This is a genomic window from Sphingorhabdus sp., assembly GCF_035329025.1.
In the GTDB taxonomy this organism is placed as follows: domain Bacteria; phylum Pseudomonadota; class Alphaproteobacteria; order Sphingomonadales; family Sphingomonadaceae; genus Sphingorhabdus_B.
Genome location: NZ_DAOLHN010000028.1, coordinates 1 through 45,927, shown reverse-complemented (window position 1 = coordinate 45,927; position 45,927 = coordinate 1). Strand labels below are relative to the sequence as shown.

The window sequence follows — 45,927 nt, the reverse complement described above, 5'->3', positions numbered from 1 at the left end:
CGGGGCGGATGCCGCGATATTGCTCGCGGATCAGCGCTTCGTTGGTCAGCTGCTCTTCGGGGGCGTATCCCCATAGTTCCTTGCGGACATGTTCGTGCATCCGCTCGGCAAAGGCTTCGGCCAGACGGTCGGCGAGCGCCTTCAGCATGATGTCCGAATAATCGTCGATATGGGCCTTGAACTCGGCGAGCTTGGTGCCGATGCCATGGCCGGTGGTGACAGCAAAACCGCCGATCCAGTCGCCATCGGGGCTGATGAAATCGGCGAGGCACATATTGGCGCGGCCTTCGCGCTTGGCCACTTGCTGGCGCAGGAAGGGCAGGCGGACATGCTCTTCGTTGTCGAGATAGATGACAACATCGTCGCCTTCACGTGCACAAGGCCATAGCCCCGCGACGCCCTTTGCGCGCAACCATTTTTCCGAAACGATCTTGTCGAGCATCGCCTGTGCGTCGGCGAACAATTGCCGTGCGCTTTCGCCGACCACTTCGTCTTCGAGGATTGCGGGGTAATTGCCGTGCAATTCCCAGGCGCGGAAGAAGGGCGTCCAGTCGATATAGTCGCGCAGATCGGAGAGCGGCCAGTCGTCATAAACATGCACCCCGGGTTGCAGCGGTGCACCGGGTTTCAGGCTTTCGTCGATTTCAAAGGCATTGGCGCGCGCCTCTTCGAGCGTTGCCAGCGGCTTGGCGGTCTTGCCCGAGCGCGCGTCGCGGATATGGCCATATTCGGAGCGGGTATCCGCCACAAATTTCTCGGCAAGTGTATCGCTGACCAAGGTGGAGGCCACACCCACCGCGCGGCTGGCGTCGAGCACATGTACCGTCGGCCCCGAATAGACCGGCTCGATGCGCAGCGCTGTGTGCGTTTTTGACGTCGTGGCCCCGCCGATCAGCAGCGGCATCGTCATGCCAGCCCGCTGCATTTCTTCAGCCACCGTAACCATTTCATCAAGGCTGGGGGTGATCAGGCCGGACAGGCCAATCATATCGGCGTCATTTTCGACCGCGCTTTTGAGGATTTCCTGCCATGGCACCATGACGCCAAGGTCGATGACTTCAAAGCCGTTGCACTGCAGCACCACGCCGACGATATTTTTGCCGATATCGTGGACGTCGCCCTTGACCGTGGCCATGATGATCCGGCCCTTGCCCTTGGAGTTTTCGTCTTTCTCGGCCTCGATATAGGGGAAGAGGTGGGCAACGGCCTTTTTCATCACGCGCGCGGATTTGACCACCTGCGGCAGGAACATCTTGCCGCTGCCGAACAGGTCGCCGACGACATTCATGCCGTCCATCAGCGGGCCTTCGATCACTTCGATCGGGCGACCGCCGCGTTCCTTGATCGCGAGGCGCGCTTCCTCGGTATCCTCGACGACATGCGCGTCGATTCCCTTGACCAGCGCATGTTCGATGCGGCGTTCAACCGACCAGCCGCGCCATTCGGCGGCGGCCTTTTCCTGTGCGGCATCGGTGCCCTTATAGCGTTCGGCGAGGGCGATCAGCCGCTCGGTCGCGTCAGGGTCCTTGTTCAGGATTACATCTTCGCAGGCGGTGCGCAGTTCGGGATCGATCGTGTCATAAACATCGAGCTGCCCGGCATTGACGATCGCCATGTCGAGTCCGGCGGGGATCGCATGGTAGAGGAAGATGCTGTGCATCGCGCGGCGGACGGGTTCGTTGCCACGGAAACTGAAAGACAGGTTCGAAAGACCGCCCGAATAATGCGCATGCGGACACAGTACGCGCAGTTCCTTGACCGCCTCGATAAAGTCGACGCCGTAATTATTATGCTCTTCGATCCCCGTCGCGATCGCGAAGATATTGGGATCGAAGATGATGTCCTCGGGCGGGAAGCCGATGCCGACCAGCAGGTCATAAGCGCGCTTGCAGATCGAAACCTTGCGCTCCTTGGTGTCCGCCTGCCCGGTTTCGTCGAAGGCCATTACGACCACGGCCGCGCCATAGGCCATGCACAGGCGTGCGTGGTGCAGGAAGGCCTCTTCGCCCTCTTTCATCGAGATAGAATTGACCACCGGTTTGCCCGAAACGCATTTCAGCCCCGCCTCGATGACGCTCCATTTGGAACTGTCGATCATCACCGGCACGCGCGCGATATCGGGCTCGGCGGCTATGCGTTTGAGGAAGGTGGTCATCGCCAGCTCGGCGTCGAGCAGGCCTTCGTCCATGTTGACGTCGATGATCTGCGCGCCATTTTCGACCTGATCACGCGCGACCTCAACCGCGGCTTCATAATCCCCGGCGAGGATCAGCTTCTTGAACTTGGCCGATCCGGTGACGTTGGTGCGTTCGCCGATGTTGACGAAGGAGGAGCCGGTGGGGCGGGCGGTATTGGCGGTCTGGTTCATTTTGTTCTTACTCGTCGCCCCGGCGAAGGCCGGGGCCGTTGGAGGTTTTCTCAATGGGTGCAGGCTAAACCTGTCGCGGCCCCGGCCTTCGCCGGGGCGACGCTTCGCTAAGCCGCCATCACAAAGGGCTCCAGCCCGGCGAGCCGCGTTACCACTGGCGCGGTTGGCACCTGTCTTGGAGCACGGTCGGCGACGGCTTTGGCAATCGCGGCGATATGTGCGGGCGTGGTGCCGCAGCATCCGCCGACGACATTCACCAGCCCCTCGTCGAGCCATTGCTCGATCAGCTTTGCGGTCTGCTCGGGCAGTTCGTCATATTGGCCAAGCTCATTGGGCAGCCCCGCATTGGGATAGGCCATCACCAGCGCGTCGGAATTTTTGGCAAGTTCCGAGAGATAAGGCCGCAACAGATCCGCGCCGAACGAGCAGTTGAGGCCGATAGTAAGCGGCTTCACATGGCGGATGGTGTTCCAGAAACCCTGTACCGTGTGGCCGGACAGGTTGCGGCCCGCCATGTCGGTGATCGTCATGCTGATCATCAGCGGCACATCGCGGCCCGAGGCCGCCGCCGCCTCCTGCGCTGCCATCGCCGCGCATTTGGCGTTGAGCGTGTCGAAGATCGTTTCGATCAGCAGAAAGTCGACCCCGCCTTCAATCAGCGCATCGCATTGCTCGCGATAGTCGGCCTTCAGCGTGTCGAAATCGACCTCGCGATAGCCGGGATCGTTGACATCGGGCGAGAGGGAAAGCGTCTTGTTGGTCGGGCCGATGGAGCCTGCGACGAAACGCTTTAGCCCATCCTTCGCCTCGGCCCTGTCGGCACAGGCGCGGGCGAGCTTGGCGCTTTCGACATTGATCTGCCGAACCAGATGCTCACAGCCATAATCGGCCATCGCCACGCGGGTGGAGCTGAAAGTGTTGGTTTCGATCATGTCCGCGCCCGCGTCCAGATAGGCATCGTGGATCGCGCCGATGATGTCGGGCCGGGTGATAGAGAGCAGATCGTTATTGCCCTTCTGGTCCTTCGCGAGATCAAGATCGCCGCGATAATCGGCTTCCTCCAGTCTGTAGCGCTGGATTGAAGTGCCGTATCCGCCGTCGAACACAAGGATGCGTTCTTTGCAGCGGGCAGTGAAGTCTTCGCGGGCGCTCATATTGCGGCTTCCTTCGCGGTTTCGACCGGGCGCTTGCCGAGCAGGTGGCAAATGGCATAGCTGAGCTCTGCACGGTTCAAGGTATAGAAATGGAACTGGCGGACACCGCCTGCATATAGCCTGCGGCACATTTCGGCGGAGATTGTGGCAGCAACCAGTTGCCGCGCAGACGGATGATCGTCGAGCCCTTCAAACAGATGCGCCATCCATTCGGGGATTGCAGTTCCCGTCATTTTGGACATGCGCTGGATCGCGGCGAAGTTGGAAACAGGCATGATACCGGGCACGATCTCGGCTTCGATACCCGCTGAGGCCACGGCATCGCGAAAGCGGAAGAAGGTTTCGGGTTCGAAAAAGAATTGCGTGATCGCGCGGCTGGCACCTGCATCCAATTTGCGTTTGAGGAAATCGATATCCGATTGCGCGGTCGCCGCTTCGGGGTGGGTTTCGGGATAAGCGCTCACCGAAATCTCGAACGGGCGCAGCTTGCGCAGGCCTTCGACCAGTTCGGCTGCGCTCGCATAGCCTTGCGGGTGCGGCTCAAACTGCCCGCCCGCATTGGGCGGATCGCCGCGTAGCGCGACGATATGGCGCACGCCTGCTTCCCAATAGGCGTTGGCGACCTCTGCAATCTCCTCACGCGTGGCATCGACGCAGGTGAGGTGCGCCGCAGCGGGGATGCTGGTTTCCTTGGCAATGCGTGCGACCGTATTGTGCGTCCGTTCGCGCGTCGATCCGCCCGCACCATAGGTCACCGAAACGAAGCGAGGGGCCAGCGGAGCGAGCGTCACGATCGAATCCCACAATTGCTCTTCCATCTTCTCGGTCTTGGGCGGGAAGAATTCGAAGCTGATCTCTGCATCGCCAGGCAGCCCCGCGAATAGCGAGCTGGCAAGCGCACGGCGCGATTCGGCCATCTGGTCGAGTGATAAGATCATGCAACATTCCTAAGAATTGGGGGCCTGAGTTTGGGAGATTCGCTTGCGGTCTGACCGCGTTGGCCCAGCCATATCTTTACCGCAAGCTTGCCGCCCGCAAGCGTTTCGGTGCGTGCGGGCACCAGCCCGGCGCTGGCAAATGCGCGTGCCATGCTCTCGTCGGTGAAGCCGAGGCGGGCATGGGCGTGGACGCTGCGCAGTTCTTCGAGATCATGGGCGGCGAAATCGACGACCAGTAATCGTCCTTCCGGGGCCAATACGCGTGCGGCCTCTGCAATAGCCCGTTCGGGATGCTGGGCATAATGCAGCACCTGGTGGAACAGGATGGTGTCAAAGCTGCCATCGGCGAAGGGCAGGGTGTTGAAATCGCCGAGCACGATTTCCGTGTGCGCCTGCACCGCTGCGGCATCTTCCATCCCGCCCAGCTTGGCGCGGGCAAGCCGCAACATCTCCACACTGTTATCAAGGGCGACGAAGCGTTGGGCATCGCGCGCGAACAATTCGATCATGCGCCCGGTGCCGGTACCGATGTCGAGCACGCGGCCAACCGGAGCTTCACCCAGCAGTGCGCGCATGGCCGCCTCCACTTCGGCCTCGGCGATGTGCAGCGAGCGGATCTGATCCCATTGTTCGGCATGGGCATTAAAATAGGTGGCCGCCATTTCGGTGCGCGCCGAGCGAACCTCCTCCAGGCGCGCCAGATCACGCAATACCGGGCGTGAATCCTCTGTGCCCGGCAAGCTGAACAAGGGTTCGATTGCATGGTGCGACAACATTGGACCGGGGCGCAGGAAGACCCATGCCCCTTCACGGCGGCGCTCCGCGATACCTGCTTCGTCCAAAATCTTGATGTGGCGCGATACGCGCGGCTGGCTTTGCCCCAAAATCTGTACGACCTCGCTGACGGAAAGCTCCAATTGCCGTATCAACAGCGTGATTCGCATCCGCGTCGGATCGGCAAGCGCGCGCATTATGTTGAGCAAGGGTGTCATTGGCATGGCATATAAAGAATTCTTTATATCGTGTCAATTGGCGCAATTGTGACATATTTTTGAACCGCTGGTCGCCAAATGGGAGCGAACAGACGCACTCTACGCATTTTGTAGAAAAAAGCCGATTGCGTTGAATGTTTGAAGCCGCTAGTGGAGGCGCCGCAAGCCAAGCTATGCACATCGCATGCTGCTTGTCTGGTTTTTTGAAGTTCTTTGTTAGGGGGATTTCCCACATGAAAAAGATTGCTGTTTCTCTCGTTCTCGCTTCTGCAATGGCTCTGGCTGCTTGCTCGGGCGCTGAAGAAGCCACCACCGAAGCCGCTGAAGGCGCTGAAGCTGCTGCTGATGCAGCTGCTGAAGGTGCAGAAGCTGCTACCGACGCTGCCGCCGCCGCTGGCGACGCTGCTGAAGCTGCAACCGGCGAAGCCGCTGCTGCTGCTACCGACGCTGCTGCAGCTGGTAAAGAAGCTGCTGCCGCTGCTGGCGACGCAGCTGCTGCTGCTGGCGATGCCGCTAAGGCTGCTGGCGACGCTGCAAAAGAAGCAACCAAGTAATAGCTTCTTAGCTTCTAGCTAAATTCGAAAGGGGCTGTCCTGCATTGCAGGGCAGCCTTTTTCTTTGCCTCCGCCAACGGCCAAATGTAACAGCGCAGTCATGCGCACATGCCTTCCACTGATCCTATTGCTCTCGGCATGCGGCCCGGCGCCTACCGATCCGGGCCCAGGCGGCGTTTCCGTCGAAGATGCCAAAGCGCTGGACGAAGCCGCAGCACGGCTCGAGGAAGAGCAGGCTGATCCGCCCACTCTTGCCGATCAGGTCAACCAATAGCGATCAGCGATGGTTCGCGGCGACAGCCCGTGAAACCGCCTGCATCATCGCCATGCGCGACGGAATGCCCGAAGTCGTACTTGCGATCATCACCACTACAGCATAGCGGGTGCCATCTGGCGCGGTCATGATTCCGATGTCGTTATAACCGGTTGAAACCGGATCCAGTTCCTGTCCGGTGCCGGTTTTGTGACCGAAACGCCAGCCGGGCGGGACACCTGCTTTCAAACGGTTCGGTCCGCTCTTGGTGCGTTCCATCATCGCCAGCAACAAGCGTGTTGAAGCGGGTGAAAGCAATTCACCTTTGGCCAGGCGGGCCAGCGCGCTGGCAATCGCATCAGGTGCAGCGCCATCTACCGGATCAGCCAGATAGGCATCCAGCGCCGCTTTGCGCCGTTCCAGCGGAATCGCGGAGCGCGCCGTGTAGAAACGCCGGCCAATTGAATAATCCTGCTGCCAACTCATCCCCGCAATCTGGCTCTGCAAAAGCCGCTCACCGGGGCCGAAACGGATTTTGCCCAGCCGCTTGCGTTCGATGAAGTTGCGCACAGCTTCAGGCCCGCCTGCGGTGCGTAGCAGGCTGTCATTCGCGGTATTGTCGCTGGCCGTTATCGCCTGCTCCAAGAGGCTCAGAACCGTCTCCTCAATCTCTCCATTGGCGAGCACGCGATCCCGGATCGGTTGGTGGAAAACGGCGAGGTCCGATGCTGTGATGCGCACTTTCTGGTCAAGGCGAACGCGGCCGCTGTCGATCTGGTCGAGGATCGTCATTGCCACCCACATTTTGGAGACGCTTTGCTGCGGGAACAGCTCGCCCAACCGCTTTCCTGTTACCCAATCACCGTCAATCCTCTGCACCGCGATACCGGTGCGTCCGGGAAACTGCCGCCAAGCCGTATCAATTTCGGCGATCAGCTGCTCAGGTACCGTTACGCGAACCAACTTTGCCGGCTCTGCCGGGCGATGTGTCGGCTTTTGCACGGGCGGGGGTGCCGGCTGGGTTACGATGACACGCGGTTTGGACTGGGCCTGTGGTGGGACTTTCGCAGGTGCCGAAACGCAGCCGCCAAGGCCCGCAAGCAGCAACAATATCAAAGCTGTTCTAGCAAACATCCACACACCATAATCCACGAAATTTTACAAAACATGACTAGCGGGCAAAGCATCCGCGGAAAAGCGCTCCAATCAAGCTTTGCGGCCAGTTGACTCAACGCATCCGACAAAGCGTTGCCGCATAAATCCAAGGTTATAGGAGTTGATATTACTTGACCTGAACGGGTTGGCGTAGTTGTCCTTATGCAATCGAAATCATTCGCGGGAGCATGTTCAATGTCCGAAGAAGGCCTTTTTATCGGTTCGACAGCCGAAGGCGCACGTCAGGCTATCAACTGGAAAAGAGCCAACCGGCACGGACTGATTGCAGGCGCAACCGGCACCGGTAAAACCATCACGCTACAGGTGATGGCAGAAGGTTTTTCGCGCAATGGCGTTCCCGTCTTTGTCTCCGACGTGAAGGGCGACCTTGCCGGCATGGCGATGGCGGGTGCCGCCACGCAGAAGAACCACGAAAATTTCGTTAACCGCGCAAAAGAGATCGGCGACAGCGAATGGGTCTATTCGGACAATCCTGTGCAATTCTGGGATCTGTTCGGCGAAAATGGCCATCCGGTGCGGACCACGGTTTCCGAAATGGGTCCGCTGATGCTTTCGCGGCTGATGGATCTGAACGAGGTTCAGGAAGGCGTGCTGACCATCGCCTTTCATGTTGCCGACAAGGAAGGTCTGCTCTTGCTCGACCTCGACGATTTGCAGGCCATGCTGGTCAACATCGCCGAGCGTGCTGAAGAAATGACCACCACTTATGGTAACGTGTCCAAGCAGAGCGTCGGCTCTATCCAGCGTTCACTTCTGCAATTGCGGTCGCAAGGGGGCGACCGGTTCTTCGGCGAGCCCGCACTCGATCTGGACGACTTTATCGCCTGCGATGACAAGGGGCGCGGGATTATCAACATCCTGTCGGCTGAAAAGCTGATGCAGAGCCCCAAGCTCTATTCAACCTTCCTGCTCTGGCTGCTTTCCGAACTTTTTGAAACGCTTCCAGAAATCGGCGATCCCGACAAGCCCAAGCTGGTTTTCTTTTTCGACGAGGCGCATCTTCTGTTCAGTGACGCACCGAAAGCGCTGGTCGAGAAGATCGAACAGGTTGTGCGCCTGATCCGCTCAAAAGGCGTCGGCGTCTATTTCATTACGCAGAACCCGATCGACATTCCCGACACCGTGGCAGGTCAGTTGAACAACCGGGTTCAGCACAAATTAAATGCCTTCACCCCACGTGATCAGGCAGCGGTTAAATCGGCGGCGGAGACCTTCCGCGCCAATCCTGGCGTCGATGTGACCACCGCGATCACCGAATTGAAGGTTGGTGAAGCCCTTGTCTCGGTGCTGCAAGCCGATGGTTCGCCGACGCCGGTCGAACGCACGCTGATCAAGCCTCCGGCATCGCGCACAGGCCCGCTCGACGCCAAGGAGCGGGGCGTCATGATCGCGACCGACGCGATTGGCGACAAATATGACGATCTGATCGACCGCGAATCCGCCGAGGAGATTCTGCTGGCCAAGGGTGCGCAAGCTGCCGCTGCCGCAGAGGCGGCAGAAGCCGCCGAAGAACAGGCCAAGCTCGACGCAATCGCCGCCAAGGAAAAAGCCAAGGCAGAAGCAGCAGCTGCCAAAGAGGCTGCCCGCGAAGCCGCGCGTCAGGCGCGTGAGGCGGCGAAGCCCAGCATGGCGGAAAAGATGGTGCAATCGGCCGCACGGTCAGCGGCGACCTCGGTCGGGCGCCAGCTGGCAGGCAGTTTCGGCAAATCCTTGGTGCGCGGAATTTTGGGCAGCCTGTTCAAATAGGCAGGCCCGGAACGAAAAAGTGCGGCCGTGTTTTTAGGCACGACCGCACGGGTGTCCGTCGAATGCAGATGGGTCGCTATTGCAGGTCTTCGACGGACACCCACCCCCGGGTTCCAAAATTATCGGTCATTTCCACAAACAGGCCTTCGCGGTTGCCTGTGGGATTGAGGCTGGTTCCGGCCCGCAGTGCGCGCAGGACAGCGCTTTCCTTGTTTGCGGCTGCGTACATGCTTGTGTCGACGGCTGCGGTCGCACCTGCCCCGGCTTTTGGTGACGGTGCGGCTTGCGACAGGATTGATGCCTGCCTGCTGACGGCGTTAAAGGCTTTCATAAAGGCTTCGGCGAGCATTTTACCGTCCTTGCTCGAGCCATAGCCCGCGGCATTTACGCCGCTTTCCCAAGCGGAAGCCCCGGCAAAGGTAAGAGCGGATTTCTTGACTTCACCACTGCCGCTGACCAAGGTCAGGCCGTTGGCCGGGCTGACGACACGAATGCCGGCTGCAACGGTCTTTTTCTTGCCACCCAAGCCGCCAAACATTCCCAGCAACGGTCCTGCGAGCGGCACGCCGCCAACCAGACCCCCGACTGCCCCCGAACGAACCAGCCCCTCGGTAACCGCCGCCTTCGCAAGGTCGATGCTCTTGTCGACCTCTTCCTTGTCGCCCGCGATCACATTCATCAAATAATTGGCGGGTTCGCCGCTTGCCGGATTGTGCGGCGTAAAGCAGCCCGACTCGAGTGCAAACGCATTGACCAGCTCGCGTGGGCTCCCCAAGCCAAATTTGGTCCAGCCCTGTGTATCGCCATCGACAACTGCGATGGTGCCATAGTTGGTTTCGCATTTTGACAAACTCAGCGCAGGCTCTTCGTCCTTCGCACTTGCCCCCGCAGACAGCGCGATAAGCGCAGCAAAGCCAATCAACTTTCGCATATTTTCCTAGCCCCCTCGGATCATGCTTAGTGCAGCCTAGATATACCGGAGGTCGGGCGAATAATTGTAAGAACGCAACAAGCGCTATTGGTTGCATCACATGAAAAAATCGCTGAACAGGCATTGCAATCCTCGGTTTAATCGCGCAATTAAACCGCGAGAGAGGAATCACTTATGAGCATGCCCGCCGCCCAAGAACTCGCCGATTTCGAGGCGCAATGCGACGCGTGGTTCCGCGAGCATACCGTCGCCGATCCGGGCTTCATGCTGCCATTGACCTTCATGGAGGTTTCGACCGACCAGCAGTTTGATTTCCTGCAGAAATGGCAGAATCAGGTCTATGAGGCTGGCTATATCGGGATGAGCTGGCCCGCCGAATATGGTGGTCGGGGCATGCATCCGGAGTTTCAGCGGATCGCCACCCGGATCATGAAGAAATATGATTCGCCGATCATGCTCAACGCGATCGGCAATGGCTGGGCCGGGCCGCTGATCCTCGACATTGGCAGCGAGGAACAGAAGAAGCGCTATATCAAACCGATGCTGGCGGCTGAGGAAATCTGGTGCCAGGGCTTTTCGGAACCAGAGAATGGCTCCGACCTCGGCAATGCGCAAACGCGCGCTGTGCGCGATGGCGACGACTATGTTGTCAACGGCTCCAAAATCTGGACCTCGCTTGGCGACCGCGCGCATATGATGATACTGCTCGCGCGCACCAATCCGGATGCGCCGAACAAATATGCCGGGCTCAGTTTCTTTCTTTCACCGATGCGCATTCCGGGCATTGAAACCCGGCGGATCAAGAAGCTCACCGGCGAATATGGCTTCGTGCAGACCTTTTTCGACAATGCCCGCATTCCCGCCAGTGACATGATGGGCGAGGAAGGCCAGGGTTGGCTGGTCGCGATGAAGACGCTTGAATATGAGCGGGGCGCGAAGGTCAATCTGGCGGGCGGTTCCTTTGCCAAGGAAATGGACGTCATGGAAATCCTCGATCTGGCGCGCAATGCACAGCGTGGAGGCAAGCCATTGCTCGATGACCCCGTGATGCGTGACAGACTGGTCGAATTCCTGATCGATGCGCAGGCGCTCAACCTCAACAATGCCCGCAGACGGATGGCACCGCTCAATCAGGATCGCCCGATGGGGCTTTCGCTGATGAATAAGCTGGCGCGGACCGAGCTGGTGCGCGAGCTGACGCAATTTGCCCTGCAGTTTCAGGGAACCAAAGCGGGCTATTATGTGGGGGATGAAAATGCCGTCGATGGCGGCTTCTGGCACCGCAGTTATCTCAACAGCTTCTCCGCCACGATCGGCGGCGGCACCAGCGAAATTCAACGCAATATCATCGGCGAGCATGTGCTCGGCCTTCCGAAAACCAAGTAAAGAGAGGATAATCCATGAGCGACGCATTGGTCGAAGCCCGCGACGGCATACTGATCATCACGATCAACCGCCCCGACGCGAAGAACGCGATGAACAAGGAGGCGTCGGAACTGATAGCCGCAGCCCTCGACCGGCTCGATGCCGAAAACGACCTGCGCGTCGGCATTGTGACCGGTGCAGGCGGAACCTTTTGTTCGGGCATGGACCTCAAGGGCTTCCTGCGCGGCGAAACGCCCTTCGTTGCGGGGCGCGGCTTTGGCGGCATCACGCAGAAATCACCAGCCAAGCCGCTGATCGCGGCGGTCGATGGCTATGCGCTGGCAGGTGGCCTTGAAGTAGCCATTGCCTGCGACATGATTGTCGCCAACGAAAATGCCAAATTCGGTATCCCCGAAGTGAAGCGCGGATTGGCCGCTGCTGCAGGCGGCCTGATGCGCCTACCGAAGAAAATCCCGCCGCACATTGCGATGGAACTGGCGCTGACGGGTGATTTTGTTGATGCCAAGCGCGCTTATGAACTGGGCCTCGTCAATCGCCTGACTTCCGGCCCGGCACTTGATGCAGCCATTGAACTGGCCCGCAGCATTGCCGACAACGGCCCGCTTGCCGTGAAAAAGTCGAAACAGGTGATCGTCGAATCGGGCGAATGGAGCGAAGCCGAAATGTGGCAAAAGCAGACCGAAACGCTCGGCAACCTCTTCGCTACCAACGATGCCCGCGAGGGTGCAGCGGCCTTTGCCGAAAAGCGCAAGCCCAATTGGACGGGAACGTGATTCTTGCAATTGGCTCGATCTTTATCGTTCGTCATTCCCGCGAAGGCGGGAATTCATCTCCGGCGCGCTAAATTTAAGCCACAGGTGATGGACCCCCGCCTTCGCGGGGGTGACGAATTTTGACTTTGTAAGATCGCGCTGCAGAAAACAGACAAAACGCTGTGACGGAGAGAGAGTGATGCACCCCAAGATTCATGCCACGGTTAACCCCGATAAACCCGCCGTCATCATGGCCGGGTCCGGACAGGTTGTGACCTATGCCCAGCTTGAAGCCAATTCGAACCGGGTGGCCCAACTGCTGCGTTCGCTCGGGCTTGGCCATGGCGATACGATTGCCATGTGCATGGAAAACCGGGCCGAGTTTTTCGATCTCGCATGGGGTGCGCAGCGCGCCGGTCTGGTCTTTGTGGCGATCAGCAACCGGCTGACTGCTTCGGAGATCGATTACATCCTGCAGGATAGCGGTTCGCAGGCGTTGTTTACCTCCAACTATCTGGGCGACACGCTTGACCAGATCGAAACGCCGGTGAAGCGCTATATCGTCGGTGGCGAACGTGCGGGATGGACGCCGCTCGCATCCGAACTGGCCAAAATGCCGACAGACCCGGTCGCGGATGAACGTGCAGGCACCGACATGCTTTACAGTTCCGGCACCACGGGTAGGCCCAAGGGCGTGCGCCTGCCGCTTCCTGAAGACTCCGACATCGCAGCGGTCAACCCGCTGGCGATGATTGCTGCCGGTGCCTTCGGCTTCACCGGCGACAGCATCTATCTGTCACCCGCCCCGCTTTATCACGCCGCCCCGCTGCGCTGGTGCATGGCGGTGCATCGCCTTGGCGGTACCGTGGTGGTGATGGAAAAATATGATCCCGAAGAGGCACTGGCCGCGATCGAGAAATACAAGATTACCGACAGCCAGTGGGTGCCAACACATTTCGTGCGAATGCTGAAGCTGCCTGAAGAGGTGCGCGCGAAATACGATGTCTCGTCGCTGAAATGCGCCGTCCATGCCGCAGCCCCCTGCCCGGTTCCGGTGAAGGAGGCGATGATCGCTTGGTGGGGTCCGGTGCTGCGCGAATATTATGCGGGTACCGAAGGCAATGGCTTTACCTTCATCAACAGCGAAGACTGGCTGGCGCACAAGGGCTCGGTCGGTAAGGCACTCAACGCCATCATCCACATTTGTGGCGAGGATGGCGAGGAAGTGCCGGTGGGCGAGGAAGGCGTCGTTTATTTCGAGAGCGAATCGCAGTTCAGCTATCATAATGATCCGGTGAAAACCGCCGAAAGCCGCCACCCGAAACATGCCAATTGGTCGATGCTCGGCGATGTCGGCAAGGTTGATGAAGAGGGCTTCCTCTATCTGACCGATCGCAAGAGCTTCATGATCATTTCGGGCGGTGTGAATATCTATCCGCAAGAGATCGAAAATCTGCTCGTGCACCATCCCAAGGTTGCCGACGCCGCCGTTATTGGTGCGCCCGACGACGATATGGGCGAACGTGTGGTCGCCATCGTCCAGCCGCTCGACTGGGCCAATGCGGGCGACGAACTGGCCGACGAACTCAAGGCCTATCTGCGCCCCAGCCTGTCGGGCGTGAAAATGCCGCGGCAGATAGACTTCCGCGAAGAGCTGCCCCGTCATGCGACCGGTAAGCTCTACAAGAGGCTGCTGCGCGACGAATATTGGGGAAACAAAGACAGCCGGATCGTTTGAGGAGTTTGAGGACATGAACGCACCCGTCGCAAAGCCCGAAACCGCCATCGCGGTGATCGATCCCAAATCCTATGCGGCTTGGGATCCGCTGCTCGACCTGTTCGACGAGATCCGGGCGGAAACCCCGGTGCTGCGCATCGAAAGCCCAACCGACGAGCATGAACCCTTTTGGCTGATTACGCGCCACGAAGATGTGATGCGGATCAGCAAGGACAATGCGACTTTCCTCAATTCACCCCGCCCGACGGTTTTGACCAACAAGGTCGGCGAAGCATTAGCGCGCGAAATCACAGGCGGATCACCCAATCTGGTCCAGTCGCTGGTTGCGCTCGATGCCCCCAAGCATCCGAAGCTGCGGCGGCTGACTCAGGAATGGTTCATGCCCAAGAACCTGAAGCTGATCGAAGCTGATATCCGGGACCTAGCCAAGCGCACGGTTGACCGGCTGATCGCCGCCGGTCCTGAGGCGGATTTCGTGCCGCTGGTTTCTGCACCCTATCCGCTGCATGTGGTGATGCAGATATTGGGTGTGCCCGAAGAAGACGAGCCGCGCATGTTGTTCCTGACGCAGCAGATGTTCGGTGGGCAGGATGAGGATCTGAACAAGACCGGCATGGCCAATCTGTCGCCCGAACAGATCACGCAGATCGTGCTGGGTGCAGTGCAGGACTTTACAGCCTATTTCGAGAAACTGGCCGAGGAACGTCGCCAAAACCCTGGCAAGGATGTGGCGACGATATTGGCCAATGGAACGATAGACGGACAGCCGCTCGATCCGCTTGATCTGGCGGGCTATTATATCATCGTCGCCGCAGCCGGGCATGATACGACTTCGGCAAGCACTGCCGGGGCCATGCTGGCGCTAGCCAAAGATCCTGACCAATTCGCCAAGGTGAAAGCGGACCGCAGTCTGGTTGCTGGTATCGTCGAGGAAGCGATCCGCTGGACCACGCCGGTGCAGCATTTCATGCGGATGGCGAATGAGGATGTCGAAATATCTGGCGTGAAAATCGCCAAGGGCGACTGGCTGATGATCAACTATGTTGCTGCCAACCACGACCCCGCCCAGTTTGACGAACCGCGTAAATTCGATGCCACCCGGGACCAGAACCGGCACATCGCTTTTGGCGCAGGCGCGCACCAGTGCCTCGGGCTGCATCTCGCCCGGCTGGAAATGCGGATATTGTTTGAGGAATTGCTCGACCGGCTGGACTCAGTCGAGCTGGCGGGCGCACCCAAGCGTGCGAACTCGACCTTTGTCGGCGGGCTCAAGACCTTGCCGTTGCGTTTCAAGGCTTCGTAGAGAATCGGCGTTCGGATAAGCCTTTGCTTCGTCATTCCCGCGGAAGTGGGAATCCATCACCTGCCGTCGAATTTCAAATACCGGAGATGGATCCCCGCCTTCGCGGGGATGACGAAAGTTGAGTTAAGAATAAACGCCTACCTACAGCGATAGCGGTCACGATCAATTTGCCGGCCAAGGATCGCGCCCCCGGCGGCACCCAGGATCGTGCCAAGCGCGCGGTCGCCGCGGGTGTCGATGGCACGACCGATCAACGCACCGCCTGCGGCACCGATGATCATGCCCGTGGTGCCATCGCTTCGGCGGCAATAATAGCGATCATCGTCGCCACGCCACACGCGGGTGTCGCGATAGATCGGCTCGGCATTACGTTGCTTTTTCTTGTAATATCCATGTGCCGGGGCATGGCGCGGTGGATCTGCAAGCGCTACGCCTGGCAGCGCGAGGGCAAATGCGGCTGTGGTTGCGATCAGCTTCTTCACGATCTTCTCCTTATTGGTTGCAGCCAATGCGCCGATTTTAGATGAACGAAATCTAGACGGAAGCGAATTTGTTGGTCGAACGGTTTCGTGCGAGCGTCGAAGCGTGGCGCTGACTATGCTTGCCAAGCGAGCATACGATGCCTAGTCTTCGACATATGGCAAACATCATAGCATTCATCCTCGGCCTGATCGCACTGGTATTGGCTATTCCCGCATTCTTCCCGTTGCTGGGCTGGCTCAACTGGCTGATCATCGTCATTGCGGGCGCAGGGGTCGCCTTTGGTTTTGCGTCCGAAAAGAATGCAGGCCGCAACTTCTGCCTCGTCGTCGTCGCTATTTGCGCCATTCGGCTGTGGCTGGGCGGCGGGATTATTTGATCCGAACCAAACAGACATGACCACCGCCAACCAGCAGACGCCGCAAGGCGGTGGGCTTCCCTACGCCTTTTCAGCCTATCTGATCTGGGGATTCCTGCCGGTCTATTTCAAGCTGCTGGCGAGGGTACCGGCGCTCGACATATTGGCGTTCCGCATCGTCTGGTCGGTGCCCGTCGTTTTCATCATTCTCTATTTCCGCAGCCAATGGGGCGAATTTACCGCTGCCATTGCCAATCCCAAGGCTCGCCGTGCGATGATGCTGTCGGCGGTGCTGATTGCGATCAACTGGCTGGTCTATGTCTGGGCGATTACCACCGACCGCGTGCTGGCGACGAGCATCGGCTATTATCTCAACCCACTGGTCAACGTGCTGCTGGGGCGGTTGTTTCTTGGCGAACGCCTGACCAAGCGGCAGGGCTGGGCGGTCGCCGTGGCTGGAATGGGCGTGGCAATTTTGCTCGCCGGTTCGCTCGAAACCGTTTGGATCAGCCTGACTTTGGCTTTCAGCTTTGGCACTTACGGCCTCGTCCGCAAGACCGCGCCGACGGGTTCGGTTCCGGGCCTCGCGGTCGAGATGTGCCTGCTCGGTCCGATTGCGCTGGCCGTTTGCATCTGGAGTGTTTCGCAAGCTGGAGGTTTTCGTGACATCGGAACCGAGGCTTTGCTCGCGGCTGGCGGGGCGATCACCGTTATCCCGCTGCTGCTCTTTGCGACAGCCGCGCGGCGGATGAGATATACCGCGCTGGGGTTCGTGCAATATCTGGCCCCGACGATCGTCTTCTTCCTCGGCGCCTTTGCCTATGATGAACCGCTCGATGCGACCAAGCTGGCCTGCTTCGCGCTGATCTGGACCGCGATTGCCTTGTTCAGCATCGACGCTTTTCGCCGGATGCGATCAGGCGGATAACAGTTTCCAGCCGATGGTTTCGCCCGCGTGGAAGGGTGAAACCGGCGTACCATTGGCATCGACCGACAGTGGTACTTCTACCGGGGCCTGTTCCAGCGTGACCATCTCGTCATTGAGCGGCAGGCCGTAAAAACGGGGGCCGAATTCGGAAGCAAAGCCTTCCAGCTTTTCCAACGCCCCTTCCTCTTCAAACACCGTCGCATAGCTTTCAATCGCATAAGGCGCGTTGAAAATGCCTGCACAACCGCAGGCTGATTCCTTGGCCGATACTGCATGCGGGGCGCTATCGGTGCCGAGGAAGAATTTGGGGTTGCCCCAAACTGCCGCCTTGCGCAGCGCCAGCCGGTGCTTCTCGCGCTTGGCGACGGGCAGGCAATAAGCGTGCGGGCGGATACCACCGACGAACATGGCATTGCGGTTGATATGCAGATGTTGTGGTGTGATGGTTGCACCGATATTCGGGCCAGAAGCGGTCACGAAATCGACCGCTTCAGCCGTGGTGATATGTTCGAAGACGATCCGCAAATCCGGAAAGTCACGGACGATATGGTTCAGCGTGCGCTCGATAAATACCGCCTCGCGGTCAAAGATATCGACCTCATGGTCGGTGACCTCGCCATGGATCAAAAGCGGCATGCCGATCGCCTGCATGCGTTCGAGCACCGGATAGATGTTGGCGACATCGGTTACACCGTGCGCGCTGCCGGTTGTTGCGTGCGCGGGATAGAGTTTGGCGGCGGTGAACACCCCCTCTGCATGGCCGCGGGCGACCTCCTCAGGCGACAGCGTATCGGTGAGGTAACAGGTCATCAGCGGTTCGAACGCCATCCCTTCGGGTAAGGCCGCAAGGATGCGATCGCGATAGGCACGTCCGGCCTCGGTCGTCGTAACCGGTGGCGACAGGTTCGGCATCACGATGGCGCGGGCGAATTGGCGCGCGGTATAGGGCAGCACGCCTTTCAGCATCTCCCCATCGCGCAGATGTACATGCCAGTCGTCGGGGCGGCGGATCGTCAGAGTCGTCACGGTCATGGCTTCCCTTTAGTCGCGTGCCTCCCTATCTGTCACCCATGTCTGCACCCCGATTGTTCGATCGCGCCATTATTCGCCTGTCTCCTCAGGAAGAGGGGGAGGATGTTCGTGCGTTCCTTCAAGGCCTGGTGACCAACGATACGCAAGCGGAACTGCCGCTGTGGGCCGGTCTGCTGACGCCGCAAGGCAAAGCTTTGTTTGATTTCTTTTTATGGGCCGATCCTTCGACAAGCTCAGGACAGTCGGATGTGCTGATCGATTGCGAAACGGCGCAAGCGGAGGCACTCGCTCGCCGCTTGTCGATCTACCGCTTGCGAAGGAAAATCGCGATATCCGTTGATCTGGCGCTGGGTGTATATTGGGCCGCAGCGGCACCCGACCGCCCCTCCGATCCGCGCCTGCCCGAACTGGGGGTACGCTGGATCGCGCCGGTTGCCGATGATGATGTCGATATCAGCGCCTTCTACCGCGCACACCGCCTGTCGCTTGGCGTTCCGGAAGGGCTTGCCGAACTGGGCAGCGATGCGACGCTGTGGCTGGAAACCAATGCCGCCGAACTGAACGGCGTGTCGTTCACCAAGGGTTGTTATGTCGGGCAGGAAAATACCGCGCGGATGAACTGGCGGCAAAAGGTCAACCGGCGGCTGGTGGTCGTACCGATAGCCGATGCTGATCCGGCGAAGGCGCGTGCCCGCTATCCCGAACTGGGCCTTGCGGTCGAACTGCGCAGGGTTGAGAATATGGCCGATATGAAGCTTCCCGCATGGCAGGCGGCCGCCATCGCTGCCGATTGACAAGCCGTCTGCAATCTCGCACCGACCAGATCGCAATAAACTGAAAGGAATATCGATGGCAGCAACGCTGCTCCTGATCGCTGCGCTTGCTGCTGCCGAACCGGCACCTGCTGAACAGCCCGCCGACGTGGCAACCGACCAGAAGGCGAACGATGCTGCACTGTTTGATGCCGCCACCGGTTGCGCAGCATATCATGTCTATACAGCGTCATTGGCTACACCGGGCAGTGAAGAGGCGAAATTCGGTGAACAAAAGGCCATCCTGTTCCTGCTCGCATCCTATGCAAAATTTCCCGAAGACAATCCGGATGCTGCCGAAGCCAAGATCGAGGAAACGGTCGAGGGACTGTATGAGGATTCAGTCTCCGTTGAGCCAGAGCAGCACAAGCGCGAAATGGAAGAATTGAAGCAGGTCTGCATCCAGTTTGAACCAGCCGCGGCGGCCATCGTCGACGAAGCCGGTCTAGCACCCGAGCCCCAATGAACCTGTTTGTTCAGCGAACGGTCATGACTTTGGGTTAAGTAGGACCGATGCTCATCTTGCCTTTCCTCCTGCTTGCGCAGCCCGCCGATGCGGAAACTTACGACGCGTTGCTTCGTTGCGCGGCGTTCCACACAATTGAAGGCGAACGTCTGGACAGGGACGAGGGCGAAGCCGCAGGTGATTCCCAAAAGGCGGTAGCCGCCGATTTTGCCGCAACGGCACGAGCCATGCTGTCAGACGACAATGATGCCAATGCAGTCGAAACAGATCTCGGCCAGCGTAAAGCCGAATATCTGGAAACGCTGGCGGCTGGAGAGCTGCGCGATACGGCCAAACAATGGACGGCACTCGAACTGGCTTGCAAGGAATTATATCCGATGCTTGCCAGGCTGGACAGCAGCCGTTCAGGCGAAATCACCGGGCGGTAGTCGGTAGAATATCGTCCAGCAAAAATTCTGCTTCAGGGACCAACGCAGTCGTTCCGTCAATCTGCCATTGGATACGGTTCAATCCCGCCGCTTCACCATTCTCGCTCTCGAACTGTTTGTCGCCTTCGATCACGAACGTGCCTGCTATCCAATAGCGTGGGTCGGATGCCTTACTTTCGGGATCATCCGATTGCGCTATAATATCGCTGTTTCGCACAAAGATCGGTAATCCTGAACCTGCCAGCCCCGTTGCTTTGATTTCGACTTCATTGTCGGTTCGACGGCGTAGCGAGACAAAAGGATAGTTGATCTGAACGCCTGGAATGGTCGGGAAAATGAAATCACGGTCCGTCTTTCCGGTGATGGCATATTCGACATCAAATATACCTCGCCCGCGATATCGGACCTGTTTCCAGCCATCATAACGCATCAGTTTCTCGGCGATTGCATGATTGTCCGCATCGTTGAACGGATTGAAGCCGAGCAGATTGACGACCATCGCCTCCTCTTCGCGTTGCTCCTGATGTTTGCGCTCCCATTCCAATTTGCGCTCGGCAACTTTCTCGGGCGTGCAGGAAGGATCGATCTGGCCTGCTTTGTCTCGAACTGTCTGAAGATTGCCCTTTTCGTCATAACAATAGGCCATCATGTCGGACCAGGTTGCGTTGTCCGCAGCGTTCCTTTTGCCCACACCTGCGGGTGCAAATCTTATCTGGCCGCTATATTGGAATTCAAACTGTCCGTTGCGCGATATCCGCAGCAGGCTCTCATATTGGCCCGGAAGATAGAGGCATGACGAAAGCGCCATCGCAGCGATGACCAGCGCCATTAGCCGGACTATCTGAGATTTAAGGACAACGACAACCACTCTGCCAACCTAAGGCAGCCAGTTTCAATCTCCAGCCTTACTATGCACCAGTGCGAATGCGCCTTATACGTCCAGATTGGCGACGTTGAGCGCATTATCCTGAATGAATTCGCGGCGCGGTTCGACCACATCGCCCATCAGCTTCTCGAAAATCTCGCCCTCTTCCTGGCTGTCTTCGATCGTCACCTGCAGCAGCGAACGGGCCGTCGGGTCGAGTGTGGTTTCCCAAAGCTGTTCGGCATTCATCTCGCCCAGCCCTTTATAGCGCGCAATCGACAGGCCCTTTCGGCCAGCCGCCAGCACCGCTTCGAGCAATTCGGATGGGCGGGTGATCGCCTTGTCGGCCGATGCCTTGCGTGCGGCGGGGCTTTGCACCTCTTCGCTGTCCGCGGCTTCAACTTCGGCTTCAGGCTCGGCTGCGGCCGCCCCCGATTTGACCAGTCGGGCGGGCGTCAGATAGCTTTCGGCCTCTTCCATCGCCAGCCGGTGCAGCTTGCGGGCCTCGGCACTGATCAGGAAGCTGCGCTCGATGATGTGGTGGTCGGATACACCGCGCCAGCGACGCTCGAAATGATAGCCGCCTTCTTCGGCGACACGCCCGGTCCAGACGCTTTCAACGTCCTGCGCATCCATCCAGGCAGCTGCCTTGGCGACCGCGGCTTCGCGTTCTGCACCTTCCAGCTCGGGGGCCAAGGCGCCGTTGAGCGCCAGTCCTTCGATGATGGTTGGGTCATAGCGCCGCGGTACATAGGCCATCAGGCTGCGCATCCGCCGCGCATGTTCGACCAAAGCAGCCAGATCATTGCCGCTGCGCTGTCCCTGCGCGCTTTCGAGCAGCACGCCGCCCAACCCCGCATCAACCAGATAATTGTCGAGCGCTGCATCGTCCTTCAGGTAAAGTTCGCTGCGTCCTTTGGCGACTTTGTAGAGCGGCGGCTGGGCGATGTAGAGATGCCCTGCCTCGATGATCGGTTTCATCTGCCGGTAGAAGAAGGTGAGCAAAAGCGTGCGGATATGGCTGCCATCGACATCAGCGTCGGTCATGATCACAATCTTGTGATAGCGCAGCTTTTCAAGGTTGAAATCATCGCGGATGCCGGTGCCCATCGCCTGAATCAGCGTGCCGACTTCCTTGGATGAAATCACCCGGTCAAAGCGTGCGCGCTCGACGTTCAGGATCTTGCCCTTTAGCGGCAAAATCGCCTGATAGTGGCGGTCGCGGCCCTGTTTGGCAGATCCGCCTGCCGAGTCACCTTCGACCAGAAACAGTTCGGATTTGGCTGGATCGCGCTCCTGACAGTCGGCTAGTTTGCCCGGCAGCGAGGCGATATCCATCGCACCCTTTCGCCGGGTCAGTTCGCGGGCTTTGCGGGCGGCTTCGCGGGCGGCGGCGGCGTCGACGATCTTGCTAATCAGCGTTTTGGCATGCGCCGGATTTTCCTCAAGCCATTCCGCCATCTTGTCGGCCATCAGGCTTTCGAGCGGCTGGCGCACTTCGGAGGAAACCAGCTTGTCCTTGGTCTGCGAGCTGAATTTTGGGTCGGGCAATTTGACCGACACGATCGCGGTCAGGCCTTCGCGCATATCCTCACCGGTCAGCGAGACTTTCTCTTTTTTCAGGATACCCGATTTCTCGCCATAATTGTTGATCGTGCGGGTCAGCGCGGCGCGGAAGGCGGCCAAGTGCGTGCCACCGTCGCGCTGCGGGATGTTGTTGGTGAAGCAGAGGACATTTTCATAATAGCTGTCGTTCCATTCGAGCGACACATCGATGCCAATGCCATCGCGTTCGGAAGAGATCGCAATCGGATCGGGCATGATTGGCTGTTTGTTGCGGTCGAGATATTTGACGAACGCCGCGATGCCGCCTTCATAATAGAGGTCATGCTCAAGCACATCGGCATGGCGCTTGTCACGCAACAGGATGCGCACACCTGAATTGAGGAAGGCAAGCTCGCGATAGCGATGCTCGAGCTTGTCGAAATCGAACTCGGTGACATTTTTGAAGGTGTCGGTCGACGCCATGAAGGTCACGCGGGTGCCCTTTTTGGGCTTTCCATCGACCACCGGCGCATCGCCCGTAACTTTGAGCGGGGCAACCGCATCACCATGCTCGAAGCGCATCCAATGCTCTTTGCCCTCACGCCAGATGGTGAGCTCGAGGAATTCGGACAGTGCATTGACCACCGAAACACCCACGCCATGCAGGCCACCCGACACCTTATAGGCATTGTCGTCCGAAGTATTCTCGAACTTACCGCCCGCATGCAGCTGGGTCATGATCACTTCGGCGGCGGAAACGCCCTCTTCCTTGTGCATGCCTGTCGGTATGCCGCGGCCATTGTCCTCGACCGAGACCGAACCATCGGGATTGAGCTCGATCAGCACCAGATCGCAATGCCCGGCCAGCGCTTCGTCGATCGCATTGTCCGAAACTTCGAACACCATATGGTGCAAGCCAGAGCCATCGTCGGTGTCGCCGATATACATGCCGGGCCGCTTGCGCACGGCATCAAGGCCCTTCAGCACCTTGATGCTGTCTGCGCCATATTCATTCTTGTTCGGATTGGCAGCGCTGTCGCCGCTGGGGGTGTTTTCACTCATCGCCGGACTATAGGGGAACGGGTGCGGAATCCCAAGGAAAAGCCGTTCTTTTCCACAAGGATTTGGGCTTTCCTTTTATCGATTCGTCAGCTTAAGCAATCCGGGAAACAAGGAGAGAGATGAGATGACATTCGACCCGGCGGCCGAACTGGAAAAACCCTTTGGAGATTATAGCGGCCTGATCGCCGCTTATGGGCAACAGCGACCGGACCGCGTTGCGCTTGATGATGGAATCGAGAGCCTGACCTGGAGCGAAGTCGCCGCGCTGGTCGAGCGGATTGCAGCACAATTGCAACGCGATGGACTGCAAAAGGGGCAGGCAGTTGCAATTCTGGGCACCAGCACGGTGCGCTATGCGCTGGCCTATCTCGGGGCCATTCGCGCCGGTGGCTGCGCAGCGCCGCTCACTACTTCGGCAACGCCGCAGCAACTGGAGGCGATGCTCAAGGATTCGGGTGCGATTCACCTGTTCATTGATGCACCCAAGCTGGCTGATCTTGCGGGGCGGGATTTGCCGCCGGTCAAGACCATCATGTTGGATGCTCCTTTGGGCGACAATCCGGACATTTTCGGCTGGATGGCCGAGGAAGGTACGGAGGCCGCACCGCATGGCTGCGGTCCGAAAGATCCGTTCAACATCATCTATTCGAGCGGGACAACGGGAACGCCCAAGGGCATCATCCATTCGCGCCAGATGCGCTGGCTGCACGCCTGCGTCGGTGCCAACACCGGCTATGGCGCCCCCGAAGCTGCCTCGCTCGCTTCGACCCCGCTATATTCGAACACCACGTTGGCACTGGTCATTCCGACGCTGGCCTATGGCGGCACGCTGCACATGATGCCCAAATTCGACACAGTCGGCTATCTGGAGCGTGCGCAAAAGCACCGTATCACCCACACGATGCTGGTACCGGTCCAGTATAAGCGCTTGATGGAATATGAGAAGTTCGATGAGTATGACCTGTCGAGCTATTGGCTGAAATATTGCACCAGCGCCCCCTTTGCCCCGGCACTCAAGGCCGATGTGCTGAAACGCTGGCCGGGCGGTCTGGTCGAAATCTATTCGATGACCGAAGGTGGCGTCGTTTGCCTGCTGCAGGCGCATGAGCATCCCGACAAGCTGCACACCGTTGGTATACCCTGGAAGGGTAGCGAAGTTTTCACAATCGATGAAGCGGGCAACCGTTTGCCGTCAGGCGAGATTGGCGAGCTGGTGGGGCGCTCGGCAACAATGATGTCGGGCTACCAGAACCAGCCCGAAAAAACCCGCGAAGGTTACTGGCTTGATCCGGAAGACGGCAGTGTCTGGCAGCGTATGGGCGATATCGGGCGCGTCGATGCCGATGGCTTTGTTGAACTGCTGGGCCGTTCAAAAGACATGATCATTTCGGGCGGTTTCAACATCTATCCGGTCGATCTGGAAGGTATATTGCTCGGTCTGCTGGGTGTTGAGGAAGCCGCCGTCATCGGCGTACCCAGCGAGCGCTGGGGTGAAACCCCGGTCGGCTTTGTGACTGGTGGCAAAGGCGTCGAGCTGGATACCGATGCCTTGCTGTCTGCCGCCAACGAGCAATTGGGCAAGACCCAGCGCCTCTCCGCGCTCTTCCAGATCGACGAAATGCCGCGCAGTCATATCGGAAAACTGCTGAAAACCGAACTGCGCGACATGGTCGCCGGGAAAGAAATTGCGTGAACCCGCTGTTGCACGTTCAGTGGGGCGTCGAGCTGGAATCGGTGATCCGCGTGGTACAAACCGCGCTGACACCGGCTTTCCTGCTCGTTGCGGTAGGCAGCCTGTTGAACGTGCTAACCGGGCGCTTGTCGCGTATCGTTGACCGTTCGCGTCGCCTTGAAGAGAAGCACGCGCAGGTCAGCGGCAAAGACCTTGTCAATCTTGTCCTCGAGCTGCGCCTGCTGGAAAAGCGCATGTGGGTTGTCGGTAAATCGATCCTGCTTGCGGTGTTGGCGGCCGTGTGTGTTTGCGTGATGATCGGCCTGCTGTTTTTGATGGGACTGTCGGATTTTTCCGCAGCCGAACTGATCGTTGCGGTCTTCATTCTGGCTCTTATGTTGCTCTCTGCAGCACTGGCCGCATTTGTGCGCGAAGTCTGGCTTGCGACCAATGCCATCAAAATCCGTAAGGAATATCTCGAATTGCCCGAGCCAGCAGAGGCTGATTAGGCATCAGTCGCGCTATTCGGATCTCGATTCGGCTATGTGCGCCACAACAGCCACTCCGATGCCGGCCGCTACCACCAAGCCTATCCCGATCCATGCCACTGTTGACATGTTATACCGCCCGTCAACTTTGGGCACTTCTCGGCCATTGAGCATCAGATGCGGGTCTTTGGACAGACTTAACCCGATTCGCGCTTTTTGATTGTTCAGGGCTTTCAAATCGGTTCCGACAACTGCAACGGATTGTTGGCTGGCACGATGATCGAAACCGAGTTCAAGCCGGGGCTTGCGCTCCTGCGCCTTGCCACCATGGCCGACAGGTATGGTCAGGCCTAAGCTTATCCTTTTGTCGGCAGTTTGGCCGAGGTCGGAACTATTATAGGACTGGGCGATAGCACTTGCCGGAACGGCAAATATGATAGCCGCCGCCATGATCGAACGTAGCATGTGCATTTCCCTTCGCTGCTTTTGCGGGACTGATAGGCTGCCTGCGTGCGACGGGTAAGTTCCGGAATGTACTGGTTCTTCAAAGTTGGGAAAAATGCGGATCAAACGCTCTTGCGTTTAATCTCATCCACTCTGCTAACGACTTCATCACGGATGGTGGGCGTTACGAATTTGGAAATGTCACCGCCATAGATTGCAATTTCTTTCACCAGGCGGCTCGCAATAGGCTGCAAAGCAACATCGGCCATCAGGAAGATGGTTTCCACCCGGTCGTTCAGCTGGCGGTTCATACCGGTGAGTTGATATTCATATTCAAAGTCGGTCACGCCCCGAATGCCGCGAATCACAACTGCGGCGCCTTGCGCATCGGCAAAGTCCATCAGCAACGAGTTGAAGCCGACGACGCGGGTGTTGCTGATTCCCTGTCTCGCCACTTCGCGCTCCACCATCGCCATCCGCTCGTCGTCGTTGAACATCGGCGATTTCGCGATATTTGTGGTCACGCCGATGACCAGTTCGTCGACCAGCTTTGCACCGCGCGCGATGATGTCCATATGGCCAAGGGTGATCGGGTCGAAAGTTCCCGGATAGACGCCGATACGCTTCATGTTTTTCTCCCCCCCTCAGCGATCCCGTTTGAGCACATAGCGGGCGATGGCGCGAAGCAAATCTGCTTCCCGGCCATAGTTGGTCAGATGGTTGACTGATTGTTCGACCAACATTTCGGCCTGCTGCTTGGCGCGTTCAAGGCCCATCAGCGAGACGAACGTGGCCTTTCCGGCATCGGCATCCTTGTGCAGCGCCTTGCCCGCCAGCGCCTCGTCGCCCTCGACATCCATGATGTCATCGACAATCTGGAAGGCGAGGCCGATGTCTCTTGCATAACCTCGCAGATGGACGCGGCCTTCGGGCGGTACGTGGCCGAGGATGGCTCCCATTTCAACGCTTGCGGCAATCAAAGCTCCTGTCTTCAGCGCCTGCAATCGGGTGACGGTTGGCAGATCGAAGCTCGATTTTTCGGCTTCTAGGTCCATCATCTGACCGCCCGCCATTCCATCGGGGCCGCTGGCCTTGGCCAGTGTGGCAATCAGGTCGCCGCGCACAAATGGATCTGGATGGGTTTCGGGATCGGAGAGGATTTCAAAGGCCAATGCGTGTAGCGAATCCCCCGCCAGCACGGCGGTCGATTCGTCAAAAGCCTTGTGCACCGTCGGTTTGCCACGCCGCATATCGTCATCATCCATGCACGGCAGATCATCGTGCACGAGAGAATAGACATGAATTGCTTCGACAGCCGTCCCGGTCCGGACCGCTTGGATACGCGCCACGTTGAAAATGCCTGCCGTCGCGATCACCAGCAGCGGACGCAGCCGCTTTCCGCCACCCATTGCCGCATGCCGCATCGCCTCAAACAACCGGGCGCGAGCATCGGTCGGGACGACCAATAACGCTCCGAACATCGCATCAACGTCAGCCGCGACCTCGGCAATTGCCTGATTGATCGACGCGGTTGGGCTTCCCATCAGGGCTCAATCCGCATCAAAGGGGCGTGTCGCAGCGGGTGCACCGTCAGCGCCAAGCACAATCTGCTCGATTTTTGCCTGGGCGGCATCGAGGCGGGCTTGGCACTGCGCGCGCAATTTGTGGCCCTGTTCGTAGAGCGCGATCGATTCGTCGAGCGCCGCTTCTCCACTTTCGAGTTTGCGTACAATCTCTTCAAGCGCCTTGAGCGCCTCTTCAAAACTGGGTTCTGTGCTTTCGCTGGTCATGCCGCAGCTTTGGCGCGGGGCAGCTTGCCGGTCAAGCGTTTCGCTTCGTCGATCTTCAGTACCGATTTTACTTTCAGCTGCAACAAAGCTGGGGCAAGGTCCCGAGTCTATGAAGAAATCCATTCTCCTCATCGCCCCGTTGTCCATGCTGGCGTTAGCGGCATGCAACAAGTCCGAAACCCCTGCTGCCGAAGGCGAAGCTACCGCTGCTACCGAAGCAGCTGCTGCACCCGCTGCAGAAATGCCACCGGCAATCACTTCGCAGGCGACCTATCGCTGCGCCGATAACACCATCGTGCACGTCGACTTCCTCGGCCAGAATGAAGCTGCCGACATTCGCGTCGGTGACAAAACTGCTGCCGCTGTTCGCGTGAGCGGTGAAAAGCCTGCCGCACCTGCTGAAGGTGCAACTGCACCGGCAGCTGAAGCGCCCGCTGGCCCGCTCAAATCCGAAGATGGAAAGACCATGCTTTCGGGCAACGGCAAGCAGATCAACCTCAAGCTCGCCGACAAGGGCGCACAGACCTGCAAAAGCAACTGATACGGCATATAATCGAAGCAGGAGAAGGGGTCGCTTGTCGGCCCCTTTTTCTTGCGCATTGCACTTGTCTCGCTAGTCTCCCCGGGCGGGGGAGGGACCACTTATGTTTATCGGACATTTTGCACCGGCGATGATTGCCGCGCGTCACAAGGATGCACCCAGCCTGCCGGTTTTGTTCGTCGGAGCGCAACTGGTCGACTGGATCTTTTTCGGACTGTTGCTGACCGGCATTGAAAAGATGCGGGTGACGCCGGGGATTTCGGTGATGAACCCGATGGACCTTTACCATATGCCCTACACGCATAGCTTATTGGGTTCGACCCTTTTTGCGGCGTTATTTGGTGCCTTGGTGCTGCTGATTTCTAAAAGCCGCATGGCCGGGATTGTCGCCGGGCTAGTGGTTTTGTCACACTGGTTCCTCGACCTGCTGGTGCATGTGCCTGACCTTACGCTCGCGGGCAGCCCGCCCAAGCTGGGACTGGGTCTCTGGAACCACCCCTCAATCGAAATGCCGCTCGAACTGGCGCTGACTTTCGGGTCGCTCTGGCTTTACGCAAAAATAGCGAGACCCAAGACACTGCCCTTTGCCCTGCTGGGCGGCGTGATGCTGCTGTTTCAGGCGGTCAACTGGTTCGGTCCCGTCGAACCTGAAGTCACCACCGGCACCAGCCTGCTCGCTTTCTTCGCCTTTGGCCTGATCACGCTCGCCGCATGGTGGGTTTATCGCAGCGAAGGCCGCAAACAGGCTGGCTAAAGGCGGCATGCAACGCTAAAGCGCCGCGCATGACCCAAGCTGCCTCCCAGATCACCCCGCAAGTCGTCGCCGACCATGGCCTTTCCGAGGAAGAATATCAGCGCATCCTGAATGCGATGGGGCGCGAGCCCAATCTGGTCGAGCTTGGCATTTTCTCGGTGATGTGGTCGGAGCATTGCAGCTATAAAAGCTCGCGCATCCATTTGAAAAAACTGCCGACCGAGGCCCCTTGGGTGATTTGCGGCCCGGGAGAAAATGCTGGCGTGATCGACATTGGTGACGGGCAGGCGGCGATCTTCAAGATGGAGTCGCACAACCACCCCAGCTATATCGAACCCTATCAGGGCGCGGCGACTGGCGTAGGCGGCATCTTGCGTGACGTATTCACCATGGGCGCGCGGCCGGTGGCGAACATGAACGCGCTGCGCTTTGGCCGCCCCGATCACCCCAAGATGAAGCATCTGGTGCAAGGCGTGGTTGCAGGCATTGGCGGCTATGGGAATTGTGTAGGTGTGCCGACCGTCGGCGGCGAAACCAATTTTCACCCCGCCTATGATGGCAATATATTGGTCAATGCGATGACCGTCGGCGTTGCCGATCAGGACAAGATTTTTTACTCAGCTGCCACCGGCGTGGGCAATCCTATTGTCTATGTCGGATCGAAAACCGGGCGCGACGGCATTCACGGTGCGACCATGGCGTCGGCCGATTTTGGCGAGGATGCCGAGGAAAAACGCCCGACTGTCCAGGTTGGCGACCCCTTCACTGAAAAGCTGCTGATCGAGGCCTGCCTTGAACTGATGGCGACCGATGCGATTGTCGCGATCCAGGATATGGGTGCGGCTGGCCTGACCAGCTCCAGCGTCGAAATGGCGTCCAAGGGCGGATGCGGCATCCGGCTCGACATGAATAAGGTTCCGCAACGCGAAACCGGCATGACGCCTTATGAAATGATGCTGTCCGAATCGCAGGAACGCATGCTGATGGTGCTGAAACCCGGCAAGGAGCCTATGGCGCAGGCGATTTTCGAGAAATGGGAACTCGACTTCGCGGTGATCGGCGAAGTGACCGATACCGGTCATATGGTGCTCGAATGGAATGGCGAAGTGGTCTGCGATATCCCGCTCGGTCCGCTCGCCGATGATGCCCCGCAATATGACCGCCCGGCGCTGAGCCGTGAGGACTATAAGGCCTGGGCAAAAGTGAAGCCGCTGGGCGATATCCCCCAATCGGCGGATCTGGGTGCAGATTTGCTCAAGCTGATGGCTTCGCCCGATCTCGCTAGCCGCGCGTGGATCTGGCAGCAATATGACAGTCAGGTTGGCGCCGATACTGCTCAGAAGTCGGGTGGTGATGCCGCTGTGGTACGCGTGCACGGCCACAAAAAGGCGCTCGCCATGTCGACCGACTGCACCCCGCGCTATGTCTATGCCGACCCCTATGAAGGCGGCAAACAGGCGGTTGCTGAAACCTATCGTAACATCAGCGCCGTGGGAGCCACGCCGCTGGCGATCACCAATTGCCTCAACTTTGCCAACCCGCAGCGGCCCGAAATCATGGCGCAATTTGTGGGCGCGCTTGAGGGGATGGGCGATGCCTGCCGTGCGCTCGATTACCCGATCGTCTCGGGCAACGTCTCGCTCTACAATGAAAGCAAGGCGACTGGCGGCGGTAGTGCAATCTTGCCAACCCCTGCAATTGGCGGCGTCGGCCTGCTCGACGATGTGTCGAAAATGGCAACCATTGGCTTCAAGGCCGAGGGTGAAATCCTTGCCGTTATCGGCTCCAACTATCCGGAACTCGGCCAGTCGTTATGGCTGCGCGAAATTCATGGCCGCGAAGAGGGCGACCCGCCTTTTGTCGACCTAGCCGACGAGAAATTGAACGGCAGCATTGTGCGCCAACTGATCGCCGATGGTGCGGTTACGGCGGTGCATGATATTTCGGATGGCGGCCTGCTGGTCGCCGTGGCGGAAATGGCGCTGGCAGGCGGCATTGGCGCTGAACTATCGCCTATGGATACGGCCTTTGCCTTCAACGAAACCCAGTCGCGTTATCTGGTGACCTATCCGGCAGACAAGCCGCTTGACCGGAACAAGGTGCCGTTTGAACCCATCGGTACCGTCAGTGGCGATGCCATCCGCGTTAATGGTTCGACGGTTTCGCTGAACGACCTGCGCGCCGCGCATGAGAGCTTCTTCAAGGACTGGATGGAAGCCTGATTCAGTAGCTATGCGGCGCTGAAAGTCAGGCAACAGCCTTTTGCTGGCCCAGCAGGTCGTAAGGATCGATGCCCTCGCCGCGCATGATAGCATGCGCTCGCTGATAGGTGACCGGCTCGGCAATGTTCAGTTTCTTGCGCGCTTCCGCCAACGGCATTGCCAGCAAGGCCTCGATATCCTCATGCGCCGGGCTCTTGGCAACGCGGCCCATGCGCTGTCCTTCACGCACTGCGGCGTAGATCGGCGCGTCGGTCGACACTGTCTTCTTCAGCTCACGTGCGCCCGCCCATGCGATGAACAACACGCCCCAGCTGGGGTTCAGGCTGTAAGAAAAGGCGAGGACGCATTGTTCGCCCAGAGCGTCGCGGCCATAGCCGGTTAGGACATGGAACAGATCATGCGTATCACGCAGGCGGTTGCCATAACGTTCAAGCATATCGTCATGGCGTGGTTTGCCCTGCTGGAACCGGTCAAATTCGTCGACCAGGCCTTGCGACGTGAGTCCCTCTTTTTCCATGAAGTCACAATAGGCGTGTGCCACGGTGCCCATCGGCAGTTTGCGCAGCCGATCATGGTCATCAAGCAAATGCGGCAGATATTCGTTCTTTTCGAGGATGGTCTTTCCGGTCGGGCTTTCGAAAAAGCGTTCTGCCGATTTGGCAAAACGATTGTCGCGCAGCGCTTCGATAATGTGGAAGACCTGGGCGGTATCTTCCTTGTCGGCGATCAGTTTGCGGAAATGGTGCAGCGCCTTCATCGGGCGGAAACCCGAATCGGTGCGGGCGGGGTCGCAAAGGGGAATTGCCTGATCCATGAACATCTTACCTATGTTGCAATCATTGCCGATATCTTACCGACATAAGTGTAAATAGCAGCTTAGCGAGTCACTATCAATAGCGACTGGACGTATCACTGCCCCAACTGTATTGATAGCTTAATACAGGGGGAGAAAATCATGTCTAGCCAAGCGCTTGCAACACGCCACGTCACATTGGACGCGCTACGCGGCTTCGCGGTGATGGGCATATTGGCGATGAATATCGTCGCTTTCGCGCTCCCTGAATGGGCTTATATCGCACCCGGAACCTATGGTGGAGATAGCGCCGCTGACAAAGCAAGCTGGCTGGTTTCGTTCATTTTCATCGATGGCAAGATGCGCGGATTGTTCTCGCTATTGTTCGGGGCGAGCATGGCGCTGATCATCGAGCGGGCTGAAGCCAAGGGTGAAAATCCGGCGAAGGTTCATTATTCGCGGATGATCTGGCTGCTGCTATTCGGTCTCGCCCATTATCTCTTCATCTGGTGGGGCGACATATTGTTCCTCTACGCCGCAATCGGCTGCATCGCCTACCGGTTCCGCAACTGGGAGGCAAAGCGGCTGATCAAATGGGCGCTGATCATCTATGGCCTCGGTTTCCTTTTGTACGCGCTGCAATTTGGTGGGCTGCAATTCCTGCAGTTCATGGCGACGCAGCCCGGTGCGGATGCGTCGGTAGTGGCGCAATATAAGGAAGTCATCGCAAGCCCCGACTTCAGCCTCGATGCCAGCGCGGAGATTGCCGCCTATAGCGGGAGCTATGCCGATATTGTCGCACGACGCTGGGATGATGCGCTCAACTTGCTGATACTGATCGCACAATCTTTCGCCGAAACCCTACCGCTGATGATGCTCGGCATGGCGATGAAGAAGAACGGGTTTCTGACTGGCGAGTGGGATCGCAGCGATTATGTACGCTGGGCCCGCAAGATGCTGATCCCCGGTCTTTTGATCTCGACCGGGCTGGGCTTGTGGGTCGCTGCGAGCGGGTTTGACCTAATCACGACTTTAGGCAATTTTCTCGCCTGGAGTTTGATTCCGCGGCTGCTGATCACAATCGGCTATGCCGCGCTGCTGATCATGGCGATCCAGTCCTTCGCCGGTTCGGCATTGATCGGACGGGTTACAGCAGCGGGACGGGCGGCTTTCACCAACTATCTGGGCACCAGCATTCTGATGTCGACAATTTTTTACGGCTATGGACTGGGGCTGTATAATCAGGTCGGTCGTGCCAGCCTGTGGTTCTTCGTGCTGGGGGCCTGGGCATTGATGCTGCTCTGGTCAAAACCCTGGCTCGAGCGTTTTCACTATGGCCCGTTTGAATGGCTGTGGCGCAGTCTGGCGCGCGGGAAGTTCCAGCCGCTCAGAAAATGACTGGGCAGGCCTAAATGCTATTGCAATCAATTCGCATTAACGCTAATGCGAATCCCATGATCGTATGCGTCTGCAATGCCATTCGGGAAAAGGACCTGCGCGCAGCCGTGCGTTGCGGCAGCGAAAAACCGGCGGATGTCTATGCCCGGCTGGGCCGCAAACCGAAATGCGGCCAATGCCTTTCCTTCGCCAAGGATCTGATCAGCATCAAGCCTGCAAGCGCGTAGCAATAGCGCCAGCTTATCCAAATGTAACAGCGCTGGTTACAGGGCTTTTCCCGCTTTCCGAACGCGCTTCATCCGCCTATCCTGAAGCCATCGAAAATCAGGAGAACGGTCATGAAGGGCGACAGCAAAGTCATCGAATTTCTCAACGAAGCGCTGAAGAATGAGCTGACCGCGATCAACCAATATTGGCTCCACTACCGCATGCTCGACAATCTCGGTGTCTCCAAACTGGCCGAATATGAACGGCACGAATCGATTGACGAGATGAAGCACGCCGACAAACTGGCCGAGCGCATCTTCTTCCTTGATGGTCTGCCCAATTTCCAGATGCTCGGTCGCTTGCGCGTGGGCGAGTCGGTCGAAGAAATTCTGAAGGCCGATCTCGATCTCGAATATGATGCCCTTCCGCTACTCAAGGACGCGATCGCGCATTGTGAAAGCGTGCGGGATTATGTCAGCCGCGATCTGTTCGCCGAGATTCTCGAAAGCGAGGAAGAACATGTCGACTTTCTCGAAACGCAATTTGATCTGATCAAGCAGATGGGCATCCAGAATTATATCCAGATGCAAACGGAAGCGGCAGAAAGCTGAAATTTAAGGGCTTAGAGCCGACCGAACTGGCTTTGGCCGAAGGTGCGGGCACCGAATTGCGCGCGGCGTTCAACGAGCGGGCTGGCTTCGGCTTCCAGCGCAGTTAGAGTTGCCTCGAACAAAGGGCGGAGCTGGACGACTTTTTCGACCAGCTCTTCTGGGCCCTGCCGGATTTCGACATAATGGCGGGCGGCGACTTCGATTTCCTCGGCAAGCGCTGCCAATCGTTCGGCACCGAATTGCCAGCTTTCACCCTTCAGCGTGTGTGAGGGCAGTACGAGTTTGGCGGAATCGCGCTCACGCATAGCTTGTTCGATCGCCGCGACAGATTTGATGCCATCCTCGCGGAAATAGCCGAGCACGCGCACAAAGGCCTCTCCGAGCACGGTACGTGTCCCGGCAAAGGTGCCCCAGTTCACAATATCTTCGGCCGTGTGGCTCATCGACTTTGTTGCTCCGCTTGGTTCAACGCTCCAAGCTCGCAGCCATAAACGCGACAGGTAAACAAGCCGTTGACGTTGCGAGGACCGCAACGGCTCGCGTCCAGCGTCAATCCTTGTCGGCGAACGGGTTTTTGGATGAGCGGAAGTTCATCCGCACCGGTACCGCCCCAAAGCCCAGATCACGCCGGATACCGTTGAGCAGATAGCGGCGATAGCTGTCGGGCAGCTGGTCGGTCCGGTTGCCGAATACAATAAAGGTCGGTGGGCGATTGCGCGCCTGCGTGACATAGCGCAGCTTGATCCGCTTGCCGCCGGGGGCTGGTGGAGGATTGGCGGCGACGGCTTCTTCGAACCAGCGGTTGAGCTGGCCGGTGGACACGCGGCGGTTCCAGCTGTCGCGCGCTTCGAACGCGGCTTTGAGCATCACGTCGAGCCCCTTGCCCGTCGCGGCGGAGACTGCGAGAACCGGAACGCCCTTCAACTGGGAAAGGCCTTCATCGAGCGCAGCCTTGATGCCGTTGAACAAGCTGGAAGCATGCTCGGCCACATCCCATTTGTTGATAGCAATGATCAGTGCGCGGCCTTCTTCGATCACATGGTCTGCAATTTTCAGATCCTGATGCTCAAGCCCCTTGGTTGCATCGAGCAGCAACACCACGACCTCGGCAAAGTCAATCGCGCGGCGCGTATCCGCGACAGACAGTTTCTCGAGCTTTTCGTGCACCCGCGCCCGTTTGCGCATTCCAGCCGTATCGATCAGGCGGATACGCCGTTCGGCCAGTTCGGGATCGGACGGATTGGGATCGTGCCACACCCAGTCGATCGCAATGCTGTCGCGGGTGATGCCGGCTTCGGGGCCGGTTACCAGCCGGTTTTCACCCAGAAGCTTGTTGATCAGCGTCGACTTGCCCGCATTGGGGCGCCCGACAATGGCAAGCTGCAGCGGTGCGTCAGGGGCTTCGCGGTCAAAATGCTCTTCTTCGGCATTGTCGACATGCGGCAAAAGCGCCTGGAACAGGTCGGCCATGCCTTCGCCATGTTCGGCACTAATTGTAATCCCTTCGCCAAGACCCAGAGCATAGGCCTCCAACACGGTATTATCCGCTTGCTTGCCCTCAGCCTTGTTGATCACGAGGATGACCGGCTTGTCACTAGCACGCAGCCAGCGGGCAATTTCTTCGTCAAGCGGTGTGATGCCCGCCCGTCCGTCAACGACGAACATCGCGACATTTGCACCCGCGAGCGCAGCCTCGGTCTGCTGGCGCATCCGCCCCGGTAGGGTTGCTGCGTCATCATCTTCATAGCCTGCAGTATCAACGATGCGGAATTTCAGGTCAAAAAGCTGCGCATCGCCCTCACGCCGGTCACGCGTCACCCCCGGTTGGTCATCGACCAGCGCGATTTTCTTGCCGACTAGGCGGTTGAACAAGGTCGACTTGCCAACATTCGGACGTCCGATAATGGCTACCGACGGCAGCATGAACTGTTCCTTCCAAACGGCCGAAGCCGCGCATTTTACCGAAACGCAGTCAGGCGTCCGCTGTCGTCGAGGATGTACAGCGTGTCATTGGCGACAACGGGTGCAACCGAAACCGGTGACTTAATATCCACCAACAGACTCGCCGAGCCCTCGCCTGACGATACCGACCAGATCTGGCCGTCGCTATTGGCGACGATCAGGCGGCCATTGGCGAGCACGGGGCCGCGCCATGTGATCACGCCTTTCTTGTCTTCTTCGTCGCGATAGCGCGGCAGCTTGGAAATCCAGCGGATCTTGCCACTCGCGCGCTGGACGCACAGCATTTTGGCGTCGCTGGTCATCACGAAGACCCATTCGCCCGAGACGACCGGGGTCGAAATCCCGGCTATGTTGATTTCCCAGATACGCTGGCCTGTGACCAGTTCATAGGCCGCCATGCGTCCGCCCTGGCCAAGCGCGAAGACGCGGCCCCGGTCAATAACCGGATCGGCATCGATGTCGGTCAGTGTTGAAACGCTGGTCGACATTGCTGTGCGCGACAGCGTGTCGCTCCACAGGCTTCGGCCATTTTCATAGCGATAGGCGGCGAGTTCGCCGGTCGAATAACCCGCAATCACCGTGCCTTGTGCGGCAGCCGGGGCAGCGACGCCGAAGATGCCCGACGCGCCGACCGGACCGGCTTCATTCCATTGCGATTCACCGTCGCTCATCCGCACGGCGTAAATCTGGTTATCCTGCGTCATTACATAGGCGTTGCCGTTAGACAAGGTGGGCGCGCCGCGCAGCGGCCCTGCAGGGCGCTTCGTCCATTTAATCGCGCCATTGCTTGCATCGAGCGCAGCGACATCACCGACGCCATTGGTGGCGAAGACGCTGGTGCCATCGGTGCTTACGCCGCCGCCGAAGCGGGAGGGCTTCCCGTCCTTGTCGACTGTGAGAGCGGTCGCCCATAGTTTTGAACCGCTAGCAGCATCGAAGGCGCTGACCACAGCATCAGTATCGATGACATAGAGTTTGCCATCATGGATCACCGGGGTCGCTGCCAGCCGCATACGGTTGCTGGCCCCCGCGATCTGCGCACTCCACGCGCGTTGCGGGGCTTCGGCCAGCATAGAGTGACCAGGCGATTTGGCGGCATTGCCGCCGGGTTGCGACCAGTTGGCATTGGTCGCGGCGGGTGGCAGGATTACAGAAATGCCTGCCAGATTGGGGTCGGCGACAGTATCCGCCTCGGTACCCAATATGTCGATGCGCTTGCCGATGGTCGGCGTGTCTTTTTTGTCGCCGCCGCCCAGCGCCGAACAGCCACCAAGCAGCGCGATTGCCGCCAGCGAAGAGATTATGGTCGCGTGTTTCTTCACAGACTTATTTGTCCTTTCCTGCATCCGCCGTCGCAGATGCACCGGTCGGCTTTGCGTCAAGCTGAACGGTATCCACCCCTAAAGCCCCCGCCATTTGCTGCGCGCGGGCGCGCAATGTCTGGGGCAAGTCTTCCTGCTTTGCAATCTGGGCGAAAATGGGGCCGGCCAGATTGTCCTTACCCAGTTTCATATAGGAGATTGCGGTCATTTCGCCCGCGCTACCGAACCAAGCGGTGCCGGGTTTGGCGAGTGGCTTCAGCCGGTCGATCACCTGCTGCGGTGGCAGCGTATCGAATTCCGCGGTGGTCTGGCGGATAAGCGCCAGATCGCGGAAGGGTTGCGGCAGGCTTTCGTCGCCTGCCACCTTGGCATAATCAGCGACTGCCTTTTTGGTGTTGCCTTCTGCGGCCGTGATATTGGCGAGCAGGATCTGCGCCATCGCCCGATATCCGGATTGCTCGGCCTTGGCGAGTTTGCCAAGATCGGTCTTGGCTGCTGCAACATTGCCGCCCTGCAGTTTTTCAACGGCAAGGATAAATTCTTCGCCCTGCTTTTCGGCAGCTGCGGCCTGCTGGTTCTGCCAATAGATCCAGCCACCAAATGCCGCGAGACCTATGACCAGAGCAATGGCGAGCCAGCGGCCATAGCGTTTCCAGAAATTTTCAAGGTCGCCCGCGCGGACGGCATCGTCGACTTCGCGCAGGAAAGCCTCGTCTGTAGCAGCGCGCTTGTCGGTCGGGGGTAATGCCAAAATGGCCTCCTGTAACTTATACTTGTCGCGTCCTTAGCCATGGATGGCCGGACTTTCCAGTCTGAAGGGCGAAAGGTCTATTCGGGACGATATAATTGGTCGGCGCTCGGGAAAGCGCGGGAGCGGACATCTTCGGCATATTTCTTGACCGCGTCTTCGACATGTTCCTGCATCGCGCCAAAACGTTTGACGAATTTGGGAACGCGATCGAACAGGCCAAGCATGTCTTCGGCGACCAGAACCTGCCCGTCGCACTGGGCCGATGCGCCGATGCCGATTGTCGGGCAGGGCACTTTTTGGGTGATTTCGATGGCGATGGGCTCCATGACCCCTTCGATCACTAGAGCGAAGGCGCCCGCCTTGGCTACTGCCTCGGCATCCTCGACAATCGAGCGGGCCTCAGCAGCACTTTTGCCGCGCACGCCATATCCGCCCAATATGTTGACCGCCTGTGGGGTCAGGCCGACATGGCCCATGACGGGGATTCCGCGTTGCGTCAGGAATTCGATGGTCGGCGCAATCACCTTGCCGCCTTCGACCTTGACGCCTGCGGCACCGGTTTCCTTCAACAGCCGCGAGGCGTTGGTAAAGGCTTGTTCGGGCGAGGCTTCATAGCTGCCAAAAGGCATGTCGACGATGACCGCCGCATGATAGCTGCCGCGCACCACAGCCGCGCCATGCAGCGCCATCATCTCCATCGTTACCGCGACCGTATGCGGCAGGCCATAGATCACCTGTGCCAGCGAATCGCCGACCAGCAACATGTCGCAATGCGGGTCCATTAACTGCGCCATGCGCACGGTATAGGCCGTCAGCATCACCAGCGGCTCACCGCCCTTGCGCTGCCGGATGCGCGGAACCGTGAGGCGCTTCATCGGTTGCGGCGTAGGGTTCGCGCGGCTGGTGGATACAGGAAGGGTGAGCGTTTTGGGCGTCGTAGACATGGCCCGGCGCTTAGCGACTAATGCAGGGGGGCAAAAGCGCGAAAGGCCAATAAGTGAATAATATTTGACTCAATGTTAAATAAAACTAACATAAAGTGCGAATCACATAACATGGAGTTTGCAATGTCGTTCCGCGAAAAAATTCACTGGGTGGCCTTCATCAGTCTGTCACTTTCCTTCGGCTGGTTCTTTCTGAGCTATCCCTGGTCAATTGTGAACACACCGGCCGGCGTGTTGGCGACAGCCGGAATGCTGGTTCCGGTTACGATTGCGATCATCGGATCGATGTCGGTTGCCGCCGCTGCATTGGCTATTAAAAGCCCGAAAGAGGCGCATCTTAAAGAGGACGAACGTGAGAAGACCATCCATTTGAAGGGTACACATGCGGCCTATTACCCACTTGTGCTGGGCGTTTGGGCCAATCTGTTTGCCATTTTCTATCACATCAGCGCTGCGGGCAGACTCAACCTGCTGATTGCGACGGTTGTGATTGCCGAATTGGTCCGGGTAGGTGCCCAGCTTTACTATTATCGCAGGGGGTATTGAACGATGCCGCGCCTACCCTTTGACAACGACATAAAGACGCTTCGCTTCATGGCAGGTGAGATGACGCAAGGTGATCTGGGCGACAAGGTTGGCGTTACCCGCCAGACCATCGCCGCCATCGAGCAAGGCAAATATTCCCCCAGCCTTGAGGTCGCCTTCCGCATTGCACGGGTCTTCGGGAAACCCCTCGAAGAGGTCTTCCGCTGGGCAGAGGATTAAACAAGTTCAGTTTGTGCGTGCACGGCACAGGGGCCCGGGTCTCGAATCTCCCCGGCTCTCCCGGCTCGGGCCCCAATATTTGAGGTTGCGTTTAAGCTGCCAGCTCAGCCTTCACAAAATCTGCGGCACGTTCGCCGATCATGATCGACGGCGCATTGGTGTTTCCTGAAACCAGCCTTGGCATGATGCTGGCGTCCGCGATCCACAATCCGTCGACACCGCGTGCCTTCAACCTGGGATCAACGACGCTGTCCGCATCGCCGCCCATGCGGCAGGTACCGACCGGGTGGTAAATGGTGTCAGATACCTCACGGATGCGGGTTTCCAGCGCGGCATCATCATTATAATCGATTGGCGAACGATCACGCGCGCCCATATCCGATAAAGGCGGGGTTTCGGCGATACGATACATCAGCCGCGCGGCGTCGCGCAGCAGATGGAGGTCGCGTTCGTCGCTGAGGAAATTGGGGTTGATAGCTGGTGCCACCGCCGGATCGGAGGATTTCAGCTTCACCCATCCCCGGCTTTCCGGGCGCAGTACACAGGCATGCAGCGAGAAGCCGTGCACCTTCAGCTTGTCACGGCCATGGTTCTGGATGATCGCGCGGATGAAGTGATATTGGATGTCAGGCGCAGGAGCGTCCGGCCGGATTTTAACGAAACCGCCGCTTTCGGCGAAATTCGTCGTCAGCATGCCCGTGCGGCGAAGCCTGTGTTCGAAAAACGCCTTGGCGACGGCAAAGGTGCCGCGCAAGGTTCCGCCGAATAGCGACACATCGTCCAGTTCATAGCCGACCAGATAATCGCAATGGTCCTGCAAGTCTGCGCCGACCGCTGGCTTGTCGACCAACGTCTCGATTCCCTTCTCCTGCAGATGCGCACCTGGGCCGATGCCCGACAGCATCAGGATTTGCGGGCTGCCAAAGGCCCCTGCTGACAGGATGACCCCTGCTTTGGCGCGCAGCACTTCGCGCTTGTTGCCAAAGCGAACGGCGACACCGGTTGCCCGCCCATCCTCGATGATGATCTTCTCGACCAGCGCGCCCGTGCGCACGCTCAAATTCGGTTTGCCCGCCAGCGGATCGATAAAGGCACGTGCTGCTGACCAGCGTTCGCCATTATGCTGCGTCACCTGATAAAGGCCAAAACCTTCCTGCTTTGCACCGTTGAAATCGTCATTGCGTGGAAGCTGCAACCGGGTTGCCGCCTCTACAAAGGCCTCGCCCACCGGACTGGGGGCGATCTGATCACTGACATGCAGCGGCCCGCCCTTGCCGTGGAAATCATCGGAACCGCGCGCATTGTCTTCCTGCCTGCGGAACACCGGCAAGACATCGTCCCAGCTCCAGCCGGTGCAGCCCAAGGCTGCCCAATTGTCATAGTCCCAGGCATTGCCACGAATATAGACCATGCCGTTGATCGCGCTCGACCCGCCCATGCCACGACCGCGCGGTTGATAGCCGATACGACCACCCAGACCCGGCATCGGTTCGGTATCATAGGCCCAGTTGCTCCGCTTCGGCATCAGCGCGAGCAGGCCGGGGGTGCGGACGAACACATCGTCATTCTTGCCGCCGGCTTCGACAAGGCAGACCTTGTATTTGCCGCTTTCAGCCAGCCGCCCGGCAGCGGCGCTGCCTGCCGATCCGCCGCCCACCACAATGATATCAAACTCGTCCATACTGACTCCTTTGAAAGTAAGGTTTAACCGGACGATTAATTTTGGCAATCGCTATTCGGCGGGCGCCACCTGATTTTGCTGCCGCTCCTGCCAGCGTGCCTTGATGCTGTCGCTGGTATCGCGGCTGCCATCATGGCTCCAGCCGGGCGGGCGCCAGATATAGCCCAGCTTGTGCCGCCAGGGTGCGGACCAGACATCTTTGGCGATCCCGATCCATTCGTGAAACACGCTGTACAGCAGGTTGAAAGTGCCGAGCTGTTTGACGATGCCGTAACGGATCTTTTCGTCGTCGGTTTCAGGGGTGAAGCTGCCGAACATCTTGTCCCAGATGATGAAGACACCCGCATAATTGGCATCGAGATAGCGGGGATTGGTGGCGTGATGGACGCGGTGGTGCGACGGCGTATTCATCACCGCCTCGAACCAGCGCGGCATGCGGCCGACTGCTTCGGTGTGGATCCAGAATTGGTAGATCAGGTTGATACCACCACAAAAGGCAATCATCGCCGGATGGAAGCCGACAAGCGCCAGCGGCATGCGGAAGACGAAATTGAATGCGATGAAGCCTGTCCAGGTCTGCCGCAGCGCGGTCGACAGATTGTAATGCTGGCTCGAATGGTGGTTCACATGGCTCGCCCAAAGCCAGCGGACGCGGTGCGCGCTGCGATGAAAGATATAATAGGCCAGATCATCAAGCACGAAGCAGGCAATCCACGCCCACCAGGCCCAGCCGATATCGAACAGCCGGTGCTCGTACAGCCACAGCATCATCGCCAAAACCAGCCCGCCGGTTAACGCGCTGGCCACTGTGCTTCCGGTGCCAAAGGCGAGCGAGGTGAGCGTGTCCTTGGGCTCATATTTTTCCGGCGCTTTTTTACGCGCCCACAGCATCTCTATGATGATCAGCAGGATGAAGGCAGGGACGGCATAATCGACCGGATTGAAGGTGGGTGCCATCTTATCCCTTATTCCTTAAACTTAATTCGTCATTCCCGCGAAGGCGGGAATCCATCTCCCACCGGTTAAACTTCATCCACCGGTGATGGACCCCCGCCTTCGCGGGGGTGACGAGTTTTAGTACAAATCTCGTTCTTCCAACCATGTCAAACCACCATGTGCCGCAGGCCGGCGGCCCAATATTGCGCATCCTTGCCAAGGTTCAGCGTAACCTTGCCGAAAGTCTTCTCGCCCGTGCCGATGGTTAGGAAATTGTGGTCGAGTCGTGATTCGCTATGCCTATCGAGCAAACGGGCGACAAAGGCGGCGCCGTGGCGACGGATCAGCATGTGGCGACCGGATGCGTCTTTCATCAATGCACCCATGCCGGCCTTGTCGAGGACAATATCGGTCGGCTCAAATCCGCAAATCGCTTCATCCGCCAGCGCGCGGGCGTGCGCTTCGTCGCGGATACGCAGATCGCCGCCGAGGTTCAGGCGGCGCGCCAGCCAGAACAGGAAAAGGATCGCAGCAATCGATCCGCCCAATTTGGCCAGTTCGATCCAGACCGGCGCCATGCGTCAGGCTCGCGCCTTCAGCATGTCCATCAGCGGTCGCACCGGGCTGACATCATAGCCTGCTTTCGCGGCCATGTTGGTGAGTGCATCGGGATCGCCGCCCTGGCTGGCCTCGGACAAGGCCCACAACAGGGTAGAGCGCGTGCCCGAGCGGCAATAGGCGAGCACAGGTCCATCGGCTCCGTCGAGTGCCTTGGCCATCGCCACCACCTGCGGTTCGCTGAAACCTGCATGGGTGACAGGAATGGCGACATAATCGATGTCCGCCGCGCGTGCCGCTGCCTCGATTTCTGCGCCGGGCACTTGATCGTCGCTTTCGCCTTCGGGGCGGTTGTTGATGATCATTTTGACGCCCATGGCCGCGGCTTCCGCTACGTCTTGTAGGGTGATTTGCGGCGATGCGTAAATATTGTCGGTGAGCTTGCGAAACATGGGCTTATCCTTCCGCTGCCTCCCTTATTACAGACAGGAAGGCTTCGCCATAGGCTTCAAGCTTGCGTGCACCAACGCCGCTGATCAGGGCGAAATCGGATGTGTTTTGCGGGCGACGCTCGGCCAGTTCACGCAAGGTTGCATCGTGAAAGATCACATAGGGCGGTACACCCGCCGTTTCGGCCAGTTCGCGCCTTTTGTTGCGCAGGGCTTCGAATAGCGGATCATTGACCGGATTGGCTTCGCTCCGCCGTTCCTTGCGCGTCTTTGGCGGGACGACGATTTCTAGCTTCATCTCGCCCTTCAGGATCGCGCGTGAAGCCCCCGCTAACATCAGACCACCATGTTCGTTTGCGGTTAAATGCCCTTGCGCCTGCAACGCGCGCGCAACCGGTTTTATCAGACGTGTATCTTCGCCGGTAACGATACCAAACACGCTTAGCTGGTCATGCCCGCGCGCCTCGATGCGCTCATCGGTGCGGCCCATCAGCACCTTTTCCAGATGGCCGACGCCGAAACTCTGGCCCGTGCGATAGACCGCAGAGAGCAGTTTTTGGGCGACTTCGGTCGCATCGACCACACCGGGGGCATCAAGGCAGTTGTCGCAATTGCCGCATGATGGCGCAGGATCTTCACCGAAATGGCGGAGCAGCACCGCGCGGCGGCAGCCGGGGGTTTCGACCAGTGCTGACAAGGCGTCGATCCGCGCTTTCTCGGCAAGTTGCCGCGCCTCAGGTTGCTCCTTCAACCGCTCGCGGGCAAGGCTGAAATCGCCGGGCGACCAGAAAAGATGCGCAACGGCGGGGTCGCCATCGCGGCCAGCGCGTCCGCTTTCCTGATAATAGGCCTCAATCGATTTGGGGATTCCTGCATGCGCGACGAAGCGGACATCGGGCTTGTCGATGCCCATACCGAATGCGACCGTTGCCACCATCACCATGTCTTCGCTCGCCACGAACTCGGCCTGTGCCGCAGCGCGGGCGGAGGGTTCCATGCCGGCGTGATAATAGCGGGTGCGCCGCCCGGTGCGCGCAATCAAAGCCGCCAGCTTCTCCGCCCGGTCGCGGGTGGTGGCATAGACTATGCCTGCTCCAGGCCAACCACGGATTGCCGACGCGATGGCCGACCCTTTGCTTGCCGTATTGGTGACGGCGTATCGGATATTGGGCCGATCAAAGCCCGAGACGATCGTACCGCTAGCCGGGATGCCGAGTTGCTGGGCGATATCTTCACGCGTATGCGCGTCAGCGGTCGCGGTCAGCGCGAGCCTTGGCACATGCGGATATTCGTCCATCAGCGGACGGAGCAGACGGTAATCGGGGCGGAAATCATGCCCCCATTCGGAGACGCAATGCGCCTCGTCGATGGCGAACAGCGCAACTTTGGTTTCTGCCAGAAGTCTCTGAAAATCCGCAGTCGAGGCGCGTTCGGGGGCTACATAGAGCAGGTCCAGCGCGCCGCTCTGCAGCCGCTCGATGGTCTCGGCGCGGTTGCTGTCGGCAGAGGTCAGCGTCGCCGCGCGGATACCCACAGCATTGGCGGCGCGCAGCTGATCGTGCATCAGTGCGATCAACGGCGAAATGACGATGCAGGTGCCGTCGAGCAGCAAAGCCGACAACTGGTAGCAAAGCGATTTTCCCGCCCCCGTGGGCATCACCGCGAGCGTACTCTGCTTGTCGAGCGTCCGCCGCACGACTTGTTCCTGCACGCCGCGAAACTCGGCAAAACCGAAAACGCGGTGCAGCACATCGGCAGGGTCGAGTGTATCGGGCGCGAGCATCTTCCTGCCCGCTAGGCCGGATAGTTCCTCAAGAATAGAGCACTCTTCTGGCATCGGCGACTTTCGCTGTGGATAGTCGAGTCGCAAAGGAACATATAAAGAACAAATATTGAAGTAAAGAACGGCTGTGCTTAAAGTTTACCGTGAGTGCTGAGCCTGTCGAAGCACGTGTACCAGTACTGCACAGCGCCCTTCGACAAGCTCAGGGCTACGGTTTCATTTGAAGCTCATTCCGCCGCAACAGCCTCTTCTTCTTTCTCGGCCTGCTGGCGTGCCCACATTTCGGCGTAGTGGCCGTCCTTTGCCAGCAGTTCGGCCTCGGTGCGGCTGTCGAGTGCGCTGGTCGCTTCGTCGAGGATCAGGATCGGCGGGTTTTTGAGCAGCGTCCGCGCGATCGCGACCCGCTGTTTTTCGCCGCCCGACAGCTTTAGCCCGCGTTCGCCGACCTGCGTTTCATATTGCTTAGGCTGGGCGGCGATGAAATTGTGGATCTGTGCCGCGCGCGCGGCATCTTCGATCTCGGCTTGCGAGGCGCCTTCGCGGCCATAGCCGATATTGTAACCGATGCTGTCGTTGAACAGCACCGTAT

General features: G+C 58.7%; 48 protein-coding genes. 22 read left to right on the top strand and 26 right to left on the bottom strand.

Annotation, left to right across the window (positions count from 1 at the left end):
* The 4 genes from metH to PKC81_RS09445 form a co-directional block, all read right to left on the bottom strand.
* The coding region (gene metH, locus PKC81_RS09460; RefSeq protein WP_324335435.1) for a methionine synthase at positions 1-2,368 on the bottom strand (2,368 nt) is incomplete at its 3' end.
* A 107-nt stretch (positions 2,369-2,475) separates the two neighbouring features.
* Positions 2,476-3,522, bottom strand: coding sequence for a homocysteine S-methyltransferase family protein (locus tag PKC81_RS09455; RefSeq protein ID WP_324335433.1), 1,047 nt, complete (start codon positions 3,520-3,522; stop codon positions 2,476-2,478).
* Positions 3,519-4,460 carry a methylenetetrahydrofolate reductase gene (metF, locus tag PKC81_RS09450; protein WP_324335431.1) on the bottom strand — a complete coding sequence of 314 codons (942 nt, stop codon included), beginning with the start codon at positions 4,458-4,460 and terminating at the stop codon, positions 3,519-3,521. The genes PKC81_RS09455 and metF overlap by 4 nt, the downstream gene beginning before the upstream one ends.
* Positions 4,457-5,458, bottom strand: coding sequence for a metalloregulator ArsR/SmtB family transcription factor (locus PKC81_RS09445; RefSeq protein ID WP_324335429.1), 1,002 nt, complete (start codon positions 5,456-5,458; stop codon positions 4,457-4,459). The genes metF and PKC81_RS09445 overlap by 4 nt, the downstream gene beginning before the upstream one ends.
* Positions 5,459-5,695: 237 nt before the next feature.
* Here PKC81_RS09445 and PKC81_RS09440 point away from each other — a divergent pair, with 237 nt between their 5' ends.
* Together PKC81_RS09440 and PKC81_RS09435 are read left to right on the top strand one after the other, a co-directional pair.
* Positions 5,696-6,028, top strand: a complete 333-nt coding sequence (locus PKC81_RS09440) for a hypothetical protein (RefSeq protein ID WP_324335428.1) — start codon at positions 5,696-5,698, stop codon at positions 6,026-6,028.
* Positions 6,029-6,106: 78 nt separating this feature from the next.
* A complete protein-coding gene (locus PKC81_RS09435; RefSeq protein ID WP_324335426.1) occupies positions 6,107-6,280 on the top strand; it encodes a hypothetical protein in 174 nt (57 codons plus the stop codon).
* A gap of 3 nt (positions 6,281-6,283) precedes the next feature.
* Here PKC81_RS09435 and PKC81_RS09430 read toward each other — a convergent pair whose 3' ends face one another.
* Complete coding sequence (locus PKC81_RS09430; protein WP_324335424.1) at positions 6,284-7,393, bottom strand: serine hydrolase; 1,110 nt, start codon at positions 7,391-7,393, stop codon at positions 6,284-6,286.
* Positions 7,394-7,609: 216 nt separating this feature from the next.
* Between PKC81_RS09430 and PKC81_RS09425 the strand changes: the two genes are divergently transcribed.
* Positions 7,610-9,181: a helicase HerA-like domain-containing protein gene (locus tag PKC81_RS09425; protein WP_324335422.1), complete on the top strand. Its 1,572-nt coding sequence runs from the start codon at positions 7,610-7,612 to the stop codon at positions 9,179-9,181.
* A 76-nt stretch (positions 9,182-9,257) separates the two neighbouring features.
* On the opposite strand, the gene PKC81_RS09420 is transcribed toward PKC81_RS09425, so the two are convergent.
* The gene (locus PKC81_RS09420; RefSeq protein ID WP_324335420.1) at positions 9,258-10,112 is read right to left on the bottom strand and encodes an SH3 domain-containing protein; all 855 of its coding nucleotides are present in this window, start codon (positions 10,110-10,112) and stop codon (positions 9,258-9,260) included.
* A gap of 174 nt (positions 10,113-10,286) precedes the next feature.
* Here PKC81_RS09420 and PKC81_RS09415 point away from each other — a divergent pair, with 174 nt between their 5' ends.
* The 4 genes from PKC81_RS09415 (at position 10,287) to PKC81_RS09400 (ending at position 15,291) form a co-directional block, all read left to right on the top strand.
* Positions 10,287-11,498: an acyl-CoA dehydrogenase family protein gene (locus PKC81_RS09415; protein ID WP_324335418.1), complete on the top strand. Its 1,212-nt coding sequence runs from the start codon at positions 10,287-10,289 to the stop codon at positions 11,496-11,498.
* Positions 11,499-11,512: 14 nt separating this feature from the next.
* Positions 11,513-12,271 carry a crotonase/enoyl-CoA hydratase family protein gene (locus tag PKC81_RS09410; RefSeq protein ID WP_324335417.1) on the top strand — a complete coding sequence of 253 codons (759 nt, stop codon included), beginning with the start codon at positions 11,513-11,515 and terminating at the stop codon, positions 12,269-12,271.
* 178 nt (positions 12,272-12,449) lie between these two features.
* Positions 12,450-13,988, top strand: coding sequence for an acyl-CoA synthetase (locus tag PKC81_RS09405; protein ID WP_324335414.1), 1,539 nt, complete (start codon positions 12,450-12,452; stop codon positions 13,986-13,988).
* Between the two features lie 13 nt (positions 13,989-14,001).
* Positions 14,002-15,291 (top strand): cytochrome P450, encoded by a 1,290-nt coding sequence (locus PKC81_RS09400; protein ID WP_324335412.1) that lies wholly within the window; start codon positions 14,002-14,004, stop codon positions 15,289-15,291.
* 137 nt (positions 15,292-15,428) lie between these two features.
* Here PKC81_RS09400 and PKC81_RS09395 read toward each other — a convergent pair whose 3' ends face one another.
* On the bottom strand, positions 15,429-15,773 hold the full coding sequence (locus tag PKC81_RS09395; protein ID WP_324335410.1) for a glycine zipper 2TM domain-containing protein: 345 nt from the start codon (positions 15,771-15,773) through the stop codon (positions 15,429-15,431).
* 155 nt (positions 15,774-15,928) lie between these two features.
* On the opposite strand from PKC81_RS09395, the gene PKC81_RS09390 reads away from it, so the two are divergent.
* Together PKC81_RS09390 and rarD are read left to right on the top strand one after the other, a co-directional pair.
* Positions 15,929-16,150: a hypothetical protein gene (locus tag PKC81_RS09390; protein WP_324335408.1), complete on the top strand. Its 222-nt coding sequence runs from the start codon at positions 15,929-15,931 to the stop codon at positions 16,148-16,150.
* A gap of 16 nt (positions 16,151-16,166) precedes the next feature.
* Complete coding sequence (gene rarD / locus PKC81_RS09385) at positions 16,167-17,057, top strand: EamA family transporter RarD (protein WP_324335406.1); 891 nt, start codon at positions 16,167-16,169, stop codon at positions 17,055-17,057.
* Here the strand turns inward: rarD and pyrC are convergent.
* Complete coding sequence (gene pyrC / locus PKC81_RS09380; RefSeq protein WP_324335404.1) at positions 17,046-18,089, bottom strand: dihydroorotase; 1,044 nt, start codon at positions 18,087-18,089, stop codon at positions 17,046-17,048. The genes rarD and pyrC overlap by 12 nt on opposite strands.
* A 38-nt stretch (positions 18,090-18,127) precedes the next feature.
* Here pyrC and PKC81_RS09375 point away from each other — a divergent pair, with 38 nt between their 5' ends.
* From PKC81_RS09375 to PKC81_RS09365, 3 genes are read left to right on the top strand one after another with little or no spacing between them, the layout of a single operon-like run.
* The gene (locus PKC81_RS09375) at positions 18,128-18,883 is read left to right on the top strand and encodes a folate-binding protein (protein WP_324335402.1); all 756 of its coding nucleotides are present in this window, start codon (positions 18,128-18,130) and stop codon (positions 18,881-18,883) included.
* A 55-nt stretch (positions 18,884-18,938) separates the two neighbouring features.
* Positions 18,939-19,367: a hypothetical protein gene (locus tag PKC81_RS09370; RefSeq protein WP_324335400.1), complete on the top strand. Its 429-nt coding sequence runs from the start codon at positions 18,939-18,941 to the stop codon at positions 19,365-19,367.
* A gap of 47 nt (positions 19,368-19,414) precedes the next feature.
* A complete protein-coding gene (locus PKC81_RS09365; protein WP_324335398.1) occupies positions 19,415-19,795 on the top strand; it encodes a hypothetical protein in 381 nt (126 codons plus the stop codon).
* Here the strand turns inward: PKC81_RS09365 and PKC81_RS09360 are convergent.
* Together PKC81_RS09360 and gyrB are read right to left on the bottom strand one after the other, a co-directional pair.
* Entirely contained in the window at positions 19,782-20,624 is an 843-nt protein-coding gene (locus PKC81_RS09360) for a hypothetical protein (protein ID WP_324335396.1), read from the bottom strand. The genes PKC81_RS09365 and PKC81_RS09360 overlap by 14 nt on opposite strands.
* Before the next feature lie 102 nt (positions 20,625-20,726).
* The gene (gene gyrB / locus PKC81_RS09355) at positions 20,727-23,267 is read right to left on the bottom strand and encodes a DNA topoisomerase (ATP-hydrolyzing) subunit B (protein WP_324335394.1); all 2,541 of its coding nucleotides are present in this window, start codon (positions 23,265-23,267) and stop codon (positions 20,727-20,729) included.
* A 124-nt stretch (positions 23,268-23,391) separates the two neighbouring features.
* Between gyrB and PKC81_RS09350 the strand changes: the two genes are divergently transcribed.
* Positions 23,392-24,960: a class I adenylate-forming enzyme family protein gene (locus PKC81_RS09350; RefSeq protein WP_324335392.1), complete on the top strand. Its 1,569-nt coding sequence runs from the start codon at positions 23,392-23,394 to the stop codon at positions 24,958-24,960.
* Complete coding sequence (locus tag PKC81_RS09345) at positions 24,957-25,448, top strand: DUF2721 domain-containing protein (protein ID WP_324335390.1); 492 nt, start codon at positions 24,957-24,959, stop codon at positions 25,446-25,448. Before PKC81_RS09350 ends, PKC81_RS09345 begins: the two co-directional genes overlap by 4 nt.
* Before the next feature lie 12 nt (positions 25,449-25,460).
* Here PKC81_RS09345 and PKC81_RS09340 read toward each other — a convergent pair whose 3' ends face one another.
* From PKC81_RS09340 to PKC81_RS09325, 4 genes are all read right to left on the bottom strand, one after another.
* Positions 25,461-25,892, bottom strand: coding sequence for a hypothetical protein (locus tag PKC81_RS09340; protein WP_324335388.1), 432 nt, complete (start codon positions 25,890-25,892; stop codon positions 25,461-25,463).
* A gap of 101 nt (positions 25,893-25,993) precedes the next feature.
* On the bottom strand, positions 25,994-26,500 hold the full coding sequence (gene coaD, locus PKC81_RS09335) for a pantetheine-phosphate adenylyltransferase (RefSeq protein WP_324335385.1): 507 nt from the start codon (positions 26,498-26,500) through the stop codon (positions 25,994-25,996).
* A 15-nt stretch (positions 26,501-26,515) separates the two neighbouring features.
* Positions 26,516-27,415: a farnesyl diphosphate synthase gene (locus PKC81_RS09330; RefSeq protein WP_324335383.1), complete on the bottom strand. Its 900-nt coding sequence runs from the start codon at positions 27,413-27,415 to the stop codon at positions 26,516-26,518.
* 6 nt (positions 27,416-27,421) lie between these two features.
* Positions 27,422-27,661 carry an exodeoxyribonuclease VII small subunit gene (locus PKC81_RS09325; RefSeq protein ID WP_324335381.1) on the bottom strand — a complete coding sequence of 80 codons (240 nt, stop codon included), beginning with the start codon at positions 27,659-27,661 and terminating at the stop codon, positions 27,422-27,424.
* Between the two features lie 109 nt (positions 27,662-27,770).
* On the opposite strand from PKC81_RS09325, the gene PKC81_RS09320 reads away from it, so the two are divergent.
* The 3 genes from PKC81_RS09320 (at position 27,771) to purL (ending at position 31,178) form a co-directional block, all read left to right on the top strand.
* Entirely contained in the window at positions 27,771-28,202 is a 432-nt protein-coding gene (locus PKC81_RS09320; RefSeq protein WP_324335379.1) for a hypothetical protein, read from the top strand.
* Positions 28,203-28,305: 103 nt separating this feature from the next.
* On the top strand, positions 28,306-28,956 hold the full coding sequence (locus tag PKC81_RS09315) for a hypothetical protein (protein WP_324335377.1): 651 nt from the start codon (positions 28,306-28,308) through the stop codon (positions 28,954-28,956).
* Positions 28,957-28,985: 29 nt separating this feature from the next.
* Positions 28,986-31,178 (top strand): phosphoribosylformylglycinamidine synthase subunit PurL, encoded by a 2,193-nt coding sequence (gene purL, locus PKC81_RS09310; protein ID WP_324335375.1) that lies wholly within the window; start codon positions 28,986-28,988, stop codon positions 31,176-31,178.
* Between the two features lie 25 nt (positions 31,179-31,203).
* Here purL and PKC81_RS09305 read toward each other — a convergent pair whose 3' ends face one another.
* On the bottom strand, positions 31,204-31,998 hold the full coding sequence (locus tag PKC81_RS09305; protein WP_324335373.1) for a Coq4 family protein: 795 nt from the start codon (positions 31,996-31,998) through the stop codon (positions 31,204-31,206).
* 135 nt (positions 31,999-32,133) lie between these two features.
* Between PKC81_RS09305 and PKC81_RS09300 the strand changes: the two genes are divergently transcribed.
* The 3 genes from PKC81_RS09300 (at position 32,134) to bfr (ending at position 34,187) form a co-directional block, all read left to right on the top strand.
* On the top strand, positions 32,134-33,369 hold the full coding sequence (locus PKC81_RS09300; RefSeq protein ID WP_324335371.1) for a DUF418 domain-containing protein: 1,236 nt from the start codon (positions 32,134-32,136) through the stop codon (positions 33,367-33,369).
* Positions 33,370-33,425: 56 nt separating this feature from the next.
* Positions 33,426-33,596 carry a (2Fe-2S)-binding protein gene (locus PKC81_RS09295; RefSeq protein WP_115550326.1) on the top strand — a complete coding sequence of 57 codons (171 nt, stop codon included), beginning with the start codon at positions 33,426-33,428 and terminating at the stop codon, positions 33,594-33,596.
* Between the two features lie 111 nt (positions 33,597-33,707).
* Positions 33,708-34,187, top strand: a complete 480-nt coding sequence (bfr, locus tag PKC81_RS09290; RefSeq protein WP_324335367.1) for a bacterioferritin — start codon at positions 33,708-33,710, stop codon at positions 34,185-34,187.
* Between the two features lie 11 nt (positions 34,188-34,198).
* Here bfr and PKC81_RS09285 read toward each other — a convergent pair whose 3' ends face one another.
* From PKC81_RS09285 to panB, 5 genes are all read right to left on the bottom strand, one after another.
* Positions 34,199-34,630, bottom strand: a complete 432-nt coding sequence (locus PKC81_RS09285) for an Hpt domain-containing protein (protein ID WP_324335365.1) — start codon at positions 34,628-34,630, stop codon at positions 34,199-34,201.
* Between the two features lie 106 nt (positions 34,631-34,736).
* Entirely contained in the window at positions 34,737-36,110 is a 1,374-nt protein-coding gene (gene der, locus PKC81_RS09280; protein ID WP_324335363.1) for a ribosome biogenesis GTPase Der, read from the bottom strand.
* A 35-nt stretch (positions 36,111-36,145) separates the two neighbouring features.
* Positions 36,146-37,471: a PQQ-binding-like beta-propeller repeat protein gene (locus PKC81_RS09275; RefSeq protein ID WP_324335361.1), complete on the bottom strand. Its 1,326-nt coding sequence runs from the start codon at positions 37,469-37,471 to the stop codon at positions 36,146-36,148.
* A 4-nt stretch (positions 37,472-37,475) separates the two neighbouring features.
* Complete coding sequence (locus PKC81_RS09270) at positions 37,476-38,222, bottom strand: tetratricopeptide repeat protein (protein WP_324335359.1); 747 nt, start codon at positions 38,220-38,222, stop codon at positions 37,476-37,478.
* 77 nt (positions 38,223-38,299) lie between these two features.
* A complete protein-coding gene (gene panB / locus PKC81_RS09265) occupies positions 38,300-39,166 on the bottom strand; it encodes a 3-methyl-2-oxobutanoate hydroxymethyltransferase (protein WP_324335357.1) in 867 nt (288 codons plus the stop codon).
* 123 nt (positions 39,167-39,289) lie between these two features.
* Here panB and PKC81_RS09260 point away from each other — a divergent pair, with 123 nt between their 5' ends.
* Positions 39,290-39,712, top strand: coding sequence for a hypothetical protein (locus PKC81_RS09260; RefSeq protein WP_324335355.1), 423 nt, complete (start codon positions 39,290-39,292; stop codon positions 39,710-39,712).
* Positions 39,713-39,715: 3 nt separating this feature from the next.
* A complete protein-coding gene (locus PKC81_RS09255) occupies positions 39,716-39,931 on the top strand; it encodes a helix-turn-helix transcriptional regulator (protein WP_324335353.1) in 216 nt (71 codons plus the stop codon).
* 91 nt (positions 39,932-40,022) lie between these two features.
* Here the strand turns inward: PKC81_RS09255 and PKC81_RS09250 are convergent, their stop codons facing one another.
* The 6 genes from PKC81_RS09250 to PKC81_RS09225 form a co-directional block, all read right to left on the bottom strand.
* Entirely contained in the window at positions 40,023-41,612 is a 1,590-nt protein-coding gene (locus tag PKC81_RS09250; RefSeq protein ID WP_324335352.1) for a GMC family oxidoreductase N-terminal domain-containing protein, read from the bottom strand.
* A 51-nt stretch (positions 41,613-41,663) separates the two neighbouring features.
* Positions 41,664-42,569 carry a sterol desaturase family protein gene (locus PKC81_RS09245; RefSeq protein ID WP_324335350.1) on the bottom strand — a complete coding sequence of 302 codons (906 nt, stop codon included), beginning with the start codon at positions 42,567-42,569 and terminating at the stop codon, positions 41,664-41,666.
* Positions 42,570-42,715: 146 nt separating this feature from the next.
* Positions 42,716-43,126, bottom strand: a complete 411-nt coding sequence (locus PKC81_RS09240) for a hypothetical protein (RefSeq protein ID WP_324335348.1) — start codon at positions 43,124-43,126, stop codon at positions 42,716-42,718.
* A 3-nt stretch (positions 43,127-43,129) separates the two neighbouring features.
* Positions 43,130-43,558: a TIGR01244 family sulfur transferase gene (locus tag PKC81_RS09235; RefSeq protein WP_324335345.1), complete on the bottom strand. Its 429-nt coding sequence runs from the start codon at positions 43,556-43,558 to the stop codon at positions 43,130-43,132.
* Between the two features lie 4 nt (positions 43,559-43,562).
* Positions 43,563-45,338 (bottom strand): DNA helicase RecQ, encoded by a 1,776-nt coding sequence (recQ, locus tag PKC81_RS09230; RefSeq protein ID WP_324335343.1) that lies wholly within the window; start codon positions 45,336-45,338, stop codon positions 43,563-43,565.
* 227 nt (positions 45,339-45,565) lie between these two features.
* Positions 45,566-45,927 (bottom strand): ATP-binding cassette domain-containing protein (locus tag PKC81_RS09225; protein ID WP_324335341.1); only part of this gene is annotated, 362 nt, incomplete at its 5' end.

Bases quoted from the DNA above. Each gene is read 5' to 3' on its own strand.
- PKC81_RS09455 (WP_324335433.1), bottom strand. From the start codon at position 3,522: ATGAGCGCCCGCGAAGACTTCACTGCCCGCTGCAAAGAACGCATCCTT.
- metF (WP_324335431.1), bottom strand. From the start codon at position 4,460: ATGATCTTATCACTCGACCAGATGGCCGAATCGCGCCGTGCGCTTGCC.
- PKC81_RS09445 (WP_324335429.1), bottom strand. From the start codon at position 5,458: ATGCCAATGACACCCTTGCTCAACATAATGCGCGCGCTTGCCGATCCG.
- PKC81_RS09435 (WP_324335426.1), top strand. From the start codon at position 6,107: ATGCGCACATGCCTTCCACTGATCCTATTGCTCTCGGCATGCGGCCCG.
- PKC81_RS09430 (WP_324335424.1), bottom strand. From the start codon at position 7,393: ATGTTTGCTAGAACAGCTTTGATATTGTTGCTGCTTGCGGGCCTTGGC.
- PKC81_RS09425 (WP_324335422.1), top strand. From the start codon at position 7,610: ATGTCCGAAGAAGGCCTTTTTATCGGTTCGACAGCCGAAGGCGCACGT.
- PKC81_RS09420 (WP_324335420.1), bottom strand. From the start codon at position 10,112: ATGCGAAAGTTGATTGGCTTTGCTGCGCTTATCGCGCTGTCTGCGGGG.
- PKC81_RS09415 (WP_324335418.1), top strand. From the start codon at position 10,287: ATGAGCATGCCCGCCGCCCAAGAACTCGCCGATTTCGAGGCGCAATGC.
- PKC81_RS09410 (WP_324335417.1), top strand. From the start codon at position 11,513: ATGAGCGACGCATTGGTCGAAGCCCGCGACGGCATACTGATCATCACG.
- PKC81_RS09405 (WP_324335414.1), top strand. From the start codon at position 12,450: ATGCACCCCAAGATTCATGCCACGGTTAACCCCGATAAACCCGCCGTC.
- PKC81_RS09400 (WP_324335412.1), top strand. From the start codon at position 14,002: ATGAACGCACCCGTCGCAAAGCCCGAAACCGCCATCGCGGTGATCGAT.
- PKC81_RS09390 (WP_324335408.1), top strand. From the start codon at position 15,929: ATGGCAAACATCATAGCATTCATCCTCGGCCTGATCGCACTGGTATTG.
- rarD (WP_324335406.1), top strand. From the start codon at position 16,167: ATGACCACCGCCAACCAGCAGACGCCGCAAGGCGGTGGGCTTCCCTAC.
- pyrC (WP_324335404.1), bottom strand. From the start codon at position 18,089: ATGACCGTGACGACTCTGACGATCCGCCGCCCCGACGACTGGCATGTA.
- PKC81_RS09375 (WP_324335402.1), top strand. From the start codon at position 18,128: ATGTCTGCACCCCGATTGTTCGATCGCGCCATTATTCGCCTGTCTCCT.
- PKC81_RS09370 (WP_324335400.1), top strand. From the start codon at position 18,939: ATGGCAGCAACGCTGCTCCTGATCGCTGCGCTTGCTGCTGCCGAACCG.
- PKC81_RS09365 (WP_324335398.1), top strand. From the start codon at position 19,415: ATGCTCATCTTGCCTTTCCTCCTGCTTGCGCAGCCCGCCGATGCGGAA.
- PKC81_RS09360 (WP_324335396.1), bottom strand. From the start codon at position 20,624: ATGGCGCTGGTCATCGCTGCGATGGCGCTTTCGTCATGCCTCTATCTT.
- gyrB (WP_324335394.1), bottom strand. From the start codon at position 23,267: ATGAGTGAAAACACCCCCAGCGGCGACAGCGCTGCCAATCCGAACAAG.
- PKC81_RS09350 (WP_324335392.1), top strand. From the start codon at position 23,392: ATGACATTCGACCCGGCGGCCGAACTGGAAAAACCCTTTGGAGATTAT.
- PKC81_RS09340 (WP_324335388.1), bottom strand. From the start codon at position 25,892: ATGCTACGTTCGATCATGGCGGCGGCTATCATATTTGCCGTTCCGGCA.
- coaD (WP_324335385.1), bottom strand. From the start codon at position 26,500: ATGAAGCGTATCGGCGTCTATCCGGGAACTTTCGACCCGATCACCCTT.
- PKC81_RS09330 (WP_324335383.1), bottom strand. From the start codon at position 27,415: ATGGGAAGCCCAACCGCGTCGATCAATCAGGCAATTGCCGAGGTCGCG.
- PKC81_RS09325 (WP_324335381.1), bottom strand. From the start codon at position 27,661: ATGACCAGCGAAAGCACAGAACCCAGTTTTGAAGAGGCGCTCAAGGCG.
- PKC81_RS09320 (WP_324335379.1), top strand. From the start codon at position 27,771: ATGAAGAAATCCATTCTCCTCATCGCCCCGTTGTCCATGCTGGCGTTA.
- PKC81_RS09315 (WP_324335377.1), top strand. From the start codon at position 28,306: ATGTTTATCGGACATTTTGCACCGGCGATGATTGCCGCGCGTCACAAG.
- purL (WP_324335375.1), top strand. From the start codon at position 28,986: ATGACCCAAGCTGCCTCCCAGATCACCCCGCAAGTCGTCGCCGACCAT.
- PKC81_RS09305 (WP_324335373.1), bottom strand. From the start codon at position 31,998: ATGTTCATGGATCAGGCAATTCCCCTTTGCGACCCCGCCCGCACCGAT.
- PKC81_RS09300 (WP_324335371.1), top strand. From the start codon at position 32,134: ATGTCTAGCCAAGCGCTTGCAACACGCCACGTCACATTGGACGCGCTA.
- PKC81_RS09295 (WP_115550326.1), top strand. From the start codon at position 33,426: ATGATCGTATGCGTCTGCAATGCCATTCGGGAAAAGGACCTGCGCGCA.
- bfr (WP_324335367.1), top strand. From the start codon at position 33,708: ATGAAGGGCGACAGCAAAGTCATCGAATTTCTCAACGAAGCGCTGAAG.
- PKC81_RS09285 (WP_324335365.1), bottom strand. From the start codon at position 34,630: ATGAGCCACACGGCCGAAGATATTGTGAACTGGGGCACCTTTGCCGGG.
- der (WP_324335363.1), bottom strand. From the start codon at position 36,110: ATGCTGCCGTCGGTAGCCATTATCGGACGTCCGAATGTTGGCAAGTCG.
- panB (WP_324335357.1), bottom strand. From the start codon at position 39,166: ATGTCTACGACGCCCAAAACGCTCACCCTTCCTGTATCCACCAGCCGC.
- PKC81_RS09260 (WP_324335355.1), top strand. From the start codon at position 39,290: ATGTCGTTCCGCGAAAAAATTCACTGGGTGGCCTTCATCAGTCTGTCA.
- PKC81_RS09255 (WP_324335353.1), top strand. From the start codon at position 39,716: ATGCCGCGCCTACCCTTTGACAACGACATAAAGACGCTTCGCTTCATG.
- PKC81_RS09250 (WP_324335352.1), bottom strand. From the start codon at position 41,612: ATGGACGAGTTTGATATCATTGTGGTGGGCGGCGGATCGGCAGGCAGC.
- PKC81_RS09245 (WP_324335350.1), bottom strand. From the start codon at position 42,569: ATGGCACCCACCTTCAATCCGGTCGATTATGCCGTCCCTGCCTTCATC.
- PKC81_RS09240 (WP_324335348.1), bottom strand. From the start codon at position 43,126: ATGGCGCCGGTCTGGATCGAACTGGCCAAATTGGGCGGATCGATTGCT.
- PKC81_RS09235 (WP_324335345.1), bottom strand. From the start codon at position 43,558: ATGTTTCGCAAGCTCACCGACAATATTTACGCATCGCCGCAAATCACC.
- recQ (WP_324335343.1), bottom strand. From the start codon at position 45,338: ATGCTCGCGCCCGATACACTCGACCCTGCCGATGTGCTGCACCGCGTT.